Source organism: Aquibium sp. ELW1220 (assembly GCF_030398385.1).
Classification (GTDB): domain Bacteria; phylum Pseudomonadota; class Alphaproteobacteria; order Rhizobiales; family Rhizobiaceae; genus Aquibium.
In genome coordinates, this window is the sequence record NZ_JAOAOQ010000001.1 from 112135 (window position 1) to 167466 (window position 55332).

Consider the following 55332-nt stretch of genomic DNA (forward strand, 5'->3'; position numbering starts at 1 on the left):
CAGGTCGTCGGGCATGTGCACGTAACGCAGTTGTTCGCGCACATAGGCGTGCAGCGTCGGTTTATAGTCTTTCGGGCTGTCCATCGCGCCGAGCATGAACCAGATCTGGTTCTCCAGCCGCGCGTCGGTATAAGCGATTGGCGAGCCGCATGTCGCGCAGAAGCTCCGGCTAGCCGGACCGTTCTCGAAAAGGCGCGGCTCGCCGGCGGTAAATCGCACGTCGCCCGCCGCAAAGCCGACGAAGGCGGAAACAGGCGCACCGGTGGCGCGGCGGCAATTAGCACAGTGGCAGTAGCTGATATGATGCGGCTCGACGACGGCCTCGAAGCGCACGGCTCCGCAGCGGCATCCGCCGGTGTGGGAAACGCTCGTGGTCGGTTTCGCTTGCATGCTCGTCCCGTCCCGCCGGAAGCCTGCTTCCGGAAATCTCGTCCTGGGGGCATTCCGCCCCGCGCCGCTCGGTTGCGCGCCGCAGCGCGCGGCCTTGTAGCGTGCCGGACCGGTCGCTTCAAGCAAATGAGGCCGGCAGCCCGCCGGACTGCCGTTTCCGGCCATGGTCCTGCCGCAGGACGGACAAACTAAATCGCATCGGCCGGGAACAGTTGGTGGTTCGGGCAGTTTGCCAAGGGAGCAGCGTGCCGCACCGGGATGTAACTTTCCCGGACACGGCGACCCCTTCTGCAGGCGGTCAGCGCTCTCTCGCATCCCCAGAAGAACACTTCGAATCCAACGAGAGGACACGAGATGAAGAACCCAACCAAACTTCTGTTCGCCGCAGGTCTCATGTGCGGCACTGCCGCTCCGGCCGCCCTGGCACAGGAAGCTGACCAGAATGCAGCCGTTCAGGCCTGTCAGCGCCTGACGCTTATCGTGCAGGACTACGAAGACCGCTTCCGTGACGAATGGATCGACCGCGCGAACGACGTGATCTCGAGCGATGGACGTCTTGAGTGCGCGCAGTACGTGGCTCAGGCCGAGCAGGCGATCGAGGAACTGGAGCGCCGTGATCAGATGGCGCAGCAGCAGGGCCAGGGCGGACAGATGCAGATGGGCGCGGGACAGACGGCCGCCGGTGAGGCCGGTTCCGGAGCGGATCAGAACCGACAGATGGATGCCGCGCAGGCCGGTACGGATGTGGATGGCGGTCAGATCGTCGTGACGCAGCCGGAGCCGCGCGTGCTCGTCGAACAGGATGCTCCGGAGATCACCTATACTCAGGATCCCGCGCAGGCCCGCGTCCAGCAGGCAGCGCCGCAGATCATCGTGCGTCAGGCCGAGCCCACGGTGCGCGTGCAGATGCCGCGTCCGCAGATCACCATCACCCAGGCGGAGCCGGAGATCATTGTTCGTCTTCCGGAGCCGAGCGTGACCGTGGATGTGCCGGAGCCCCGGTTCAACGTCTCGCAGTCGCAGCCGGAGGTCCGCGTGAACCAGCCCGAGCCGCAGGTATCGGTCCAGATGGAACAGCCTGAGGTCGACGTCGAGGACCAGGAACAGGCCCAGGTGCAGATCGAGCGCGATCAGGCGATCGTGCGCCGCGAGGGTGGCGAGCAGCAGGCGCGCGTCCAGATCGAGCAGGCCCAGCCGCAGGTTCGCTATGAGCGGGCCGAGCCCAACGTCGAGTTCGAGATGGAGGGCGAGCCGCAGGTGACCTACAACCGCACTGGCGAGCCGAACGTCCGCGTCGAACGCATGGGCGACCAGGCGGCGAACCAGCAGGGTGCGCAGTCCCAGACCAACCAGGGTCAGCAGGACGGTGACCGCACCGCTTCGATCCAGCAGGACGCGATGCCGGAACAGGCCTACAACGCCCTGCGGGGTGATGCCCAGATGCAGGGCGCCGCAACCACGATCCGCGTCAGCGAACTGGTCGACCGTGAGATCGTGAATGCGCGCGGCGAGCAGCTCGGACAGGTCGAGCGCGTGGTGGCCAACGGCAACCGCACGTACCTGATCCTCGCGGAGGGTGGCTTCCTGGGAATGGGCGAGCGTGAGGTAGCGCTGCCGCTGGATCGTGTTTCGTCGATCCGAGCCAACGGCCAGCTGGTTTTGCAGGGTCTGAGCGAGGAAGATCTTGAGGCCATGCCGCGCTGGAACGCTGGTTCCGGTCAGGAACTTGGCGACAACGACGAGGTCGACATCTTCGAATCCTGATCCAATGGGTCGGCTTCGAGCCTTGATCATGCCGGAGGCCGTTCGCGGCCTCCGGTTTTTTCATGTCCGGCCGTGCCGTACATGGGCGGCGCAGCATGAAGGGAGACAGAGATGGACTGGTCGCAGATGTTTTTCCAGGGGTGGGAAGGGATTGTCCGTACGATCGTAGTGGGGGTGATGGCCTATGCCTGCCTGGTGCTGTTCTTGCGCATCTCCGGCAAGCGTACATTGGCGAAGCTCAATGCCTTCGACCTCGTGGTCACCGTCGCGCTTGGCTCGACCCTGTCGTCGATCCTGCTGCAGCAGTCGGTAGGCCTGGCAAGAGGTGCAACTGCGCTCGCCCTGCTCATCCTGATGCAGTATCTCGTCACCTTTCTTTCCGTCCGATCAGCCCGCTTCGCCCGCTTCGTTCGCTCCGAGCCCGCATTGCTCGCCCGCGATGGCCGCTTCTGCAGGGACGCCATGCTGCGCCAGCGCATCACCGAGGAGGAGGTGACGAGCGCCATCAGGTCCAATGGGGCGCAGGGTGTGGACGCGACGAGCGCGGTCATTCTCGAAAGCGACGGTACGATCAGCGTAATCGGCGCGTCGTCGTGACCCGAGACTGCGAGTGGGTAAAGACCGTTCTCGCGAATGCGTGGAACCGGTTGCCGCTATGTCGGTTGTTGCCAGAATGAAACCAGCGATTCCGGATCGAGACATGCCCCTTCTGTCCGCCGGCCAGAACTGCTGGCGGGTTGCCCATGCCGACCGCGCCGCTCTCATCGTCGATGCGGCGGCGTATTTCCGTGCCGTAAAGGATGCCTTTCTGAAGGCGCGCCATTCGATCTACCTGATCGGCTGGGATTTCGACACGCGCATAAAGTTCGAGCCGGAGGGTGCCGAACTCGAAGGTCCCGAGGAGCTGGGCCCGTTCCTGCGTTGGCTGGTGAAGCAGCGGCCGGACCTCAATGTCTACGTTCTCAAGTGGGACCTCGGTACCCTTTTTGCCCTCGGACGGGGCACAACCCCGTTTGCGCTTCTGGGCTGGACGACCAGCCGACGGCTTCACTTCAAGCTCGACCGCATGCACCCTCGGGGCGCGGCGCATCACCAGAAGATCGTCGTGGTGGACGACGTCCTCGCCTTCTGTGGCGGTATCGACATGACCGCCGACCGCTGGGATACTCGCGAACATCTCGACGAGGATCCCCGGCGGGTGCGGCCGAGCGGCCGGTCCTACGGCCCATGGCATGACGCGACGGCGGCCGTTGATGATGGCGCGGCTCGCGCGCTGGGCGATCTTGCCCGCGAACGCTGGAGACGGGCGACCGGTGAGACGCTCGAACCGCCTCCGCCGAGCCAGGCGGCGATCTGGCCGGCCCGGGTCGAGCCGACTTTCCGCAACGTGACGCTTGGCATAGCCCGTACGATGCCTGGAGACGACGATGCCGAGGACGTGCGCGAGGTGGAGCGACTGACGCTCGACGCCATCCGGTTCGCCAAGCGGACGATCTATTGCGAGAGCCAGTACTTCGCCTCCCGGGCCGTCGCGGATGCCATCGCCGATCGCATCGTCGAGAAGGACGGTCCCGAAATCGTCGTCATCAACCCCGAATCGGCCGATGGCTTCCTTGAGGCGGAGGTGATGGATTCGGCCCGCGCCCAGATGTTCGACCTGGTTCGTCGCGCCGACATGCACGAGCGGTTCCGTATCTACACGCCTGTAGCCGCCGGGGGGCGGCCGATCTATGTCCATGCCAAGATTCTGGTTGTCGACGACCTGCTCTTCCGGATCGGGTCGTCCAATCTGAACAATCGCTCGATGGGCTTCGACACGGAATGCGACCTTGTGATCGAGGCGGCGCCGTCCGACCTTGACCTCAGGGAGCGGATCGAATCCGTCGCCAACAACCTGTTGGCGGAGCATCTGGGCTGTGAGCCGAGCGTCGTGCGCAAGGCGCGTCTCGACACGAGCGGATCGCTCGTAGCGGCGATCGACGCCTTGCGCGGCAGCGGCCGAACGCTGGTGCCCTTCGAGCCGGCGCCGATCAATGCCGCCGAAGAACAGCTTGCCGAAAGCGACGTGCTGGATCCGGAGCAGCCGCCCCGCCTCATGAAGTCCCTGCTGTCGTCGCTGCGCTCCCACGCCTCCAACTTCCGGTGATCTCTTGTAAAGGATGTCGCCGGCTGACGCTCAGTCGCCGAGCATACGCCAGGTAAGCGCCAGGCCGCCGGCGAGATAGGGCAATCCGCCCGCGACAGCCATCAGCGCGCCGCCGAGCCGCTGGTCGTCCAGTGGGTCTAGCCCCCAGGCGCCGAGGCAGAAGGCCGGGTCGTAAAGAAGGCCGGGCGCCAGCGAGAGCAGCAGGCCCAGCATCGCCATGTGCATGAAGGTAAACAGCATCGCGAAGATGCTGACACCGGCCATCGCCCGGCTCGTGCCGGAGAAGGCCATCGCCCAGATCAGCAAGCCGGCGCAGAAGAAACTGGCCTGCTGGGCCACGAAGGCCGGAAGTCGCGCCGCAGCAGCCTCGTGCAGCACGGGCGCGTGCCAGCCCCAGACGACGAGCATTTCGAAGAGCGAGGCGCCAAGTGCCAGAGCAACCGGACGACGGACCGTCCGGTTGCGCCCGAGGCCGACCAGCCCGAGCGCGATCAGCGGAGCGGCAACGACGGTCACTCCCAGATGCAGTATCATATGCGGGGAAAAGGCTCGTCGTGCCATGCCCGGCAGCGGCCCGAGCCACAGCAGCGCAAGCAAGGACACGCCAAGGACGAGCACGGCGACTGCCAGCCGCCCGGATCCGGCGGCTGAACCATGCTCGGGGACGGTGGCAGTCCGGCTCATGACGGTTTCCTCGTGATCCGTCTGGACGGTGTGGCTGCGAAACGACAGGTCCTCGTTGAACCGTCACCCCCATGACGCGGAATGTCACAAACGTGATGCGTTCCCCATTGCATCCGTATCAAATGACAATAGGGAGTTTGCAAGGGACGTGTCTCTTCACAGGACTGCGCGATATGACGCTACCGAACGAGAAGCCGGGCGAACTTGGCTCGCCCGACGAGTTTGTCCAGTTGCTGGATGAGATCGCCCGTGAACCCGTTCCCGAAAGGCTCCTTCTCCTCGCAGTCCGGCTGCAGGAGAAGCTGCGCGAGCAGCGTGCCGCCGCCAGGGTCGAACCCACCGCCTGATCAATCTCCGAAACGGCCGCGGGACTGCTCCATGTCCTCGTCGATGGCGGTTTCGGCTTCGTCGCTCGGCAGCGCCTCGTCCGGGTTCTGGAACGGGTTGTCCTGTTCTTCTTCGAGCGACTGAAGCCCCGAAACCTCTGCCCCTTCGTCGGGCACATCGGACGGGATGATTTCCGGCGTAACCGTCGTCTTATCCTTCATCTGGGCTGCTGCCGCGTGCAGGAGCATGACCTTGGCCTTCGCGACGAGTTCCTGCTCGATCGTCGCGCCACCGTTGTGGTGATTGGCGATGGTCACGGCCACCTCGTCGCCGCCTTCGCCGATGAACCGGACGCGGGACATGTCCTCCGCTTCGGCAGCCGGGGTGATCCTGATGTCGATGATCTGCATGTTGGACCTCCTTGGTCGGAGAGCTAACGCGGCCGTTGACGATTGGTTCGCCGGACCGCCGGAGAAGTCGCACCGGGTCGGCAGTCGCTAATCACCGCCGCCGATGATGGAACCGGTACCGGCCGACGTGGTTTGGGAGCCGCAACCAGATGGAGTGCAGTTCATGAGCGAAGCCAGAACCACCACCAATCACGACGAAATCCGTAAATGGGCGGAAGCGCGCGACGGTCACCCGGCGATGGTCGACACCAAGGGCTCCGGCGGCATATTGCGGATCGATTTCGGCGAGCCGGAGGATGGTCTCGAGCAGATCGAGTGGGATGAATTCTTCCGCGTCTTCGACGACAACAAGCTCGCATTCCTCTACCAGGACGAGGTGAAGAGCGGGAAGACCAGTCGTTTCAACAAGTTCGTGGAACGCTGACGCGCAGAGACCGAGCCTCGGCTCGAGCAGATACCAAACCGGCCTTCGATCGCGAAGGCCGGTTTCGGTTCATCTCTCATTGCCTGGCGGATGTCATCACGGCTGCCTGCTTCCCGCCGGGAGCGACCACGCGATCACCGAATCGCCGAGCGGCGTTTCCATGAAGTGGTGCCCGCCTGCCATGATCGCGACATACTGCACGCCGTCGACGGAATAGGTGATCGGCGTCGCCTGACCACCCGCCGGCAGGACGGTGTCCCAGACGGTCTCGCCGGTCTCAACGTCGATCGCCTTGAGCAGGTTGTCCGTGGTTGCCGCGATGAACATCAGGCCGCCAGCCGTGATCACGCCGCCGGCATTGTTCGGCGTGCCGATCACGAAGGGGAGGCGTGACGGAATGCCGAAAGGACCGTTCGACCGCGCCGTTCCGAAAGCGCGGTCCCAGATCGTCTCGCCCGTCGCAAGATCGATCGCCCGGATCCCGCCATAGGGCGGCTGCTTGCACATCATTCCTGTGAAGGGGACGCGCCAGCCGGCATTGACGTCGATACCATAGGGAACGCCGCCCTGCGGCGACAGGCTGTCCGGCGCGTCCGGATTGCTTTCTTCTGCTGCCGAGATCGGGCGGACGCCGAGTTCGTCGATCCGCTCGCGCGGGACGAGCTGGTTGTAGTTGGGCATGTCGTTGTAGTTGGCGATGATGACTCCGCGGACTGGATCGACTGCGATGCCGCCCCAGTCTGACCCGCCATTGTAGCCCGGATACTGAATCCAGGGCCGGTCCACGGAGGGAGGCGTATAGATGCCTTCGTAGTTGGCCCGGTGGAACTGAATGCGGCACCACAACTGATCGAGCGGCGACATGCCCCACATGTCGCGTTCCGTCAGGTCGCGCTTGGCCAGGGTATGATAGGCCGAAAACGGCTGTGTGGGGGAGAGGTTCTCGGGTTCGACGCCACCGGAAGGCACCGGCCGCTCTTCGACGGGGAACAGCGTTTCGCCTGTTGCGCGGTTCAGCACATACATGTCGCCCTGTTTCGACGGCAAGACGATGGCTGGCACGGTACGATCGCCCGCCGGCAGGTCGACGAGCGTTCCCTGTGAACCGAGATCATAGTCCCAGACATCGTAATGCACGGTCTGGAAATGCCAGGCAGGTTCACCAGTGGTGACGTCCAGCGCCACCAGCGAGGTCGCAAATTCGTTGGACAGGTCGCGGCGATCGGCGCCGTAGTAGTCCACAGCCGAATTGCCGAGCGGCAGGTAGACGAGACCGAGTTCGTCGTCGCCACTGGCGATCGTCCACAGGTTTGGCGTTCCACGCGTATAGGTCTCGCCCTCCGGGGGTAGCCCGTCGAGATCGGGATTGGCCATGTCCCAGGCCCATCGGAGTTCGCCCGTGATTGCATCATAGCCGCGCACGACACCCGAAGGCGCATCCCGTTGCTGGTTGTCGAGCACCTGGTGCCCCACGACGACGATCCCGCGCACGATGGTGGGTGGCGAGGTGACCGAAAAGAAGCCCGGCGCAGAGTCACCGATACCTTCGAGCAGGCTCACCTGTCCCTGGTCGCCGAAATCCTCGCAGGGCAAGCCGGTCTGCGCGTCGACTGCGATAAGTCGCGCGTCGAGCGTGCCTTCGATGACGCGCGTCGCGCAAGCCTGCTCCGGCCGCTCGCCCGGAATGGCGTAGTAGGAAACACCGCGGCAACTCGCGCTGTAGGGGATCGCGTCCGTCGACACGCCCGCGTCGAAACGCCAGATCTCGCGGCCGGTGTCGGCGTCGAGCGCGATCAGGTCGTTCATCGCGGAGCAGAGATACATGGTACCGTCGATGACGAGAGGCGTCGTCTCAGCGGCATAGGCGCCTTCACTTCCGTCGCCGTCCTGCGGCAGCGCGCCTGTATTGTACTCCCAGACCTGCTGCAGCTGCGAAACGTTTTCGGGCGTGATCTGGTCGAGCGGCGAGTAGCGTTGCGCCTCATGTGTTCCGCCATAGGCAGGCCAATTCTCGCCTGCCTGTAGCATCGTCATCGTCATCGTCATCGTCATCGGCTCGGGCGCCGCCGCCGCAGCCTCCTCGTCGGCCGCTTCATCGGAAGCGGGTGCCGCTGCATCCGGAGCGGTCTCCCCGCTGCTCGGCGGAGCATCTTCGGCCGCGGCCGCGGGATCAGCCGGCGCTGCGGAATCGGACGGCGCGGGCAGGGTGTCTTCCGAGGTTGCATCCGGTGGCGTCTCGGCTGGTACGACCGGGTCCGTAGGCGTCGCTTCCGGCGGGGGCGCCTGCGTCTCGGTTGGAGCGATCGGGGCCGGCATCGCCGGCTGAGTTTCGCTTGCCGGCGGCAGGGGACTCATCGTTTCCTGCGCCGAGGCCGAAGCAGCGCCACCCCACTGCCATGCCGCGGTGGCCGACAGTCCGACAAGAAGCGCCGCAGCCGCTCCGCGAACGCCTGCATGTTGACGGTGCAGGCGCCTGTCGCGCTTGAACAGCACGGGCAGGCACAGAAGCACGAGAACGAGAAGCACCGTGGGCGCGACCAGTCGCGGAACCTGCGCCCACCAGTCGGTACCCACCTCCCAGAAGGCCCAGATCACTGTTCCGAGCCATGTCACCAGATAGGCGGACACGCCGCCCAGCGATTGGCGCGCCACAAGCAGACCGGAGACCATCAGACCGATCCCTGCGAAGATGTAGTACCAGGAGCCCCCCAGCATAGCCAGCCACACGCCCCCGGCGCCGAGCACGAGCCCGAGCAGTGCAAGGAGTGCGCCCACGAGGACGGCGTACCAGTAACCGACCCCTCGCCCCAGTGAAATCTCGTGCCTGGCCATCGGTGCCTCCCTCGTCGCGATGAGCCCGGCGTCGTGGCAGCTTCTCCACGATCCGGCCCAGCAGAAATCAAGTGCGGCCGGCACTGATCTCCAGCACCGGCACGCGGTTCAACACATCAAATGAGGGTTTGTTCCTGCGGCATCAGTCCTTGCCGTGAGTGGCGCCCTTGTTCATATCCGTCCGGGCGCGCACGTCCTTGTCCATCTTGCGGAAGCTCTCCACGACGGTGTCGTCGGGGTCGCGCTTGCCGTCCGGCATGGCATGTCGCTGATTGCGTACATTCTCCTGATCGTTGGCCTGCAGGCTGTTCCGGCCCATCCGGTCCTGTGCCAGGTCCGTTTCGGTGACGTCCGCGGGTTTCCGGTCTTTGCGTTCGTCGGTCATAGGCATCTCCTTTGGTTCTCTAGCCGAACGACCTGGGACGTCGCGGGTTCCTTCGGCTGCCGGGACGGTCTCGCTGCCGGCCGCCGACCCCTCAGCGTGACAGCAGCGCGACCGGGTGGTGCGCCAGGAGCGTGCGGAGCATCATGCCATTGGCCGCGTCGTGCCGACCGCCACCGAGAACGTCGTGCAGAGGCGCGCCGGACATGCCCCGCGAAAGCACAATCCGCGTGTCGCCCCACCAGCCGGACGGAACCCGGCCCGTTTCCGGATCGATGCCGCCGAGAACGAGCCGTGGCGCCACCGTGATCGCGAGGCTGTCCCCCGCCTGCCGTGCGAAGGCCACCGCGTGGCGCGCGCGCGACCCCTCGATCGCCAGCGGAAGGTAGACACCCTTGGCAAAGAGATCCGGCCAATGCCCGCGATAGGCGAGCACCGCGGCGATGAGGGCCTGCTTCTCCCGTGCGAATGCCTCCTCAGGCGCTTCGTCCCCGCCGGTTCCATCTCTCAGCCGCTCGTCCAGTCGAGTGGCCAGAGTCGAGAAGTCGATCGGCTGCCTGTTGTCCGGGTCGACGAGGCTGAAGTCCCCGCCTTCGCTACCCTGGTAGACGTCAGGTATGCCGGGAGCCGTCAGCTTGACCAGCGTCTGCGTGAGGCTGTTGAGACGTCCGGCGGCGGCGAAGGGACGAATCGTGGCGGTGAAGTCTTCATGGAAGGACCGGTTGTCCGGATCGAAAAGCCGCCGCGCATAGGCCGCTACGGCCGCCTCGTACTCGGCCGTCTCTTCCGTCCAGCTGGTGCGGGTCTTGGCTTCGCGCAGGGATTTCTCGAGATAGGAAAGGAAGCGCGCCTGCAACGCGGCGAGGGCTTCCGCCGAAGGGGTTACTCCTTCGTCCGGCCAGATTCCCGCCAGCGCCTGATACATCAGCCACTCGGTTGCCGGTTCCGGCGCCGGACCTGGCGGCAGCGCGGCGATGTCGTCCCGGTGCAGGCCGCGCCAGCGCTCCACCGCTTCGCCCCACAGGATCGGCGCTTCGGACAGGGTGTAGAGCCGCGCGCGGGCGTCCTCGCCGCGCTTGGTGTCATGGGTGGCGGTGCCGAGCAGCGAATGGTCGCCGCTCTCGGCTGCGCGACCGAGCCGTGCATGGAACCGCTCGATCCGGCCCGCCGGACGCGCCGGATCGCAGCCCACCTCGTTGAGTGCGATCAGCCGGTTGTAGCGGTAGAACACGGTGTCCTCCACCGCCTTCGCCATAACCGGTCCCGAAAGCTGCTGCAGCTTCTCGCGGAAGATCCGTGCCGTCTCTTCCGTCCCGGGCGCGACGTCGCCGATCAGAAGCCGCTCCACCAGTTCCACCGGCCGCTCCCCATCGAAGCCAAGCCTGCGGGCAGCATCGCGGGTTGCCCGCCGCACGACGTCCAGGTCATGTTCGGCCATGCCCTCGCGCGTGCCATAGGTGCGATAGACGGGGATGGCGACGATCACGGCCACGATCGCCCCACGGAAGACATCCTCCGCGATACGCTCGCCCGCCTGCGCCACCGCCTTGCAGGCGAGGCGGGCGAGCGTGGCGAGTTCGCCCGCGAAATTGTGCGTGAGCGTCCGTTCCCGCGCAGCCCGGATCATCGCCACGGGATCCTGGGTCTCGCCCAGCGCCCGCCTGTGGACGTCGTCCAGGGTCCCAGCCTCGGCTTCGTCCACGAAGAGGTCGGCGATGCTGTCGATGAACTCGTATCCGGTCGTCCCGTGCACCGGCCAGTCTGCGGGCAGGGTTTCGTCGCCTTCGAGGATTTTTTCGACCACGAGGTACACATCCGGTCCGATGGCTGCGCGCAGCCGATTCAGATAGCCGGCGGGGTCGGCGAGCCCGTCGACATGGTCGATCCGCAGTCCGTTGACGGCGCCACTGAGCACCAGGTCCAGCACCAGCCGGTGGACATCATCGAACACGGCCTCGTCTTCGACACGAACGCCGACGAGCCCGGTGATTTCGAAGAAGCGCCGGTAGCTGAGGTGTTGCCGTGCGTCCTTCCAGTGGATCAGTTCGTAGGGCTGCTGGCCATGCACCCAGTCGACGAAGCCCGGATCACGGGAGGCCTTCTCCATCTCGTCGGCCAGCGCATCCGCGTCCGCAAGCAGGGGGCGCAGCCGGGCGTGGAAGGCGTCGCTGTCGTCGGGCGTCGCCCGCCCGGCTTCCTCGATGATCACCCGCGCGGCTGGCGCGCCGAATTGTGCCAGCACGTTTTCGTAGCTGGCGGGGTGCAGCGGGATGACCAGCGTACCCAGAGCGAGACCGATCCAGCCCTTTGCCGCGTCGAGGGCCAGCCGGATGTCCCCTGACTCCAGCGCGTCTGCGTAAGGCCGACCAAGCATCGGCAGCGTCAGCCGTTCGCTCCAGTCGACATCGAAGTGGCGCGCATAAGGCGACTGCCGGCCCCATTCCACCACGCTCAGCCACCATGGGTTGGCAAGATCGGCCGCCATGTGGTTCGGCACGATGTCGAGGATGAGGGAAAGGTTCTGTTCGCGAAGCGCCGCCACCATGCGATCGAAGCCCGCGCGGCCGCCGAGCTCGGGGTCGATCTCGCAATGGTCGGCGATGTCATAGCCGTGGGTGGAGCCGGGTGCTGCCGTGAAGATCGGAGAGGCGTAGAGATGGCTGACGCCAAGCCGCGCAAGATAGGGCGCAAGGCCTGCAGCCCTGTCGAAGGTCATGCCGTTGCGAAACTGCAGGCGATAGGTGGCGCGGGGCAGCGTCATGGAGGTCGAAGCCGTTTCTCGGCCGCTGGCCGTCAGGGTCTGGGACGAATGGCAGCGAGCGCGCCGGTAATCCGGCCGAACCGCTCGTCACGCGGCAGGTCCTCGAGCAAGACCGGGCACTTGAACCGCCAGTTGGGGTAGGCATCGACCGTTCCCGGCAGGTTTGTCGGGCGGTCGTCTCCGGATAGGTCGGCCAGCCGCGCCGCAGCCAGCTTGCAGGGCGTCAGCGCGATGAAACGGTGCATGGCCGCAGCGAAGCCGGGCGGCAGGAACTCGCCGGGTTCTTCCGCGGCTGCGGCGTAGATCTTCGCCTCTTCCGGCGCCAGCGCATCGGACTGGTCGAGCGCATCGACCAGCGACACCCGCTCCGCCGCTCGTTCCTTGGTCTGGACGGCAGCCATCTCGGCGTCGATCGCGCCGATGCCATGCCGAAGGCGGATATCGTCGCCCCGCCACCACGCCCGCAATGGCGCGAGATCATGCGTCGAAAGGCAGGCGATCGCGAGTTCCGGATATGCCTGAGCCGGCTTGAAGCGCGCCTCATCCTTTTCGAAATAGGCTATGCGGTAGGACAGGATGCCGCGCGTGGCCATCCGCTCGCGAAATCCCTCAGGAACGACACCCAGATCCTCGCCGATCACCAGCGAATGATGCTTGTTGGAAAGACGCGCGAGGACATCCATCAGCGCTTCCGTCGGATAGTCGACATAGGTGCCATCCGCGGGAGAATGGCCCTCCGGCACGAAGAAGAGACGCTCCAGCGCCATCACATGGTCGATACGCAACGCGCCACCGAACCGCATGGCTGTGTCCACCGGTTCGGCAAAGGCTGCGCATCCGGTTCGGGCCAGGTTCTTGGGCGACAGCGGCGTGAGGCCCCAGTCCTGTCCGTAGGCGCTGAAATAGTCGGGGGGCGCGCCGACCGACTGGTCGACCACGTACGCGTCCCGGTCCGTCCAGGTTGCCGATCCGTCCGGCGCCTCGCCTACCGCGAAGTCGAGATAGAGGCCGATTCGCATGCCGGCGCCACGCGCGATCGTCGCCGCCTTCTCCAGCTGCGTTTCGCACAGCCATTGCAGCCAGCACTGGAAGCGGACCTCGTCGGAATTCTCGCGGGTGAATGCGGCGACGGCGTCGCAACGCGGGTCGGCGTATGCCTCCGGCCACTCGCGCCAGCCGCAGCCGAAGCCACGCGCAACCATTTCCTCCGACAGGGCTTCGAACAGCGCGTGCATCCGCAGGGCCTCCCCGCGCTGTGCGCAGTAGAGATCGAAAGCAGCCGCCGCACCGGGATCGTCGCGCCAGCCGTCGCGCGACCAGATCTGCCGCAGCGCCGTGATCTTCAGCGCCGCAACCTGGGCGTAGTCTACGGTGGGAAGCGCGGAGAGCGCTCGCGCCTTTGCCACGACCGGTCCTGACGGCTCGTAGCCCGCCACGGCGTCGACGGCGATGTAGAGCGGATTGAGGAACCGCCGGCTCGACGGCGAGAACGGGCTGCAGCGGTCGGGGTCGGCCAGAAACAGCGCATGAAGAGGGTTGAGCCCGACGAAATCGGCACCGGCCTCCGCTGCGACGTCACAGAAGGTTGCGAGGTCGGAAAAGTCTCCGATCCCCCAGTTCCGGCGCGACCGAACTTCGTAGAGTTGCAGCGATATCCCCCAGACGCGCGTCTCGGCCAGCCATCCGGGGATATGACAGGTGAGGCCCGATGCATCGGACTCGGCAGACCTGTCGGGAACGGATTTCATGCTGGCCTGCGTCTCCCGGTGCCTCGGAAAGATTGTGCGGACAACGGCTCCGCGACGAACAACAACCCTCGGGCGTTGCGAAGGTTCCCGCATGGGAGGAACCACCCGGCTCTCACGACGTTCCAGGGAAGCGCGCCCCACCAGCGGAGGCGCGCGGATGGCGCGTGCCTTCGGCGGGCGGCGACGGGAGCGGGCTTGAACGTGCTGGACCGTAGTACCGATTTCATCAATACCTTGCCGGACTGGGCAGTTGTCTCGGTTCTGCTCGGGGTGGCGCTGCTGCTGTCCTGGGCCTTCCGGGTCCTTGTCGTGCGCCGCGGTCTCCGTTTTCTCGACCCGCAATCCCTGTTCATCCGTACGACCCTTCAGCGCATCCGTGGGCCGGTCGGCCTTGCCCTGCTCATGGGCGCGCTCTCGCTGGCCGCAACGCTGTCGCCGATCACCGAACGCAGCGCCGAAATCGTCCGTCACGTCCTGCTGATCGGCTTCATCCTGCTCGTCGCCTGGACGGCGCGGGTGGTTCTGGACCTGTGGCTGCGCGCCCACCTCAAGCGCTTCAGGATCGACACCGACGACAACCTGCTCGCGCGCAAGCATGTGACGCAGATGCGGATCCTGCTCAGGGTGGCCGACACGCTGATCATCGTGGTCGCCCTTGGCGCAGTCATGATGACTTTCGAGGGCATCCGGCAGTATGGCGTCAGCCTTCTCGCGTCGGCCGGCGCCGCCGGCATTGTGGTCGGCCTGGCACTGCAGCCGGTCCTGAAGAACCTCTTTGCGGGGATTCAACTCGCCATTACACAGCCGATCCGCATCGATGACGCGGTAATCGTCGAGGGTGAGTGGGGCAACGTCGAGGAGATCACATCCACCTATGTGGTGGTACGGATCTGGGACCTGCGGCGGCTGATCGTGCCGCTGTCCTATTTCATCGAGACCCCGTTCCAGAACTGGACGCGGGAAGAGGCAAACCTCATCGGCGTCGTGCTGATCTATCTCGACTACCGCGCGCCGGTGAGTTCGATCCGTGGGGAGGTCGAACGGATCGTCCGGGGATCGCATCTTTGGGACGGCAACACTGTTGCCGTTCAGGTCACGGATTTTCGCGAGCAGGTCCTGGAGCTTCGGGTGCTCGCGAGCGCCGGCAATGCCGGCGACGCTTTCACGCTGCGCTGCGTCATCCGGGAAGCTCTCGTCTTATGGCTGCAGGAAAAGCATCCCGAGGCGCTGCCGCACCTGCGCATCATCGGCGGAGAAACGAGCATGAAACGCGAAACGCAAAGGAGGACCATGAATGAACACAGCCAATCTCCAGCTTGAGGGCCTGCTTCTCGCAGTGTCGGCCATGGCCGAGGCACTCAAGGCGAAAGAAGTTCTGTCGCAGGCCGAGATCGACGCCGCGCTGGAGCGGGCCGAGGCGATCGCGGGGTCGGACCCGGGTCGATCGGAACAGATGTCGGCCGCGAATGTGGCAGCGGTACTCTTCCCGATCCGCTTCCTGCGCGAGGCCAACGGGGCCAGCGATGGCTCGTTCTCCCGGCTGGCGGCACAGGTTGCCCGCAACAACGGGTGAACCCGACCCCAACATGGGCCATCAACGCGCTCAGCCGAGCCGGGCGGCTGATCGCAGCCGCCCGGGGAAGTCGCCTTACATCCGCACCTTCGCATTGTCGCCCATGTCGGGCCTCGAATCGCTTGCCGCCGCCACCAGCATCTTGGCAAAGCTAGCGGCGCGGCCGGGGCCGTCCCAGTACTGGGCATCTTTCGGCCGCACTTTCAGCACCCGGATCGCCGGATCCTCTGCATCGTCCCACCAGGCCTTGGCCGGGGTCGAGAACAACTCCCTGATCTTGGTGCGGTCGTTGCTCACTTCGGCTTGGCCGCTCACCGATACGTAGTTGTTGCCCTTGGGGTCGGCGAAGGCGAGGCAGACCGCCGGGTTCCGGCTGATCTCTTCGTCCTTGTGGCTCGCCGCATCCGTGAGGAAGTAGACCATATGTTCGTCGTGCGCGACATAGGCGGCCATCGGTCGGGACCTGATGTCCGTTCCGTCTTCCGTCGCCAGCATGCACATCCCGATCGATTCCATCATGTCCCAGACGTGTTTCGCGTCGCCTTGATCGGCCATCTCGTCGTCTCCGTTTTAGGGTGGGCGGTGCCGGAAAACGGTTCGGCAATGCGTTGGTTCCTGAGGCGCGTCAGGGTCGTTTCGGGGAACCAAGGGTCAGCGACCACGTTGGGCGGGCGATCACCATTTGAGAGGAAAAGACCGTGCGAGGACCTGGCAAGATTTTGAACACCCGCATCCTTGGCGTGTCTCTCGCCTTCGCGCTTGTGCTGCCGCTGGCGGCATGCGGCGAGGACGCGCCGACAGATGCGCCCGATTCCACGCTGCTGCCGAACCGTTCCGAGGATCACCTGATCGAAGGAGTCGGTCCGCCCGAGCAGGTAGAGACCGATCCGACGCCCCAGGCGACCACCGGCGGAGAAATCCCCGGCTATGCGCCGGTCGATCAGGGCGAGGGCGCCGAGATAGTCGATGATGCGACGCCCGAGGAGGCCGTTCCAGCAAACAGGACGATGCCGAACCTCGAAAACTCGACACCGGACGCGCCGGATCCGCTTCCTGCCCCCGACCCCTTGCCGGCGCAGTAGTGACCGGCGTCTAGGACGACGGTGGCTCGCCCGAAATCGCCGGCATGTCGCCTTCGCCCTCCACCGCACCGCGCCGCTGCAACCAGACGGTCGCCGCCCAGCATCCGATCGCCCAGCCGGCACCGACGCTCCATCCCGCCAGGACGTCGGTCGGCCAATGGACGCCGAGATAGACCCTGCTGATCCCCACGAGCATGACGATGAAGATCGCGCAGCCGATCAGGTAGGAGCGGCTGCGCCAGCGCGGCTGGACGCGGGCAAGCATCGCGGCGAGCGTCAGGTAGACGGTTGCCGCCATCATCGAGTGGCCGCTCGGGAAGCTTGCCGTCGAGACATAGGACCCATGCGGGACGAGGTCCGGCCTGGGTCGGTCGATGCCCGCCTTGATCAGTTGGCTGATCAGCACGCCGCCCGCGACGGCCAGCAGTACGGCCAGCGCGGCCCGCCTCTTGCGAACGAGGATGAGGTAGCCGCAGGCAGCCAGCGCGATCATCGAAAGAACGCCAACTCCGCCCAGCGCAGTAAAGTCGCGCATCATCTCCTGGAGCCACGGCGGCCCGAGCGGATCGGCCTGGTCGACTGGACTGCGAAAGAGCAGGAGCAGCGCCTCGTCGAGCGCTGCGGTGCTTCCCTCGCGCACCTCGTCTGCCAGTTCAAGCAGGATCCAGATCGCGGCAGCCGGAACGAGAAGGCCAAGCAGGATCGGCCATTCGCGGGTGGCGAGCTGGCGGACGGCGGAGACGCGATAAAGGCGGCGGGAGAAGATTCGGTTTTTCATGTGTCGGGAACATCGCACGGAAGTGAGTGTTCCCTTCATGTAACGAAACGCAACACAGGGAGAGCACAATGAAGTCTTCGACGACATCAACCGCCCTCGCACTGGTCATGGCTCTGGGCGCCGGCCCGTCACTCGCGGCCGCCGAATGGACCTTTAGCGACATTGACGCAGACGGCAATCTGGAACTGTCCCAGGCCGAGTTCGAGCAGGTGAGCCGCTCCGCTTTCCGCAGTTGGGATGCTGACGCGGACCAGAGGCTGAACGATGAGGAACTCTATCAGGGTATCTTCGTATCCTGGGACGCCAATCAGGACGGCAGGCTGGACCAGCAGGAATACGACACCGGCTCCACGGCATGGTTTGCCGACAACCGTCCGGCATCCTTCGATGATCTCGACGCCGACAGGGACGGTGCAGTATCGCCGGGTGATTTCGCTCGCGGCATGAGCGATGCGGGTGCCATTGAGGGCCTCGGTCCCGAAGGCATGCAGTACCAGGATTTCCATATCGCTCTCTTCGGCCTCTACGACATGGGGAGCACCGGGCAGATCAGCGAGGACGACTATGGCGCCAAGAGCGGGAGCAAGCTCGTCGGCGGACCCGACACCGTTGCGCTGACGGAAACGGGTGCCGGCTCGACCTTGACGTCCGGCGGGACGGGAGCCGCCGGCACGGAACTCACTGCCGGCAACACCGCCACCGAGGTTCCGGAAGGCGATCTCGGCGTCGATACGGCACAGACCACCACCGCCATCGGTACACAGGCCATCCGGCCTGAGGAGGTCATCCGGCTCTCGGACTGGAACTCGGACGATCTCTACGTCAATGGCCTGAGCGTCGACGACATGATCGACGACGCTGAGGTCTACGGCGTGAACGGCGACGAGATCGGCAGCGTCGAAAACGTCGTCTTCTCGAATGACGGCCGCGTTCTGTCTCTGGTCGCCGAGGTCGGCGGCTTCTGGGACCTGTTCGACACCCATGTGAACGTGCCCTGGGACGAAGTCGTCGTCGGGGCTGACGGTCGCCTCTCTATTCCCGTGACCGAGGAAAACGTCGAGGATTACTCGACGTGGAAGACCGGCTACCTAACGGCAGGGGATGCCGCCGCCGGCGTCGCGGTGGTGGAGGACGATCTCGAGACCAGCCCCGCGATCTTCCGCGCGACCGACCTGATCGGCAGCTATTCGCGCATCCGTGACGGCGAGGGTCAGTCTTATCGGAACTATGGCTATGTCAACGACCTGATTGTCCGCGACGGACAGCTTCAGGCCGTCGTCGTCAACCCTGACACCAGCTTCGGCATGACGCCGGGCGGCTATGCCTATCCGTACTACGGAAGGGGCTGGAACGCCGGACGCCCTTATTACGACATGCCCTATGGCACGAATGACGTCGCCGATGTCGGAGCGCTGGATTACGAGCGTTTCGAATACTCCGAGTAACTGAAGGCATGGGGGCGTTTGCGGATCCGCCCTCCGGCTTTCGGTGGGGAAGGCCTCCGGCTTCGAGCCGGGGGCCTTTCGCTATTCCGGCCCGAGTTTCCGCGGCTCAAGCCAGACCCGGAAAGCGCGTGGCGAGGTCGACGCTGATCGCTCTGACCGCGTCCGGCGAGCGGCGGCCGCGTTCGATCATCACCGGATACTCGCCAAGAACCCGACCCGGACGCGCCGACAACACGAAGATCCGGTCGGCGAGTTGCACGGCCTCGCGCAGGTTGTGCGTCACCATCAGCGCCGTCGTCGGTCGCGCCTGCCAGACGTCGACGAGCAGTGCGCGCAGGTCCGATGCCGTTGCCTCGTCGAGAGAAACGAAGGGCTCGTCGAGCAGCAGCAATCTCGGTTCCACGGCGAAGGCGCGCGCCAGCGCCGCCCGCCGGGCAAGTCCGAGCGACAGCTCGCCGGGATAGAAGTGCTTGAAGCCCGCAAGGCCGAGGCGCGCGAAGAGATCGTCCAGCGGCCGCTCGCGCAGGGCAACGGGCTGGGCGAGGCGCACGTTCTCCTCCACCGTTCGCCATGGCAGCAGGCGCGGCTCCTGGAAAGCCACCCCGATGCGCGGGTCGCCCCCGGGCAGTGCGATGCGACCGTCGTAGTCGCGCTCGAGCCCGAGCAGGATGCGCAGGCATGTCGTCTTGCCGCAGCCGGACGGGCCGACGAGGCACGCGAATTCGCCTTCGGCAATAGCGAACCGCAAGCCCCTGATGGCAAGCAGGGGCGGGCCGGCAGCGGTCTGATAGACCTTCGAAGCGATATCGATCTCAAGCATTCGGTTGACGCCAGCGTGTCGCATGCCGATCGTAGGGCCGCAGCAGCAGCACTTCGACCAGAAGCATAACGGCCACGAAAGCCAACGCGTAGGCGAGGATGGTGGCCACGTCGAACAGCTGGAAGTGCAGGTGGATCTGGAAGCCGACGCCGTTCGACCGTCCGAGCAGTTCCACCACCAGCACGATTTTCCAGATCAACGCGATGCCGGACCGGCTTGCGGCAGCCAGATAGGGCTGCAACTGCGGCAGCACCACGTCGCGCATCCTGCTGGCGAAGGAGAAGCGGTAGACCTGCGCGAGCTCCGAGTAGGCGCGATCAAGGGCGCGCGCACCCTCGCGCAGCGTGACGACCACGTTGGGGATCTTGTTCACCGCCACCGCGCCGATCGCGGCGGCCTCGTTCAGCCCGAACCAGACATAGGCGAGCACGATGACGACGAGCGCCGGCAGGTTGAGGAACAGCACCACCCAGGGATCGAACAGCCGGTCGAGGCCCCGGTTCATGCCGAGCGCCATGCCGATGGCGGTGCCGATGGACATTGCGAGCGCGAAGGCTGCCGCCACGCGCGCCAGCGTGATGCCGAGATGGCGGGCGAGATCGCCCGACGCGGCTTCGCGCAGCAAGGCGTCGAGCACTGCGGGCGGGGCGGGAAACACGCGCGGATCGGCCTGGAGTGCCAGTATCCACCAAAGTGCCAGGAGACCGAGCAGCGAGCTGGCGCTCCAGAGGATCGGAAACCCGCTGCGCACCGGCGGTCAGAAGCCGCCGCCGAGGCGCGACCAGTACGTCCCGGGCGCCATGACGCCGGAGCGACCGACCAGCTTTGCTCCGCCGAGTTCGGCAAGCACACCGTAGAGCCGTGCGGCATCGGCTTCGTCTTCGGCGGCCGAGCGAACTGGAATGCCCTCCCGGTAGCGGTCACGCAGCGCGAGCAGCTCTGCGCCTTCCGCTCGGACGATGGGCGCCAGACGCTCCCACTCGGCGTCCGAAGAGGCCAGCAGCGCCTTGGTGGCACGCGAGGCCTCCACGAAGCCGCGCGCGGCCTGCGGATGGGCATCCGCCCACCGCTCGGAAAAGACCCAGCCCAGCGCCGAGACCGGACCGGAGGCGCCGAGCGCCGCAGCTGCCTCGTCCGCGCCGACCAGCCTGCGGAAGCCGCTCGCTTCCAAGCGCGCATTGTAGTGCCAGTAGTTCAGGACGGCATCGAGTTCGCCCTGCCGGGCCTTCTCGCCAAGCAGGGGCGGCGCCCCGTAGACGATGTCGTTCTCTTCCGCGAGGTTGAGGTCATGGTCGCGCGCCGCCAGCCCCTGGATCAGCAGCCAGCTCTTGTCGAGCGGTCCTCCCGCGACGCCGAGCCTGCGGCCTCTCAGGTCGCCAAGCGAATGCAGCACAGAATCCTGCGGCACCATGATCGCACCCACCGACGAGGAGAAGGGTACGAAGGTGTAGTCTGCCCCCTCGGCCCGCAGCCGCGAAACCCAAAGCCAGTCGGAGACGATGACGTCGACATCGCCGGCCTGCAGCGCCACGTTGCTCGCGTCTTCGCCGGCAAAGGCCACGATCTCGACGTCGACGCCGGCCGTATGGTCGAGGCGGGCATTCTTCATAGCGTCGAGTTCCCAGTTGACCGTGCCGAATTTCAGGACGCCGACCCGCACCGTCTCCAGTGCCGAGGCTGCGCCGAAGCTTGCCGAAAGGAGGAGGGCGGCCAGGAGCAGGGCGGTCAGGTGGCAGGCTCGCGTTCTGATCGAGAGGATCATCTGGATACTCCTTGCAACCGGCGCCGATCGGCGGGGGCAGAGGCGGCCCCGCCGGCGGCCTTCTATGCCTGCTCGTACCGGTTCTCCGCAACAGCGCATCGATCCGATCGTTCCCGGCCCGCCGTCAGTCCGGCACGAGAGGCAGCAGGCGTTCCGCTTCGGCGAGATCCTCGGGCGCGTTGACGTTGAAGAACGGGTCCACCGGTCCTTCCGGCCATTCCTCCCGAGCGAAGGAATGCCTGTCGGTCCAGCCCGACACCTTGCGCAGACCCTCCTCCTGCAATGCATGCCTGAGCGAGGCCCGAAGGCTAACGGGCCAGAGGCCCGCGACGGGGTGCATTCGTCCGCCGGAGGAGGCGAGGGCGATCTCCGTGCCTCCGGACCGTCGGGCGGACGTGAGGCGCTTGACGAGGTCGCGGGGCAGGAATGGGCAGTCCCCTGGCACGGTGGCCACCAGCGCCGCTTCCGGCCGGTTTGCCGCCGCCCAGTCGAGCGCCGCAAGCAACCCGGCCAACGGTCCGGCGAAGCCCTCCACCGGATCGGCCACCACGGGCAGCCGGTAGAGTTCCAGCCGACGGGCGTCGCCGTTGGCGTTGATCAACACCGCGTCGCACTGCGGCGCGAAGCGCTCGAGCACATGGTCGAGGATGGTGCGTCCGCCGAGCTGTCGCAGCGGCTTGTCGCCACCACCCATCCGCCGCGACAGTCCGCCAGCGATGACTGCGCCGACGATCGTCTCGCCACGCATCAGTAGACGTAGATCTTCTGCAGCCCCTCGAAGCCCTTGAACGGAACTTCGCTGGCGACGCGCGGGGCGCAGCACAGGTGCTGCGCCACTTCAGCCGAGGCCACCCGGTGAAGCGACAGGTCCGAGGCACAGGTCAGCAGCCGTGCGGCATAGTTGATCGGGCGGCCGATGGCCGTGAAGTCGAGCCGGTTTGCGCCGCCGATGTTGCCATAGTGGAACCGGCCGGCATGCAGCGCCGAGCGGAACGACACGGTGCTGCCGAGTTCCGTTTCGGCCAGCCGTGCCTCACCCTCCATGATGGTGCGGCTGGCAGCCATCACAGCATCCGCCATCGTGCGCTCGCCGCCGTATGGAAAGATCGCGAAGAAGCCGTCGCCGAGGAACTTCAGAATCTCGCCTCCGTTGGCCTCCACCGGCGGCACCATGATGTCGAAGGCATCATTGAGGATCGCCACCATCTGCGGTCCGGACAGCGTGTTCGACAGCTGCGTGAAATCCTTCAGGTCGGTGAACAGGATGGCCGCGTCGATTTCCTCGCCGTCGCCGCGGTGCACCCGGCCCTGCAGGATCTGCTCGCCGCCACCCCGTCCGATGTACGCCGACAGTATCGAGGCCGCGTTCAGCCGCAGCAGGTAGGCCTCCACCAGCCGGGCCAGCGGGCGGCGCAGCACGTCGAGCGCATCGATCTGCTCGAGCGAGAAGCCCAGCGGGTGTTTCGTCGACCAGGTCGAGGCATGCGTCTCGCCGGTGGTAAAGATCAGCGGCTGCGCCAGATAGTCGGTGAAACCTTCCGCGCGGAGTTCGTCAAGGATCAGGTATTCGCTCAGCGCCTGTGGGTCGGTCAGACGGCGCCGGATAGAGATCCCTTCCGACGTCACGCGCGGAAGCGGGTTCTGCCAGTATTCCTGCTGCGAAAATATGTCGAGCTCGACCTCGTTGACCTCGACCCCGCCGGCCTGTGTCCAGCGGAAACGCCGAGCGGCGATGTTGGGGTGCAGCGTGTTCATGAACAGCGCGAAGCGGTCGACGGGCACGCCCGCCGCCACGACGCGCCGGCAGATGGCATCGATGATCGCGCCCGCGTCGCCGCTCGGCCGCGCGCCGTCGATCATCCAGGCGACGAGCGCGTCGATCAGCAGATGGTCGACCTCGCCGGGCAGCAGCTGCGTCGCTTCTGGGGTGCGCAAGCGCGCCGGAATGGTCATGTCGGATCTCGTGAAGTGTTCGCCGGCTGTTTAACACGCCGCGTCGGGCCGGGAACAGCCGCTGCCGGCGATGAACCGTTCACGAATTGCGGCGGCTGCCGGGTGTCGGCTTCTCCGTCCGCTCCCGCCGTCACGGAACCCGAACGCCGCACCGTGAGTTCCATGGAGGAACGACCCGGGCCGGTTCAGGTCCGTCGTCAACATGTACGGAGATCAGATTGGCTCACGAACCCGACCACAAGACCGAAACGACTGGAACCCGCGCCCGCCAGGGTCGTCAGGGATTGCCTATCCTGATGGTGCTCGTCATTGGCCTCGTCCTGGCAATGGGAGCCTGGGGACTGGCCGAGATGTATGGCGTGTGGATCGCACCCGATGATCCGGTCGGCGACGCGGAATACACGATCGACTAAACCGGCTCGATAGTCACCTTCGACGACGGGCGGTCATGACCGCTCGTCGAACACGTCGCGCGTGCCGCGGTCACGTGCGGAGCGCTCGCTCCTGCTCAGGCGCCGCTTGCGCAGAAGCGCGAAGCCGAACAGGATGGCGAGCAAAAACGGCCCGCCGGCGACCACGAGCAGCCATAGGATGTTTTCGGTTGCCATCATGAAACTGTTCCTTGGTTGGCGTTCCGGTCAACGTTCCTTGGGTTCGGTAGTTCCAGGCCGGACAGGGGGCTCCAGGCGCGTTTCGCCGCCATTGCTCCCGTCGCCTTCACCGGCGTCTCGATCCGCGTCTGCGGCCGGTTTCTGCGGCAGCGCCGGTTTGGTCATATGTCCGGCGCGTCTCCCTGCCCGCAGGTTCTTCAGCCAGGACGGCAGCACCTCCGCTGCCATGCTCTTCCAGTAGGAACCCATCTCGCCTTCTCCTGTCGCCCGGCCATCCCGGTCTTCTGGAACAATCGTTCGGCGGCCGGGGTTCCCGGTGGGAGTGATATCGCTGCAATAACGCTACGGGAGACGTGAACATGAGCCGCAAGCTGGAGAACGGGACCACAAAGCCGCGCGCCGGCAAGGCCGAGCAGGACGTGTCGGGTGCCGAGGTTCCGCCGGTTGGCGCCGTCGGAAAAGGCCGGATCAAGGCCGTGGACCTTGAACCACGCTCGAACGGGGAAAATGACTGGCAGGACGAATTGCCGGAGAACGACGGTCGCCCAGCCGATCGCAGGTAGGCGATCGTTACCGGCAACCTCCCGCCGGCAACAGGAACAACACCCCGCACGAAGGGTTTCCCTCTGACACCGTTGTTGAAGGGAGACCCAGTCATGTCCGCGAACTCGAGAACAGAAGCCGGTCGAGGCCGGGAGGCCGACTGGCCGTCGGAGATTCCCGCGCGCGGCTGGAAGGACGTCCTGTGGCGCGTCTACCAGCAGGTTCTCGATGATCGGGTGACGTTGGTCGCGGCAGGCGCGGCCTTCTATCTGATGCTGGCGATATTCCCCGCTCTGGGTGCCTTCGTCTCGATTTACGGTTTTGTGGCCGACCCCACGTCGATCGCCGGACAGATCGAGTTCCTTCAAGGCGTCCTGCCTTCCGGGGGGCTTGACCTGATCTACAGCCAGCTGGAAAGTCTTGCCAGCCAGGATCCGAGTGCGCTCAGCATCGGTCTGGTGATCACCCTCGCCGTATCGTTGTGGAGCGCCAACAACGGCGTGAAAACCCTCTTCGAAGCACTGAACATCGCCTATGAGGAAGAAGAGAAGCGTTCCTTCATCAAGCTCAACATCGTTGCATTTGCCTTTACCCTCGGCTTCATGTTTGCCCTGATCGTCATGATCGCTGCCATCGGCGTCGTGCCGGCCGTTCTCGCCTTCGTCAACCTTGGCGGCTTTTCGCAGATCCTCATCGCCGTTGGCCGTTGGATCCTGGTGCTGGGCATGATGATTTTCGGCATCTCCCTGCTCTACCGCTTCGGCCCGAGCCGGGAACGCGCGAAATGGCGGTGGATCAACTGGGGCAGCATCCTGTCGACGCTGGTCTGGCTCGTCACGTCGATCGGCTTCTCCTACTACCTGCAGAACTTTGCCGACTATAATGCGACCTACGGATCGCTCGGCGCGGTGATCGGCTTCATGCTCTGGATCTGGCTGTCGGCCGTCATCCTCATCGTCGGAGCCGAGCTGAATGCAGAGATGGAGCACCAGACCGAGCGGGATTCGACGACGGGAGAGGAACGTCCGATGGGCGAGCGCGGCGCAGTGGTAGCCGACACGCTCGGCAAGCCGATGGTCGATTGAAGGCGGGGGCGGTCCGGCCGTGTCCGGCCGGTCCGCCTGTCCGATCGAGACGGTGCGTCCAGACAGGAAGACGAAAAAAGGGCGGGCTCCGCGAAGGAGCCCGCCCTTTCGTTTTGATCGAGATGGCTGCCTCGGTCAGGTGGTCTTGCCGCTGCCGCCGGGCGTCGACGAAACGCTCGCGGGCTTGTCGGTGGTGCCGAACGTCCCTGCACCCGACGAGGGGGGCGACGACGGCTTGCCCGCCACCGAGGCGCTGGAGGCGCCAGATGTCGGAGCGCCGGGCTTTCCCGTCTCGCCGGTCACGTCGCGCGCCTTGTCGCCCGCTGCCTTGCCGGCGGCGGCGGCCACATGACCCACCTTCTCGGCCAGCGGCGTGCCGTCGGAGGAGGTGAGCCCTTCGTCGTCAGCCGACTTGCGTGCCGCAGCATAGCCCTCGGCAGCAACGTCTTTTGCGCCGTCGTAGCCGCGCTGCATCGCCCGCATCGCTTCGTCCTTCATGTCGTCGCGGGTCTGGCCGAACGTCTCGTCCTCGATCCGTGTCGATGGCAGCATGGCACCGATGGCGGCACCCAGTGCAAGGCCGAGCGCACCAACGATCAGCGGCTCGCGGTCGAGCGCATCCATCAGCCCGTCGCGCGCCTGGTAGGCGGCGCGCTCCGCTCCGCGTCCCATGCGACGACCCGCCCGCGCAGCCTGGCGCCCCGCATCGGCCGCGTAGTGGCCCGCTTCCGAGGCGTAGGCGCCGGCACGGTTGCCGGCCTGCCTCGCCGCGCCTGCGGCATTCGAGCCGAGGCGGGAGGCTGCTCCTGCAGCGGAACGCCCCGCGTCGGAAACGCCGTGCGCCGCGCCGCTTGCCCGCTCCGACCAGGACGATGTGTCGACATCGTCTCCGTCGCGCGTCTCGAGATAGCCAAGACCGCCCGCGCCCGTCTGCGCGCCGGCACCGCGAAGCGGCGAGTTGCCGATCACGTCGTCGTCGACCCCCGGCTCGGGATAGAAGGTGCTGTCGCCGTCATAGCCGAACCCGTCGTCCGGATAAGGGTAATATTCGCGGCGCACGGGACGCGGCCCGGCGAACAGCCAGGCGACACCCGCGCCGATCAGCGCGAGGCTGAGCGGGTTGTCGCGGACCTGTCGGCCAAGATTGTTGACCGCTGCAGAGCCGTTCGAGTCGCGCATGTAGTGGAATACCTCGTCCACCAGCTGGCCCGGCGACATGCGGTCGCGGATTTCCTCGGCGGTCCCGGCCATGCGGGCGCGGACTTCTTCCGCGTGGCGTTCATGTTCTGTCGAGGATGTCATCGCACCTGCTCCTTTGCAACGTCGATATCGCGGCGGACCTGCCCCATGGACTTCTCCGGCGTCAGTTCCGAAGGCGACATGTTGGCACTGCCGCGGCGTACCAGCATGTAGCCGATCGCGGCGACGACGAGCCCCACCAGCAGGGACGCCCATCCAGCGCCGAGGCCGAGATTGGCGAGCGCCACCACCAGCGCCTGAAGAAGCACCAGAAGGGCCGCCAGCAGCATGACGACGCCGGCCGCGACTTCCATCGCTCCCGTGCCCGCCTTGCTCATCTTTTCCTGCATCTCGGCGCGCAGAAGCCGCGCTTCGGTGCGAACCAGCTCGGCCATCTGGTTGACGAGATCCGTCACCAGCGTACCGAGTGGCCGATGATCCTGCTCCATGCTCATGTGATGTCTCCAGTCCTGTTCGGTGTGACGGCCGCTTCGCCTGCGGGATAGGCGCGTGCGGCGGGTGCGGGTCGCGATGGCTGCGGCGGCCGCTGCGTCGGATTCCGGCCACGGTCCCGCTCATGATGCGCGGATGCCCCGGCAAATCGGCCGATCGCGATGCCGGCGAGCACGCTCGCGGCGATGAAGCTGACGGGATTGCGACGACCGAAATCGCGCACGGTCTCGATCATGTCACCGGCCGATGCGTTCTGCATGCTCCGCGACAGGCTCTCGAGCCCTTCGGCCGCCTGGCCGACGAGGCCGGAGATGGGACCCATCTCCTTCTTGTCGAGTTCGTCACGCGCGCTCCGCACGGCGTCGGCAAAGGTCTTCAGGCCGTCAGCGGCCTGACCCTTGAGCGCTTCACTCCGCTCGCGAACTTCCTCCTTGGCATCGTGTGCCATCGTGGAGGCCTGTTCCTTGAGCGCATCGCGGCCTTTCTCGAACTGGCGGCCGGCGGCCTCCTGTTCCTGTCTGATCCGCGCGCGCGCGGCATCCGCGTCTGCTGAGGGATTGGGGGTGGTGCTGTTGTGGTCAACCATTGATCGCTCTCCTTACGCCAGACCCAGAAGGGAAAGGACGGCCAGGACCACGACGATCAAACCGATGACATAGATGATGGAATGCATGGTGCGTGATCTCCGCTATTGTCTGGTATGGATACCTCACCAAGAACCTGCGGAGGCGATACCTGTTCCATGGCGGATACGAACTTTCGCCATTTCTTGGCCATGATCCGGAGCGCGGAGCATGAAGAGTAAGCGAAGGCGCACGTATGCGCGGACGGTGTGACCTCGGTCACGCCACCCCTGCACTTGACGACTGGTTCGCAGGATCAGGCCGCCGCGCTTCCCGGTGTCTCGGCGGCTTCGAGTTCGTCGATGAAGGTCGACATCCAGATGCCGACGTCGCTCTGCTCGACGCGTTTCAGAAGGCTGGCATGTCGGTTCTGACGCTCCTCGAGCGGCATCCGCAGCGCCAGTTCCATCTTCTCGCCCATCTCTTCGGTGTCATGGGGATTGACGATCAGCGCATCCTCGAGCTCCTCCGCCGCACCCGCGAACTGCGACAGGACAAGAACCCCGGGATCGGCGGGATCCTGGGCCGCCACGTATTCTTTCGCGACGAGGTTCATCCCGTCCCGCAACGGCGTCACGAGTCCAACTTCGCTCGAACGGAACATCGCTGCGAGGCGTGGCCGAGGCACGGGACGGTGGATGTAGCGGATCGGAACCCAGTCAATGTCTCCGAACTTTCCATTGATGGAGCCGGCCAGGCCTTCCAGCTTTGCACGGATTTCGGAATAGGCAGTCACATCCTCGCGGGTCGGCGGCGCGATCTGCAGGAACGTGACGGTCTTCTCAAGTTCCGGGTGAAGGTAGAGCATGCGCGAGAAGGCCTCGAACCGCTCGGGAATGCCTTTCGAATAGTCGAGCCGGTCGACGCCGACGATCTGCCGCTGACCGAGGATCGCCCGCCGCATCTGGTCGATATTGATATCCTCGAAGGTCTTCTCCGCCAGTTCGGTGAACTGCGCGACGTCGATGCCGATCGGCAGTCGAAGCGCCCGCACCGTGCGGCCGCCATGCCGGATCACACCGTCAGCGCCGATCGAGGCGGGCATGTTCTCCTCGACATAGCGATTGAAGTTGTTGAGATCCGTCGACGTCTGGAATCCGATGACGTCATACGACAGCAGCGCTTCGACCAGGTAGGCGTGATTGGGCGAGGCGGCGAGGATGTCGGGTGGCGGAAACGGGATATGAAGGAAGAATCCCATCTTGTGACGGCAGCCGAGCGCCCGAAGCCGTTCTCCGAATGGTATCAGGTGATAGTCGTGCACCCACACCATGTCGCGCTGCTTGAGGAACGGCTTCAGGAGAGATGCGAACTTGTTGTTCACCCGCATGTAGCCTTCGAAATACTGAGGACGGTAGTCCACGAGATCGATGCGGTAGTGGAATAGCGGCCAGAGCACGCTGTTGGCATAGCCGATGTAATACTGGCTGTAGTCCTCCACCGTCAGCGGCGAGGATATCACATCGACGTCGCCCACGCGGTCGACGCCCAGCTTCTCCGTCTCGTTTTCCAGCGTGTTGCCATCCCAGCCGAACCAGACGCCGCCCTTGGCTTTCAGCGCGTCGGCGATAGCGACCGCAAGTCCACCCGACTGGGTGGCCTGCCGCAGATCCGCGACCCGGTTGGAAACGACCACGAGACGGCTCATTCTTCCGTACTCTGCAAGATATCGTCCCTTTCCTGTGAATTTGGCTTCATAAAGCTAACTCGACCCGCCCCGTTCCGTTCCTGTGTGGTTCACAAGCCGCAGGAGCCAGGCATGCAGGGCGGCCGGATCGGCGATGCGGTGCGTGGCGGCGGTGGGACCGGGGCCGACCTTGACCCCGATTCCGTGCCAGCGCGGCAGGGCGCGGAACCCGTCCTCGTCGGTGACGTCGTCGCCGAAGAAGATCGGCCGCCGCCCGAGGAACGGCTCTTCCGCCATGAAGTCGGCGATGAGGTCGCCTTTGGTCCGGCCGCTGAGCTTCAGTTCGACGACCATCTTTCCCTCGAGCAGCCTCACGTCCTGAGATGCCAGGCTCTGTGCCGCCGAGCGACATGTGGCCTCCAGGTCCGGCCGGCGGCGGTAGTGAAGCGCGACCGAGAGACGCTTGCGTTCGACGACTAGCCCGTCATGGCCGCGCGCGACATCCTCCAGCGCGGCTACCACGCGCTCGATCGCCGCGCCGTCGGAGGCCGTCCGGTGGAGCTCTCCGCCGGCGTCGCGACGCTCCGAGCCGTGCGCACCGCCGAGCGGCAGCCGCAGCGGCGCCAGGAAGACATCGAGCGTGTCGATCTCGCGCCCCGATACCACTGCGATGGCGCCGCCAGAGATGACCTGTAGCCGCTCGACAGCCTGAAGAACCGTAGGGTCGATCCTCACCATGGACGGATCGTCGACGATCTCCGCGAGAGTGCCGTCGAAGTCGAAGAAGAATGCCGTCTCAGTCGGCAGAAGGGGCAGGGTCGATAGGTCGTCGTGCAAGGCTCCATTGCTCCTGTTGCAATGCAATATAGCGCAGTGGCCGGAACATCCAACCTCCGGAGGTGTTCTTCGGAGATCCGCAGGAGGTACCGAATGCCCCGCTTCGAAGCGCACATCGTCCGACATGGCGATGCCGCCACACCGCATTTTTCGGTCCGCTTCATCGCCGGCGACGGCGAAAGCGTCACCGCGGACTTCCATCTCGCGGCTGCACAGGACGTCGAGCCGTCAAGGGAGACCGTGCTCGACGCCGCATGGGACATCGTTTCGCGCCTGGCGCAGCAAGCACCCGAGAGACAGGAGCGACGTACTCCGGTCCAGACCACCGCTTCTCGTTCCGCCGGCCTCAGTCGCGCCGTCGGGGAAACCGAGGCAGACACGCACGGCTCCGAGGGACGCGACACCGGAACGGCATGAGGGCGGCCTGAGATCGAGGCCGCCCGCGCTGCATCATCGTGGATGCGACCGTATCAGGACCTGTAGGCCCACGAACGAAAGACGGCTCCCGTTTCGTCCGGTCGCGCCGACATGCGGCGTTCCGCGCGACCGAAGGCATCGGCGAGGCAGCGGACCGCGTCCTTGGCCTTGACCAGGGCATCGGACGGGTTTGCACTTGATTGGGCCGGGTCGAGCAAGATGGTCACGGTCGCGCCATCCTCCGTCACGAAGCAGATCGGTGAGCCGATCGTGGGACTGCCGGCGGGGCCGGGTTCCGCAGACGGACTGGTTTCGTCGGGCATCGGTTTCCTCCTCGTCTTTGTGGCGCATGTCGCGCAATCGGACGAACGTCTTCCGACCCGCGGTTGTTCCTGCGCCTTTGGTAAATATTCGGCGCGATCTCCCTCGACCGGAGTTGTGCATCCACCGCAGCGGAACCTTTTTCCGGCCGTCGGGTTGGGCAATGTCTGCTGGACGGAAGGAGAGCCCATGCCTGCAAGCATCGCGACCCGGATCGAGGGTGCGCGCCACGCCCGCACTTGCGACGCGTGGACCCTCGGCTGCTCCGGCCTGATTTCGATCCCCCGCTCGCGCTGTGCGCTGCGCTCAATGGGGTCATGAGTCCCATGTCCAGAACCTCGGAACGGAAGTCGCTCGCGTCGACGGCCCGCGGAATGCGCAAAGTAGCCGACCCGCGGCTCCGCGACCTTGCGGAACGCCGTATCGCCATCGAGGGAATCGATCCCGAGATCGACGGCGGCCGTTTCCCGGCCAAGGCGGCGGAGGGCCACCCCTTTCCGGTCGAGGTGGATGTCTTCGGCGAGGGCCACGACGTCATCGACGCTGCGCTGCTCTGGCGGCGCAAGGGCTCCAATCAGTGGACGGAGGCGCCGCTCGAGTTCGAGGTCAATGACCGCTGGCGCGCCGATGTCGTCTTTCCCGCGATCGGCGATCACGAGTACACCATCATCGGCTGGCGCGACCTCTTCGCGGGCTGGCGCCGCGACGTGGAAAAGAAGCTCCAGGCGGGCCAGTCCGTCAGCCTGGAGGCGGTGGAGGGGGCGACGCTCGTGCGCGAGGCTGCGCTCGAGCCACGCGACCCCGCCGGCGCGCCTGCTTTGCGGCAACTCGTGGAAGCTCTTGACGCGGAGACGGATGAAGCACGCCGTCTGGCGGTTCTCCTGAATGAGGAGACCGCGGGCGTGATGAAGGGCTTCGCTCCACGCAACAGCCTCACCTGGTACGAGCGCATTCTCGATGTCATCGTCGATCGCGAACGCGCTGTCTTCGGCGCCTGGTACGAGATGATGCCGCGTTCCCAATCCTTCGAACCTGGTCGCCACGGCACGTTCGACGACGTCATCAGGCGTCTGCCATACGTGAAGGACCTCGGCTTCGATGTGCTCTACTTCACGCCGATCCACCCGATCGGCCGGATCAACCGCAAGGGACCCAACAACACGCTGACGCCGACCGGCGACGATCCAGGCAGCCCTTATGCGATAGGCTCGGCGGAGGGCGGGCACGACGCCATTCATCCCGAACTCGGCACTATCGAGGATTTCGATCGACTGGTTCAGGCCGCCGCCGAGCACGGCATGGAGATCGCTCTCGACTTTGCGATCCAGTGCGCACCGGACCATCCCTGGATCAAGGAGCATCCGGAGTGGTTCGACTGGCGGCCGGACGGGACGATCAAGTTCGCGGAGAACCCACCGAAGAAATACGAGGATATCGTCAACGTTCACTTCTACCGCGAGTCCATTCCGGGGCTGTGGGAAGCGCTGCGGGACGTCCTGCTTTACTGGACCGGTCACGGCGTGAAGATCTTCCGCGTCGACAATCCTCACACCAAGCCGTTCCCGTTTTGGGAATGGGTGATCGGCGAGATCCGGGCCAAGCATCCCGACGTGATCTTCCTTTCGGAAGCCTTCACGAGGCCAAAGGTCATGAAACGCCTGGCGAAGGCCGGTTTCACCCAATCCTATACTTACTACACATGGCGCAACCTCGACTGGGAGCTCGAGCAGTATCTGACCGAGCTGACGCAGGAGGAGTGTCGCCACTACATGCGGCCGAATTTCTTCGCGAACACGCCCGACATCAATCCCGTCTACCTCCAGACCGCCGGCAGACCCGGCTTCCGCACGCGCTTGCTCATGGCCGCGACGCTTGCCGGAAATTATGGCATCTACAATGGCTACGAGATTTGCGAGGCTGCCGCTTTGCCGGGCAAGGAGGAGTACCTGGATTCGGAGAAGTATCAGCTGCGGGAGTGGGATTTCGATCGGCCCGGCCACATCAAGGATGACATCCGCTTCGTCAACCGGCTGCGTCGCGAGCATGCGGCGCTGCGCGATTTCACGTCCCTGCGCTTCCACAAGACCTCCAGCGAGAATGTCCTCTCCTATTCGAAGGGCTCGCCGGAGTCGGGAGGCTACCTCCTGTTCCACGTCAACCTCGATCCGCACAACGCGCAGGACTTCGACTTCGAAGTCCCGCTCTGGCAATTCGGCCTGCCGGATGACGGCGCAGTCGAGGTGCAGGACCTCGTGAACGGCAACAGCTTCGCCTGGTATGGCAAGAACCACAGGCTGACTCTCGACCCCCATGCCCGGCCCTATGCGGTCTGGCGCCTCTTTGGACCGGTGACAACTTGATGAAGAATGGCAGCAACTCGATGGATGGTGCGATCGATCGCAGCCAGCCGGACTGGTATCGCGACGCGATCATCTACCAGGTGCACGTGAAGGCCTTCCAGGACTCCGATGGCGACGGCATGGGCGATTTTGCCGGCCTGATGAAGCGCCTGGACTACATCCAGGATCTCGGCGTCACGGCGATCTGGCTCCTGCCCTTCTACCCCTCGCCGCTGCGCGATGACGGCTACGACATCGCCGACTACCGCTCCATCAATCCGTCCTACGGCACCATGCGCGACTTCCGCGCCTTCGTGGCCGAGGCACACCGGCGCGGGCTGCGGGTCATTACCGAACTCGTAATCAACCACACCTCGGACCAGCACCCCTGGTTCCAGAAGGCGCGGCAGGCCAAGCCCGGCTCCGCCGCACGCGACTTCTACGTCTGGAGCGACACCGATGCAAAATTCCCGGAGACCCGGATCATCTTTCTGGACACCGAGAAGTCCAACTGGACCTGGGACCCGGTCGCCGGCGCCTTCTATTGGCATCGATTCTACTCGCACCAGCCCGACCTGAACTTCGACAATCCGCGTGTCCTGCGGGAAGTCCTGAAGGTCATGCACATGTGGCTCGACATGGGTGTGGACGGGCTGCGGCTCGACGCGATCCCTTACCTGGTGGAGCGCGAGGGCACCAACAACGAGAACCTCCCCGAGACGCACGAGGTCCTGAAGAAGATCCGCGCCGAACTCGATGCCCACTACACCGACCGGATGCTGCTCGCCGAGGCCAACCAGTGGCCGGAAGACACGCGCCCCTATTTCGGCGACGGCGACGAGTGCCACATGGGGTTCCACTTCCCCCTGATGCCGCGCATCTACATGGCTCTGGCACAGGAGGATCGCTATCCGATCTCCGACATCATCCGCCAGACGCCTGAGATCCCTGAAGGCTGTCAGTGGGGCATCTTCCTGCGCAATCACGACGAGCTCACGCTCGAGATGGTCAGCGACCAGGAGCGCGACTACCTCTGGCGCACGTACGCGGAAGATCGCCGCGCCCGCATCAACCTCGGTATTCGCCGGCGGCTCGCGCCGCTTCTGCAGAACGACCGCCGCAAGATCGAGCTGTTGAACTCGCTGCTGATGTCGATGCCCGGCACGCCCATCGTCTATTACGGCGACGAGCTCGGCATGGGCGACAACTATTATCTCGGCGACCGCGACGGCGTGCGCACGCCGATGCAATGGTCTCCGGACCTCAATGCCGGCTTCTCGCGCGCCAACCCGCAGCAGCTGTTCCTGCCGGTCATCATGGATCCGATCTACGGCTATCAGGCGGTCAATGCCGAAAGCCAGCAGCAGGACCCGTCGTCGCTGCTCAACTGGATGCGCAAGCTGGTCCAGGTGCGCAAGCAGCACACCGCCTTCGGTCGCGGCACGATGACCTTGCTCTACCCCCGCAACCGCAAGATTCTTGCCTATGTGCGCGAGCACGGCGACGACCGGATCCTGTGCGTGGCCAACCTGTCCCGCCAGGCGCAGGCCGTCGAGCTTGACCTGTCGCGATTCAAGGGCGCCGTGCCGATCGAACTCAACGGACGCTCGCCGTTCCCGCCGATCGGCGACTTGCCCTATCTGTTCACGCTCCCGGCCTTCGGCTTCTACTGGCTGCTTCTGGCCGACGAGGCCGAGGCGCCGCGTTGGCATCAGCAGGTGCCTGAGGTCCTGCCCGACTTCGTCACCCTGACCACGAGGGACGGCCGAGTGACCACTGCTCTGTCAGGCTCGGGCGGCAGGCTGCTGGAATCGGATACGCTGCCGCAATTCCTGCGACTGCAGCGCTGGTTCGCCGGCAAGGACAGAACGATCGGTTCGGCCACGATCAAGCCGATCGCCGAGATCGAAGGCGGCCGCCACCTGCTGGCGGAATGCCATGTCGACTCCGGCGGCGAGGTCCAGCGCTATTTCATGCCGCTCTCCGCCCGGTGGGGCGAGGACAATCTCACCTTCGGAGCGCCGACCTTGTCCTACACGCTGGCGAAGCTCCGCCAGGGACCACGTCTCGGCGCCCTCGTCGATGCCGCCCATGACGATGGCTTCGGCCAGTCGGTGCTGGGTGCAATGAAGGACGGAAAGGACATCTCCGCCACGGGCGGGACGGTCCACTTCGACAACAACGGGCGCCCGGACGTCTATGCGGACGCAGGGGCTGCGCGCGCGCTTGGCGTGGAACAGTCGAACGTCTCCGTCGCTTTCGGCGACTCCATCATCTTCAAGATCTACCGGCGGCTGCGCGACGGCATCCAGCCGGAGGTCGAGATGGCGCGTTTCCTCACCAATGTCGGCGGCTTCGCACACATGCCGGCCTATCTCGGCTCGATCGATCATCAGGCGGACGGCGCCGAGCCGACCGTGCTGGCAACTGCCTTCGAGTTCGTCCGCAACCAGGGCGATGCCTGGGACATTCTGTCGGCGGCTCTCCAGCGCGACCTGGAGAACGAGGACATGATATCCACTGGCGTCGCCACCACGGATGGAGATGCCGAGCCCTTCTTCTTCCCGCTCAATCTTGGTGGACTGCTGGGCAGGCGGACAGCCGAACTGCACAAGGCGCTCGCCACGGAGACTGACGACGACGCGTTCCGGATCGAAAAGACCATCAAGGCGGACGTAAAAGGCTGGGTTACCGCCGCGCGCGCCGACCTTGAGGAGGCGCTGCATGCGCTGGAAGGCACGGACCGCAAGGGCGAAGCGGGCGAGATGATCGAAGCGGTCCTCTCCCGTCGAAAGGAGTTCGACGATCGCCTGACTGCCTGCCTTGGCCACGCGCCGAAAGGCGCGCGCTCGCGCGTCCATGGCGACTATCACCTTGGGCAGGTGCTGATTGCGGCCGACGACATCGTCATCATCGACTTCGAAGGCGAGCCGCGCCGATCGATCGAGGACCGACGCGCCAAGACGTCTCCGCTCGTCGACGTCGCCGGCATGCTGCGTTCGATCGACTATTTGGCTGCTGATGTGGTACGTCTGCGCGGGCCTCTGGCAATCCCGGCAGACGAACGCGCGCTCGCGCGTGCCATGCGGTGGCGGGAGGAAACGAGCCGTGCGTTCCTGGACGCCTATCGGGGCACCATCGCCGGCTGTCCGACGCATGCCGATGACGAACGGTTCGAGCGCGACATGCTTGTACTGTTCCAGATCCAGAAGGCGGCCTACGAGGTCAGCTACGAACTCGCCAACCGGCCGACCTGGGTCGACATCCCGCTGCGCGGGCTCCTCGACCTCCTCGAAACCACGGGAGCCGAAGCATGAGCATGGCGAACGCCAATACGTCCGCCCCCTCCGCCGCCGACATCCACGCCATCGTCGGTGCGCGGCACGGCAATCCCTTCGTCGTTCTGGGCATGCATGGCGGCAACGGCGATCCGGTTGTGGTGAATGTGTTCGCGCCTGAAGCGGGCGAAGTCGCCGTTGTCGATCGCGCGACGGGAGACGTTGCCGGTATTCTCGACCGCGTCCATCCGGACGGTTTCTTTTCCGCCACGCTCGACGGGCGCATGGAACGGTTCGACTACCGCCTGAGGCTCGTGGCGGGAGAACACAGCTGGACGATCGACGATCCCTATTCCTTCGGCCCCATCCTCGGCGAACTCGACGAATACCTGATGGGCGAAGGCCGGCACGCCGAACTCTACAAGCGGCTCGGTTCCCACCCGGCGGAGGTCGGCGGTATTCGTGGCGCCGTCTTCTGCGTCTGGGCGCCCAATGCGCGCCGCGTCAGCGTCGTCGGTCCCTTCAACAGCTGGGACGGTCGCCGCCATCCGATGCGCAAGCGGGTCGGCATCGGCGTCTGGGAACTGTTTGTTCCCGGGCTGGAGATCGGCGAGACCTACAAGTACGAGGTACTCGGCGTCCATGGCGAGGTCCTGCCGCTGAAGGCCGATCCGGTCGGCTTCGCGGCGGAGCAGCCACCGGCAACCGCATCCGTCGTCTGCGGCCTTCCTCGCTACGAATGGGGCGATGAAGGCTGGATGAACCAGCGCGAGGTTCGCCACGCGACGAACCAGCCGGTGTCCATCTATGAGGTTCATCTCGGCAGCTGGCGGCGCGGCGCCGACAACGAGATCCTCGACTACGACGCCCAGGCGGATCTCCTCATCCCCTATGTCCAGGAAATGGGCTTCACCCATGTCGAGTTTCTGCCCGTCACCGAGCATCCCTTCACCGGCTCCTGGGGCTACCAGCCGATCGGTCTGTTCGCACCGACGAGCCGTTTCGGCTCGCCCAAAGCCTTCGCTCAAATGGTCGACCGCTTGCATCAGGCCGGCATTGGCGTGATTGTCGACTGGGTTCCGGCGCATTTTCCCTCCGACGCGCACGGTCTCGCCAAATTCGACGGCACAGCCCTCTACGAGCACGAGGATCCGCGCCTCGGCTTCCATCAGGACTGGAATACGCTCATCTACAATTTCGGCCGTACGGAGGTGTCCAACTTCCTCCAGGCGAGCGCGCTGTACTGGCTCGACCAGTTCCACATCGACGCGCTGCGTGTCGATGCCGTCGCCTCGATGCTCTACCTCGACTACAGCCGCAAGGAAGGCGAGTGGATTCCCAACCGCCATGGGGGCAACGAGAATCTCGACGCCATCGCCTTCCTGCGCGAAACCAACCAGCGAATTCTCGAGCGCCATCCGGGCACGCTGACCATCGCCGAGGAATCCACGGCGTGGCCGGGCGTCAGCAAGCCGGTCGCCGATGGCGGGCTTGGTTTCGATTACAAGTGGAACATGGGCTGGATGCACGACACGCTCGCCTACATGAGCCTCGACCCCATCCACCGCCGGCACCACCATCATCAGATGACCTTCGGCATGGTCTACGCCTACTCGGAAAAATTCGTCCTGCCGATCAGCCATGACGAGGTGGTGCACGGCAAGGGCTCGCTGCTGGGCAAGATGCCGGGCGACCGCTGGCAGCGCTTCGCCAATCTGCGCGCCTACCTCTCCTTCATGTGGACGCACCCCGGCAAGAAGCTGCTCTTCATGGGCTGCGAATTCGGCCAGGAGCGCGAATGGAACCACGACCAGTCGCTCGACTGGCACCTGCTCGACGATCCCATGCACGCCGGCCTGAAAGCGCTGGTCCGCGACCTGAACGCGCTCTACCGGTCGAGTGCTGCGCTGCACGAACTCGATTGCGACCCCCAGGGCTTTGATTGGCTGGGCGCCGACGACGCGGAGAACAGCGTCTATTCCTTCGTTCGCCGCGGCCGTGACGGCGAACCGGTCGTGGTGGTCTGCAACATGACGCCGGTGCCGCGTCCCGGCTACCGGATCGGTGCGCCGAAGGATGGCGCCTGGACGGTTCGCCTCAACAGTGATGCACAGCAATATGGCGGTTCCGGCGGCGGAACGAGGGAACCTGTCATTGCCGACGCCGTTTCTTGGCACGGCAGGTCACATTCGCTGGAGCTCGACCTGCCCCCGCTCGCAGTGGTGATCCTCGCTCCACGCAACTAGGAGCAGCATGCGCCGAAACGGACAGATCAAGCCGGGCTCGCCTTTCCCGCTCGGCGCTCACTGGGATGGCTCGGGCGTAAACTTCGCCCTCTTTTCCGCCAACGCCACCAAGGTGGAACTCTGTCTCTTCGACGGCACCGGCCGTCGCGAGATCGAGCGGGTGCCTTTGCCGGAGTTCACCCACGAAGTCTGGCACGGCTACCTGCCCGACATACGGCCCGGCCAGCTCTACGGCTACCGCGTGCACGGCCCCTACGAGCCCTCCGCCGGCCACCGGTTCAATCCGAACAAGCTGCTTCTCGATCCCTACGCGCTCGAGTTGCGGGGCGAAATCCGCTGGCATGACGCCGTATTCGGCTACCGGATCGGACATCCGCGCGATGACCTCTCCTTCGACCGCCGCGACTCGGCCTTCGTCATGCCGAAATGCGTCGTGGTCGACCCGGCGGTGACCTGGGGCAACGACGTGCGCCCGGGCCGCCCCTGGGACGAGACGATCATTTACGAGGCGCATGTGAAGGGCATGACGGCGCTGAACCGCGAACTGCCGGAGCAGTTCCGCGGTACCTTCGCGGGCCTCGCCGATCCGCGCACCATCGATCACCTGGTCAAGCTCGGCGTGACCGCGATCGAATTGATGCCCTCGCAGGCCTTCTTCGACGACCGCCACCTGATCGAGCGCGGCCTCTCCAACTACTGGGGCTACAACACCATCGGCTTCTTCGCGCCGGCCACCCGTTTCATCGCTCCGGGCTCGGGCATTCACGACTTCAAGCTGATGGTGCGGCGGCTGCACGAGGCCGGCATCGAGGTCGTTCTCGATGTCGTCTACAACCACACGGCCGAAGGCAACCAGATGGGGCCGACGCTGTCCTTCCGCGGAATCGACAATGCCAGCTACTACCTGCTGGGCGACGACCCGCGCTATTATTTCGACACGACCGGCTGCGGCAACACGGTAAACCTGCGCAATCAGCGCGTGCTCCAGATGGTCATGGATTCGCTGCGCTACTGGGTTCAGGACTGCCATGTCGACGGCTTTCGCTTCGATCTCGCCAGCTCCCTCGGCCGCGACCGCGACAGCTTCGACCAGAACGCCGTTTTCCTCGATGCCGTGCGGCAGGATCCCGTCCTGTCGATGGTCAAGCTGATCGCCGAACCGTGGGACACGGGCAATGACGGCTACCAGCTCGGCAACTTCCCGCCGATGTGGGCGGAGTGGAACGACCAGTATCGCGACACCACCCGCGCCTTCTGGAAGGGCGACGAGGGAATCGCCTCCGACCTGGCGGGACGTCTTCTCGGTTCCGCCGGTGATTTCGAGAAACGCGGCCGCCGTCCCTGGGCAAGCATCAACTTCGTCACCGCCCACGACGGTTTCACGCTCATGGATCTCGTCAGCTACAACGACAAGCACAACGAGGCGAATGGCGAGGAAAATCGCGATGGTCATTCGCACAATCTTTCCTGGAACTGCGGCGCCGAAGGCCCGACAGAGGATGAGGAAATCATCGAACTGAGGGACCGGATGCGCCGCAACCTGGCTGCTACCGTTCTGTTGTCGCAGGGCACGCCGATGATCCTGATGGGCGACGAACTGGGTCGCAGCCAGGACGGCAACAACAACTCCTACTGCCAGGATGCCGAGATGAACTGGCTGCGCTGGGGGGAGGGGATCGATGAACGCGACCAGGCCTTCTTCGACTTCATGCGCAAGGTGATTGCGCTGCGCCTCGACCAGCCGCTGTTGCGCCAGCGCTTCTTCCTGCATGGGGATCCGCGGCCAAACGGAGCGAGCGGCGTGCACTGGCTGCGCGCCGACGGCGAGCAGATGGGTGATGAAGACTGGCACCAGCCGCACACGCGGGCCTTCGCCATGCTCCTTTTTAACGACGCGCAGAAGCTGCTGATCGTCTTCAATGCCCACTACGAAGATGTCGAGTTCACCTTGCCCGAAGACTTTTCGTCCGGCTGGCGCCGCCTTCTCGACACCGCCGACCCGCTCGTGGACGGCGAGGCGGTCGACGGGCCGATCGCAGCACACGGGCGGACGCTGATGCTGCTGGAGACGAGAGCGTGAACCCAGACATGCAGCAGCGGAGCGTCTCGCTCTCCTGGGGCGCACAGGTTCTCGACGGCGGCAGGGTTCGCTTCCGCCTGTGGGCGCCCGGACTGAAAGCTCTCACGCTCCGGGTGGCCGGCACCGATCGAGCAATGGCAAGCGTCGGCGATGGCTGGTTCGAACATGTCGCCGAAGGCGTTGCGCCTGGAGCCGAATACGCCTTCGTTCTGCCGGACGGCCTCGCAGTCCCGGATCCGGCGTCTCGCGCGCAGGCACGCGACGTGCACGGGCCGTCGCTGGTCGTCGACCCCGCCGCCCACGACTGGTCCGAGCCGGACTGGACCGGCCGTCCCTGGGAAGAGGCCGTCATCTACGAACTCCATGTCGGCACCTTCACCGACGAGGGTACCTTTTCCGCCGCCATCGGCAAGCTCGACCATCTCGCGACACTCGGCGTCACCGCCGTGGAGATCATGCCGGTCGCCCAGTTTTCCGGCGACCGCGGATGGGGCTACGACGGCGTCCTGCCCTACGCTCCCCACCGCGCCTATGGCGGCCCGGAAGGCTTCAAGGCCTTTATCGACGCCGCCCATGCGCGCGGCCTGATGGTGCTGCTCGACGTGGTCTACAACCACTTCGGCCCCGATGGGAATTACATCTCGCTCTATGCACCGGACTTCTTCCACCCGGAAGACCACACCCCTTGGGGAGCAGCCATCGCCTTCGACGCCGATCCGGTCCGGCGTTTCTTCATCGAGAACGCGCTCTACTGGCTCGACGAGTACAGGCTGGACGGCCTCAGGCTCGACGCTGTCGACCACGTCGCAGACGATCTCCTCGTGGAGATCGGGCAGCGGGTGCGCGCGCGGTTTTCGGACCGCCACGTCCACCTGACGACGGAGGACAACCGAAACGTCACTTTCCTGCACGACCGCGGCGAGCATGGTGCCGTCACCGGCTACACCGCCGAGTGGAACGACGACTTCCACAGCATCGCCCATGTCATCGCGACGGGCGAGACAGACGGTTACTTTGCCGACTTCAAGGATGACCCGACAGCCCTGCTCGGCCGCGCGCTGGCCGAAGGCTTCGCCTATCAGGGCGAGGTCTCGCCGCAATGGGACCGCCCCCGCGGGATGCCGAGCGCCCATCTCCCTCCGACCGCCTTCGTGGATTTCCTGCAGAACCACGACCAGGTCGGCAACCGTGCCTTCGGCGAGCGGCTGCCGCACCTCGCGTCGCCCGATCTGTCGCGCGTGCTGACCGCAGTTCTGCTGCTCTCGCCGCACATTCCCTTGCTCTTCATGGGCGAAGAGTTCGCCGAGGACCGGCCTTTCCTCTTCTTCACCGACTTCCACGGCGCTCTGGCGAAAGCTGTCACCGAGGGACGGCGAAAGGAGTTCTCGAAGTTTGCTGCCTTCCGCGATGGTGACGGCAATCGGAACATCCCGGACCCGAACGATCCGGCAACCTTCGCCGCCTCCAGGCTCGACTGGTCGAAGCCTGCACTCGGCAGCGGCCGGCTGCGGTTCGACCACCTCCGCCACCTTCTTGGAATCCGCCGCGGGTCGATTGTGCCGGCTCTCGCTTCTGCAGGTGGAAACACTGGCAGCATCCGCTCTGCACGGGACGGCGTCGTCGCGGTCGACTGGGTCCTCGGCTCGGCGCGGCTGCAGATGCGCGCCAATCTGTCGAAAGCGCCGCGGCGGGCGCCGGCCCTCGACGTTCCGCTTCTTCATGCCGATCCTGCGGAAACGGTCACGGTGCTTGCCGACGGCGTCGAATTGCCGCCGTTCTCCATTGCTGTCGGTTTCGCCTGACGATGGAACGCGGCCCGGACCGGTGGTAATCTGGGCAGCCGAAAGGCCAGACGCGAACATCCCCGTCGCCCGGCAGTTCTGGGTAGGGCGCTGTGGAACCGGACGAGAGAAAGGGACCTGCACCGATGAACATGAACCGAGACGAGCAACTGCGCCAGCGCGCCTACCGCATATGGGAAGCCGAGGGACGGCCGGACGGTATGGAAGCGGAACATTGGGCGCGCGCTGAACGCGAACTCGCCAGTGAGGAGACGGGCGTGAACCCCGCAAACGCCGCGCCTGCATCCCGAGTGCGGCGCAAGGTACCGGCGGCGGAGCCTGCTGCCGGCATCGTTGCCGACGGCGCGGCAAAGAAGGCCGCCCCGACCGCCAGAAAGCCCGCCGCTCCGCGCAAGAAGAAAGTTTGAAGCCCGCGCGAGACGCGCGCGGAATGACAGAAGGAGACGACGATGGCCGAGACCAGGGTTCTGACCGATCACCAGGAAATTCGCGAATGGGCGGCCGCGCGCATGGGATCGCCGGCGATCCGTCCGGCGGCGCCTTTGATCGGCAACAACGACCCGGTGCTGATGCTCGTCTTCGACCAGCAATCCTACGAGGATCAGGATCAGGGTGCCGACCGCCCGACGGATTTCGGTCGCCCCGAGATCGTCGAGTGGGACGAGTGGTTCACGCTGTTCGACGAGCGCAACCTCGGTCTCGTGGTTTCAAAGGAGATCGCCGGCCTGCGCGAGAGCTTCCACCAGCTCATTGCGCGCTAGGCGTGTGAAGCAAAGCGTCGCTACTGGCGGCGCCTTCCTGACGCTCGGACCGGCTGCGGTGCCCGTCAGGGCGTCGCTATCGGCGGCGCTTTACCGACGCTAGGGCAGGCAGCGTTGCCCTTCAGGACGTCGCCGCAGGCGGCGCCTTTCTCGGAGCATGTTTGCGGCGCTCTCGGCGCTTGCGTTGCTCTGCCTCAGCCCATCTTTCCGGACGAGAACATCGATGCGACGGGGTGAACCTGGGCGCGCTCCACCGTCGAGCGGCTTGAGGTCTCGCCCAGTTCCTCGAGCAGTCGCAGGCGCGCGCGGTTGAGGCGGCTCTTGATGGTGCCCATCGCACAACCGCATATCTCCGCCGCCTCGTCATAGCTCATGCCGAGGACGCCGATCAGCACCAGAACCTCGCGTTGCTGGTCCGAAAGCCGCGAGAGCGCGACGGCGATCTCGTGTCGCCTGGCCGACCATTCCTGCGTCGCATCGATGGCAGGCCGCGCCGCGGCATCGTCTGCGGCGCCGGGAGCTTCCCGGTTGGCAAGCCGTATACGGGTGTAGAAGGTATTGCGCATGATCGTGAACAGCCACGATTTCATGCTGGTGCCTTCCGCGAACTGATGGATCTTGGCGAGCGCCTTGGTAAGCGTCTCCTGCACGAGATCGTCGGCGTCGCTGGGATCTCGATAAAAGGTCCGGGCAAAGGCGCGCAAGGCGGGGATCAGACTGACGATCTCGTTGTCCGGTGACATTGCGCTCCACCCTCGGGAGCCACGCGCAGTGCGCGGCATGGCTCTACTGATACATGTATCGGTGCTCCCCCGTGCCCCATCCAACAATGCGTCTCCGGCGGGAAAGTTCCACCTGCTTGCTCGCCGTCAGCGCGAGTGAGGCCGTTTTTCTGCCACAGCCCTTATCGGGCGGATATTGCGCCTCATCATGAGGCGTTCGATCGAACGGCGGGCGCTCGCCGACCGGATCTGGCGGGCGGAGGTGGAGCGGGGCTTCAGGCGCGTCGGCCGCACGTCGCGGTCGAGATCGAACACTCGTTCCGCCGCAACGAGTCCGTCCTCGGACAGGTATGTGGCGACCACCGTCACCGTCAGCGTCGCAGCCTCGGTTCTGCCGGCTCCGTCCTCGCCTGCTCCGCCCGTCCCATCGGCCGCCTTGTCCATGAGGCTCTGGTAGGAGCCGATGTCGATCAGCTCGCCGCTCTGCAGCGGGCCCTGCAGCCACGCGCGGCGCGGGTCGACATCGTCCTGCGATGAGGTGGTATCGAGTTCGCTCAGCGAGCAGACGGTCGGGTGGTCCGCGTCACTCTCGTCCCCGAACGAGATCAGCACGGCCTCGATGTAAATCGCTTCCGCACTCATGTTGGCGACGATGCACCTCGCCTCAGCAGTCTGGCCGGCGCCCCGGTTGATCAGGATGCGCGGGCGTCGAAGCCGCCGGTAGTTGTTGTAGAGCAGCTGGAAGTACAGCGTCCAGACGAGCAGTGTCAGGATGCTCGCGAGGGCGCTGACCGCGCCGTTGTTGTTCTCCAGCCATTCCCACATGTCCCATATCCATCGTCGATCGCTGGCCTTGGTGGGAGCTCCGGTCCGCCTGTGCCGGTCGCCTCCGTCTCACGAATCCGCGGTCACGGTGAGACAGATGGCACTGCCTTCATGCCTTCCATGTCGCTCCGGAACGCTCTTGCTGCGGCGACGTTCCTCCCGGATCGAAACCGAAGGTCAGGAATGGACAGACATGGCACCACGCAGCTTCTGGAAGGGCTATCTGAAGCTGTCGCTCGTCACCTGCCCCGTGGCCATGACCCCCGCCACCAGCGAGAGCGAGAAGGTTCGCTTCCACTCCATCAACCGCGCCACGGGCAACCGGGTCCGCAACCGATACGTCGATGCGGAAACGGGAAAGGTGGTCCGGGACGAAGATCAGGTGCACGGTTTTCCGAAGGGCGACGACGAGTATCTCGTCGTCGAGGATGAGGAACTCGATTCCATTGCGCTCGAGAGCACCCATACCATCGACATCGAGACCTTCGTACCGCGTGATTCGATCGGCTGGATCTGGCACGACAAGCCTTACTTCCTGGTGCCTGACGACAAGGTGGGCGAAGAGGCCTTCGCCGTCATCCGCGACGCCATGCGCACCACGGGCATGGTGGGCATCTCCCGCGTGGTTCTCTTCCGTCGCGAGCGCGCGGTGATGCTGGAAGCCTGCGGCAAAGGTATCCTGGCCTGGACGCTGCGCTTCGGCGACGAGGTGCGCGAGGCCGACTTCGAGGGCGTCGAGCGCGAAAAGCCCGAGGCCGGGCTGATGCGGCTGGTCAAGAAGCTGATCGACGAGCGGACGAAGGACTGGGACCCGGCGATGGTGGAGGACCCGGTACAAGGCAAGCTCCTCGACCTGATCGAGGCCAAGCGCAAGAAACGGAAGCCGCCAAAGAGGGCGGCACCGGAACCGGTGCCGGTGACGCCGGACAACGTCGTCTCGATCATGGATGCGCTGCGGCGCAGCGTCGAACAGGAGAAGAAGGGCGCGAAGAAGAAATGAGCGACCGGACGGCTGGCCACCCAAGGCGCGGCTGCAGCCCCTTGCGGACCCGGCCGCTGCTCGTCACGCTGAGTGCCTGCCGCGACTCGCCAGCTTCTTTGCCGGCTTTCCCTTTGCTCCGATCGGTGCCTGCGCCTTGCGGAAATCGGCCCATGGGTCCGCAGGAAGATTCGCGAGCCGCGCGGCTGCGTTCATTACCGTGAAGGTGGCGGGGCCGATATTCGATCCAAGCTCATCCCACTCGATCGGCATCGATACCGCGGCTCCGTCGCGAGCGCGTGTCGAATAGGGCGCGACTGCGGTGGCGCCGCGGCCGTTGCGCAGATAGTCGACGAGAATCTTGCCTTTTCGCTTCGCCTTCGAAACAGTCGCGACGAAGCGCTCTGGACTGTCCGCCGACATTTCGTTGGCGATGCGCTTGGCAAAGCCTTTCACCTCGTCCCAGCCGGCCACAGGCTGCACGGGGCTGACGACGTGCAGCCCCTTGCCACCGGAGGTCTTGAGGAAGCAGGCCAGGCCTTCGGCCTCCAGCCGCTCGCGCACCTCGCGTGCCGCTGTCATCATCGCCTCCCACGTCACGCCCTCGCCGGGGTCTAGGTCCATGACGATCTGGTCGGGCTTCTCCAGATCGTCGAGCGAGGCCTGCCAGGGATGGATTTCCAGTACCCCACCCTGCACCAGCCCGATCAGCCCGTCGAAACCGTCGATGCCCACGATCGGTTCTCCAGATGTGTCCTGCGGATCGTGCAGCGTGAGAATCCGTGCATTCATCCCCTTCCACGCGTGCTTCTGGAAGAAGCATTGACCGCCGACGCCGCCCGGGCAGCGCAACAGCGCGAGGGGGCGATGCACGACATGGGGTGCCATGAACCTCCAGGCTTCGCTGTAATACGCTGCCAGTCCCTGCTTGGTGACGCCGGCATCCTTCCAGTATATCCGGTCCGGGTGCGTGAGTTTCACCGTCCACCGCGGCAGCGCATCCCCACCCTTCCGGGTGCCCCCATCCTCCCGCGTCACCGCTTCCGGCGCCTTGTCCTCCCGCAGCCCGCGGAAAGAGGCATGCCGCAACACGCCGTCGCCGGTCCAGGCCCGAAACTCGACTTCGGCCACCAGTTTCGGTTCGACGAAGCGCACGTTGCGTCGCGCCTCGGCCGACAGCGGACCGGAAAACGGCGACGTGTCGCGCACCAGCGGCTTCAGTTGCGCAAGAAGGCCTTCGGCGACCTTGCGCGAAAAGCCGGTGCCGACGCGCCCGGCGTGGATGAACGCGCCGCCCTGATGGTGACCGAGCACCAGCGACCCGATCGCCTTGTCCGACGTCGTGGAAGGGACATACCCGGCGACCACGAATTCCTGCCGCTCCGAGCATTTCGACTTGATCCAGTCCCGCCCGCGGCCCGGGCGGTACTTGCCGTCGCGCAGCTTGGAGATAACCCCCTCGAGGCTGAGCCGGCAGGCGTGCCGGAGGATCATCTCACCGTCCTCGTCGAAATGCTCGCTGAAGCGCAGGGCGGCCGGTGCGGCGTGCAGCACCCGCGCAAGTGCGGCCTTGCGGTCGATCAGCGCCGCGCCGGTCAGGTCGCGCCCGTCGAGATGCATCAGATCGAAGACGTAGTATACGAATCGGTCGGAGCGACCCTCCGACAGATCGGCCTGCAGGGCGGAGAAATCCGACGCTCCGCCACCGCCCTCGACCACCAGTTCGCCGTCGATCACTGCCTCCGCGACCGGCAGCGCGGCCAGCGCATCGGCCACGGCGCCGCCGAAGCGATCGGTCCAGTCGAGCCCGCTTCGGGTCAGCAGCCTCGCCTTGCCATTGGCGACATGTGCCTGAAGGCGGTAGCCGTCGAACTTGATCTCGTGGATAAAGCGATCTCCCGATGGAGCCTCGGCCCGCAGCGTCGCCAGTTGCGGCTCGATGAACCCGGGCATCGCCGTCTTGCGGCCGCCCTTCGCCGGAGCGGCGGCTTCTGCCTCGGCTTGGCTGGCGCCATTGTCGCCTGCATCGGCGGCCGGCGCCTTCGCCTTGCTGCCCGCTGCCGCCTTCACGCCGCGTACCGGCCGCGCACTGGCCTTGGCAGCCGAACGCTTCGTCGTCTGCTCCTCCTCCGGGGCTTTCGCGATCCTGCCGGTCTTCGACGACCATCCTGGCTTCTCGTTCTCCACGTCAGCGATGACCCGGCCCGTCTTCACCGATTCCGGTCGTTCTTCCAGGATATCGGGTTCGTCGGTGCCACGGGCGAAGTCGTCGTCGCCCTTGATCAGCAGCCAGTTCTCCCGCTTCTCGCGGGGCTTTCCCGCCATCCGCACCAGATGCCAGCGGCCACCAAGCTTCTCGCCCGTCAGCTCGAAGTCGAGATGGCCTTTCCTGTAGCCCTTCTCAGCGTCGCCGATCGGCGCCCAGGTGCCGCGATCCCAGACGATCACGGTGCCGCCGCCATATTCGCCTATCGGGATCGTGCCCTCGAAGTCGCCATACTCCAGGGGATGATCCTCGACATGCACGGCCAGCCGCTTTTCGCCGGGCAGGAGGCTCGGTCCGCGCGTAACAGCCCAGCTGCGCAGCACGCCGTCCACCTCCATGCGGAAGTCGTAATGCAGCCGCCGCGCCGCGTGCTTCTGGATGACGAAGGAGCGCCCGCCCGTTTTCGGCGTCGCAGCGCCCTCCGGTTCAGCCGTCTTCTTGAAGTCGCGCTTCTTCCGGTAGATATCGAGCGCCATTTCAGCCCGCCTTCTTGCGCGGCGCCGTCTTGGGCGGCGCGCGCGTCGCTGCCGTCTTTGCGGATGCGGCCGGCTTGCTCTTGCCGCTCGCCTCGGCGCTGCGCCGCAGCGCCTCCATCAGATCGACCACCTTGGCCTTCGGCTTTGGCGTGGCTGGCTTGAGCGCTCGACCTTCCATCTTGGCCTTCACCAGTTCCGCCAGCGCGGCGTCGTAGCGATCGTCGTAGTCCGATGGGTGGAATTCGCCCTTTTTCGTCTCGATGATGTACTTCGCCAGGTCGAGCATTTCGCCCTTAATCCCGATGTCCGGCACCTCTGTGAAGGCGTCCTGTGCCGAACGCACCTCGTAGTCGAAGTTGAGCGTGTTGGCGATCAGGCCCGGCCCCTGCGCCCGCAGAAGCACGGTGCGGACCCGCCGGAACAGCACCGTCCGGGCGATCGCCGCGACGTTCTTCGCCCGCATCCCCTCGCGGATCACCGCGAAGGCGCTCTCCGACACCGCGTCCGACGGCGCCACGTGGTAGGGCTTGTCGAAATAGACCGTCTCGATCTCGGGGCAGGTCAGGAACGCCTCGATCCGCAACGTCTTGTCCGCCTGCGGCACCGCGTCGGCGATCTCGTCCGGTTCCAGGATGACATATTGTCCCGAGCCGAGCTCGTAGCCCTTCACGATGTCGTCGCGCTCGACCGGCTTCTCGGTTTCCTCGTCGACATACTGGCGCTGGACCCGGTTGCCCGTCTTTCGGTTGAGAATGTTGAAGGACACCCGCTCAGACGTCGAAGCCGCGGCATGAAGCGCCACCCCGCAACTCAGTTCGGCGACCTGCAGATGGCCTTTCCAGACAGCTCTCGATGCCACGGCATGTTCCTTTTCGCCGGGCAGAACGTCCACTGCAGGCCGATGTTCCGCAGGGGCGTCGCGCGGGCAGGAACCTTCCTTGCTTCGCCGTGTTGCGGAGGGAAATCACATTCAGGGAAACAGCAATGCCCCGCCTGATCTACGAAGTCGTGCAGCACGACGAAGCCTGGGCCTACAAGGTCGGCGACGTCTTCTCCGAACCCTTCGCGACACGCGAGGAGGCGCACGCCGCAGCCGAGCAGGCCGCGGCCAATCACCGTCTCGCCGGCCCGGACGAGCACATCGAGTACCAGGATCCGGAGGGCGGATGGCACGAAGAGGACGAGGACGGCGCCGACCGTCCGGACACCGGCGTTGCCGATCCGCAATGAGCAGCGGCAGTCTGCCCGTTTCACCTGCCCCCTAGGATCGCCTCGGAAACGGCCGTGACAGGAAGCGTGAGCCGCACAGGCCGAACCGCCAGGGCACGTCGACCGCCTTGCTGATACCGATCCGCGGCCCCGTGACGACGGCGGGCCGCCCGGAGGCAATCGCCAGCCGCAACGCCCCCTGGCCGATGGGCCTCCCGTTCTGCGCCTGGTCTAGTGCCAGCGCCTGACAGAGCTTGCCGGGTCCCGAGCAGAGCGCCCGGACGTCCTCCAGCCCCCGCCGCCGCACCATGGCGGGAAGGCCTGTTGTGGGCTCCAGCGCTCGCACCAGTACCGCAGAGCCTGGCGCGCAGACCACGTTGAAGCACCAGTGGATGCCGTAGGAGCGATAGACATAGGCGTGGCCGGCCGGACCGAACATTGCCGCATTTCGCGCGGTCGGGCCGGAAAAACTGTGCGATGCAGGGTCGTCGGCAGCATAGGCTTCGGTCTCGACCACCAGGCCGCCAACGCCGTCATGGGTCAGGAGCGCGCCGATCAGATCGGCTGCCACTTCGTGCGCCGGCCGGTCCAGGAAGCCCGCCAACCCCCTTGCCTCCATCATCGTCACCTTGTCTGCCATCCTGATGATCAGCCGGGAGCCCGGTCTGCGCGAGTTCCCTCCTCTTCCGTAGCATCCGGTGCCGGATCGCGGAACAAGCCGCCGCTGCGCGAATTTAGGATGTCACGAAGCCGCGGCGAGCCTTCGCGGCGGTAAATGGGAGCGACAGTGTTCGATGCATATACGGTTCGAAATCCGTCGAACGCCCTGCGGCGCAGGAGGGCGCACCTGTCGGAGTCCGGCGCAGTGTCCGTTGGCCTCGGGCAACGGCAGTCTCGGCGGCGGCTTCCGCCTGTCCGATGGAGGTGACTGACCTGCGCGGCATCGACTCGATATCCATGGTGGCCGCGACTCCCGAAATGGCAGCTGCGCGTGCCGAGCTTGCCTATGTCAGCGACACGGGACCGGGCATTCGCCGCCGTCGCGCTGGGAAGGGCTTCGCCTATTTCCAGCCGGGCGGTGGAAAGCTGCAAGATGCGAACGCGCGTGCGCGCATCCGCGCGCTCGCCATCCCGCCCGCCTGGACCGACGTGTGGATCTCGCCCGATCCTGACGGTCACATGCAGGCGACCGGCCGCGACCAGAAGGGTCGCAAGCAGTATCGCTACCATCCGGGATGGACTGCCTGTCGCGACGAAGCGAAGTTTTCGTCGCTGGTCGCTTTCGCCTCCGTCCTGCCGAAGATAAGGGACCGCATCGACCACGACTTGCGCCGCCCCGGCGTCCCGCGCGAGCGCGTGCTCGCCTCCGTCGTCTGGCTTCTCGACCGCACGCTGATCCGGATCGGCAACGACGTCTATACCCGCCAGAACGAGAGTTTCGGGCTGACCACGTTGCGCCACCGGCACGTCCGGATCGAGGGCCAGCAGATCCGGTTCTCCTTCGTTGGCAAGTCGGGGCAGGAGTGGAAACTCAAGTTGTCCGACCGGCGCATCGCCCGTATTGTCGGCACCATCGAGGAACTGCCGGGACAGCATCTGTTCCAGTACATCGATGGAGATGGGGAACGTCGGCCGGTCCATTCGCACGACGTCAACGCCTATCTGCGCGAGACCGCCGGCCCGCAATTCACCTCCAAGCACTTCCGGACCTGGGCTGCGACCACTGGCGCGGCGGTGCGCTTCGCCGAACTGGAACCGCCCCAGACGAAACGCGATCTCGCCCGCGTCACCAATCAGGTGGTCGATCAGGTGGCGGGGCGCCTTCACAACACCCGCGCCGTCTGCCGCCGCTGCTACATCCACCCGCTCGTCGTCGAACGCTGGGAGCAGGGCGTGATCGGAGAAGAACTTGCACAGATCCGCCGCCGCAACCGCAAGCCCCTCCAGGGGCTGGACGAGGACGAATCCGCCGTTTTGCGCTGGCTTCGCACCCATCACCAGCAGTAGCGCGGCCGCACCAGGCAGTGCGAACGAAGAAGGGCGGCACCGTGCACCGCCCTTTTCGATCTGTACTCCGTCTGGCCGGAGCTCTTAATCCGGCCAGTGCACCTTGTGCTCGGTATCGGGGGTTTCCATTGCCTCGACAGTCACGATTTCCGGGTCGAAAGCCGCGTGGCCGCGCAACTCGCGGAACTCAACCGGTGGTGCGTCGTAGGCCCACATCGCCCTGTCGGCGGCTTCGCCGACCGCGCTCACCCGCCAGTGCCGCATCAGATGCCCGGCATCCTCGCCGTCTCCCGGCTGTTCCTGCAGGAACTCGAAATAGATGTGCTCGAAGGGAATGAAATAGACGTCGCGCCGCCCGGCTTCGCTCACCCTGAGCGCGGCATCCGTCGAGGCCACCATGGCGTCGCGAAACATCACGTTCACCTTTCCCCGGAAGCGCTCCACCCGTTTCGTATCCATCGCGTATCCTCGCTGTCTTTCTCGTTTTTCCACGGCCGTCGCTGCTCAGGCGTCCGACTTGTGCTCGGGCTTGCCCTTGCGCTTGGTCGACGCCATTTCCGAAAGCTCCTTCTCGGACATGGTTTTCTCCATGCTCTTCGAGGCACCCTTCAACTGACTTTTTTTCGTGTCTCCGCGCTTGGCGGAAAGCGCGGCGCCCGCAGCCTTCTGCTGCGCCTTCGACATTGCCGGCATGACTGCATCTCCTTTGCCCGGGCGTCCGGAGCGGTCCGCGACGCGACTTCGCAGAACGAACGGCGGCGCGAAAGGTTCGATGCTTCGAGGAATGACTCGGAACCGGCACCCTCTGGCGGCGTTTAGGCAGTGTTTTCAGGAGTTTTCAGCATGCCCCCAGCCAGCCAGGCCAGTCTACGCGTTGCTCCGGATGGGCTGGCGGTCGCCGAAGCTGTGGCGCCGGACCGCAAGAATGTCCGCCCCCGCGGCGGACCCATCCTGCGCCCCGGTCGAAACTGCTGGAAGATCGCGCGCGCCAGGCGGGCAACCGTGCTTGTCGACGGAGCGGACTACTTCGCCGCGTTGGAGAAGGCCATCCGCAAGGCGACGCGCTCCATCGTCATCCTCGGCTGGGATTTCGACGGCCGCATCCGGCTGCGTCCCGACGCCGACGCGACGGAGTCGCCGCCGCTGGGGCAGCTTCTGCGTGCTCAGGTTGAGGCAAATCCAGAGCTCGAGGTGCACATTCTCGTCTGGAGCGAGTCGATCGTTCATACGCCGGGCTCGACCAGGGAGATGCTGTTCGGCGCGGACTGGCAGGATCATGCGCGCATCGCGGTGAAGCTCGACACCTACCACCCCATCTACGCGGCCCATCATCAGAAGATCGTCACGATTGACGACTGTCTCGCCTTCTCGGGCGGCATGGATCTGACGGTCGGTCGCTGGGACCGTACGCCGCACCAGGCGCATGATCCGTTGCGGGTCGATCCTGACGGCAAGTCCTACCCGGCGGTCCACGACGTGCAGATGCTGGTCGATGGCGACGCCGCCTGCGTGCTGGCCGAGGTCGCGAAGGACCGCTGGCGCAATGCGACCGGCGGCGGCGCGCCGCTCGACTGCGACTGCAGTCACGATTACTGGCCCGAGGGCGTCGCGCCCGACTTTGTCGATATCGACGTCGCGGTAGCCCGCACCCTGCCGGAGTATCTCGACACGGAACCGGTGCGCGAGGCGGTTGATCTGACCATCGACGCCATCGAAAGTGCCCGCGACACGATCTACATCGAAGCCCAGTATATGACCTCGTCGCTGCTGGGCGACGTCATCGAGCGAAGGCTTCGCGCCCTCGACGGGCCGGAAATCGTCGTGGTGATGGCGCATGAGTGCCATGGCATCATCGAGAAATGGGTGATGGGCACCAACCGGGACCGGCTCATCCGTCGCCTGCGCCAGGCCGATCGCTACGGCCGTCTACGCATTCTTTACCCCGCCATCACCGAAGGCGGAGAGACGAGCCAGGTCTTCGTCCATTCCAAGGTCATCGTGGTCGACGACCGCTTTCTGCGGATTGGTTCGTCCAACCTCAACAACCGCTCCATCGGCCTCGACACCGAATGCGACGTTGCGGTGGAGGCAAGGAACGGCGCACAGGCGCGTGCGGTGGCACATCTGCGCGATCGGCTGATCGCCGAGCATATCGGCGTCGCGCCCGAACGTCTCACCTTGGAGATCGAGCGCCGCGGCTCTTTGGTTGCAGCGATCGAGGGGCTTGGCGGCGGAAGACAGCGTTTGCTGTCCTTCGAGGCGATGTCCGACGAAGGCCCGTCTCATCCGGTGCCGGGAACCCGCCTGCTTGACCCGGTGCGACCCTACCGTATCCTGCGGCTGTGGGACCGCTTCTGGCGCAAGCGCAAGCACAGCCGCTGAACCGTCAGCCGCGCGGGGGGCTGCTAGGGTTCCGGTCGCAGCCGGCATGTTTGCTGTTTCTTTCGGCCTCACCGGAGGCGAACGAGGAACTCGCTCACGACAAGGCTCGCCGCGCCGATCGGCAGCGGCAGCAGGAAATAGACGAAGCGGAAGATCAGCACCGCGCCGATGACGCCCTCTCCCGGTATCATGTGCAGCACGGTGGCTTCGATTACGCCAAGCCCGCCCGGTACATGCGCCAGAAGGGCGGCCGTGTTGGCTGTGACGTAGGCGGTGGCCACCGCCACATAGGGCACCTCGGCGAAACCGGCGACGGCCTGGTGCAGGCAGGCCGCCACGAGCGCGAAATTCAACGCCCCCACCCCGACCTGCGCGAGCGCGAGCTGGAGGCCGGGCAGGCGAAACTCCCATTTGCGGACGGTGATGGGTCGCCTGACGAAGGCGGAGGCGACGACATAGCTGGCGACCAGCAGCAGCAGGCCCGCGCCGGCGGCACGCACCAGAACCGTGTCGAGCCCCGTCAGATCTGCCGCACCGCCCGGCCGGGCGAGCAACGCACTTCCTCCGAGCGTCATCAGGCCGATCGACACCGTCAGTCCTGAAAACAGCACCAGCTTCGTAACGTCCTCCACGCTCAGGCCCCACCGCGCGTAGAAGCGGTAGCGGATTGCTCCGCTGGAAATGCCGGCAAAACCGATCGAATGTCCGAGCGACAGCGCGGTGAAGGAAGTAAGCGCTGCCTTGCGCCACGGCAGTCGGTGTCCGGCATATCGAAGACCCAAATAGTCGAACAGCGTCAGCGTCAGGTAGCTGGCCGCCATGAAAACGACCGAGCCCGCCAGACGCGCGCCTGGGACGCTCGTCACCGAGGCGACGATTTCGCCATAGCTGTAGCCCGACAGGGTCCGGTACAGGAGGTAGCC

General features: G+C 65.4%; 54 protein-coding genes (2 of these 54 cut by a window edge). 24 read left to right on the top strand and 30 right to left on the bottom strand.

Annotation, left to right across the window (positions count from 1 at the left end; all coding sequences use genetic code 11):
* A protein-coding gene (locus N1F91_RS00530) for a GFA family protein (protein ID WP_289988282.1) crosses the window boundary here: on the bottom strand, positions 1-390 show its 5' portion. 48 nt of this gene lie to the left of the window's left edge; only the first 390 of its 438 coding nucleotides appear in the window; its start codon is at positions 388-390; the stop codon falls past the left edge of the window.
* Between the two features lie 354 nt (positions 391-744).
* On the opposite strand from N1F91_RS00530, the gene N1F91_RS00535 reads away from it, so the two are divergent.
* The 3 genes from N1F91_RS00535 to N1F91_RS00545 all read left to right on the top strand — a co-directional run bounded on the left by N1F91_RS00535 (position 745) and on the right by N1F91_RS00545 (position 4300).
* Positions 745-2154, top strand: coding sequence for a PRC-barrel domain-containing protein (locus tag N1F91_RS00535; protein WP_289988284.1), 1410 nt, complete (start codon positions 745-747; stop codon positions 2152-2154).
* A 111-nt stretch (positions 2155-2265) separates the two neighbouring features.
* On the top strand, positions 2266-2751 hold the full coding sequence (locus tag N1F91_RS00540; RefSeq protein ID WP_289988286.1) for a YetF domain-containing protein: 486 nt from the start codon (positions 2266-2268) through the stop codon (positions 2749-2751).
* 103 nt (positions 2752-2854) lie between these two features.
* A complete protein-coding gene (locus N1F91_RS00545) occupies positions 2855-4300 on the top strand; it encodes a phospholipase D-like domain-containing protein (RefSeq protein WP_289988287.1) in 1446 nt (481 codons plus the stop codon).
* A 30-nt stretch (positions 4301-4330) separates the two neighbouring features.
* Here N1F91_RS00545 and N1F91_RS00550 read toward each other — a convergent pair whose 3' ends face one another.
* The gene (locus N1F91_RS00550; RefSeq protein ID WP_289988289.1) at positions 4331-4984 is read right to left on the bottom strand and encodes a cytochrome c oxidase assembly protein; all 654 of its coding nucleotides are present in this window, start codon (positions 4982-4984) and stop codon (positions 4331-4333) included.
* A 173-nt stretch (positions 4985-5157) separates the two neighbouring features.
* Here N1F91_RS00550 and N1F91_RS00555 point away from each other — a divergent pair, with 173 nt between their 5' ends.
* On the top strand, positions 5158-5331 hold the full coding sequence (locus N1F91_RS00555) for a hypothetical protein (RefSeq protein WP_289988292.1): 174 nt from the start codon (positions 5158-5160) through the stop codon (positions 5329-5331).
* Here N1F91_RS00555 and N1F91_RS00560 read toward each other — a convergent pair whose 3' ends face one another.
* The gene (locus N1F91_RS00560) at positions 5332-5721 is read right to left on the bottom strand and encodes a hypothetical protein (RefSeq protein WP_289988294.1); all 390 of its coding nucleotides are present in this window, start codon (positions 5719-5721) and stop codon (positions 5332-5334) included.
* A 163-nt stretch (positions 5722-5884) separates the two neighbouring features.
* Between N1F91_RS00560 and N1F91_RS00565 the strand changes: the two genes are divergently transcribed.
* Complete coding sequence (locus tag N1F91_RS00565; protein ID WP_289988296.1) at positions 5885-6145, top strand: hypothetical protein; 261 nt, start codon at positions 5885-5887, stop codon at positions 6143-6145.
* A 96-nt stretch (positions 6146-6241) separates the two neighbouring features.
* Here the strand turns inward: N1F91_RS00565 and N1F91_RS00570 are convergent, their stop codons facing one another.
* The 4 genes from N1F91_RS00570 to malQ all read right to left on the bottom strand — a co-directional run bounded on the left by N1F91_RS00570 (position 6242) and on the right by malQ (position 13868).
* Positions 6242-8977: a membrane-bound PQQ-dependent dehydrogenase, glucose/quinate/shikimate family gene (locus N1F91_RS00570; RefSeq protein ID WP_289988298.1), complete on the bottom strand. Its 2736-nt coding sequence runs from the start codon at positions 8975-8977 to the stop codon at positions 6242-6244.
* Between the two features lie 142 nt (positions 8978-9119).
* A complete protein-coding gene (locus tag N1F91_RS00575; protein ID WP_289988300.1) occupies positions 9120-9362 on the bottom strand; it encodes a hypothetical protein in 243 nt (80 codons plus the stop codon).
* 91 nt (positions 9363-9453) lie between these two features.
* Positions 9454-12120 (bottom strand): malto-oligosyltrehalose synthase, encoded by a 2667-nt coding sequence (gene treY / locus N1F91_RS00580; RefSeq protein ID WP_289988302.1) that lies wholly within the window; start codon positions 12118-12120, stop codon positions 9454-9456.
* 32 nt (positions 12121-12152) lie between these two features.
* The gene (gene malQ / locus N1F91_RS00585) at positions 12153-13868 is read right to left on the bottom strand and encodes a 4-alpha-glucanotransferase (RefSeq protein WP_289988304.1); all 1716 of its coding nucleotides are present in this window, start codon (positions 13866-13868) and stop codon (positions 12153-12155) included.
* 201 nt (positions 13869-14069) lie between these two features.
* Here malQ and N1F91_RS00590 point away from each other — a divergent pair, with 201 nt between their 5' ends.
* A complete protein-coding gene (locus N1F91_RS00590; RefSeq protein WP_289989749.1) occupies positions 14070-15188 on the top strand; it encodes a mechanosensitive ion channel family protein in 1119 nt (372 codons plus the stop codon).
* On the top strand, positions 15163-15441 hold the full coding sequence (locus N1F91_RS00595; RefSeq protein WP_289988306.1) for a hypothetical protein: 279 nt from the start codon (positions 15163-15165) through the stop codon (positions 15439-15441). The genes N1F91_RS00590 and N1F91_RS00595 overlap by 26 nt, the downstream gene beginning before the upstream one ends.
* 75 nt (positions 15442-15516) lie before the next feature.
* Here N1F91_RS00595 and N1F91_RS00600 read toward each other — a convergent pair whose 3' ends face one another.
* Positions 15517-15996: a pyridoxamine 5'-phosphate oxidase family protein gene (locus tag N1F91_RS00600; protein ID WP_289988308.1), complete on the bottom strand. Its 480-nt coding sequence runs from the start codon at positions 15994-15996 to the stop codon at positions 15517-15519.
* Positions 15997-16160: 164 nt separating this feature from the next.
* Here N1F91_RS00600 and N1F91_RS00605 point away from each other — a divergent pair, with 164 nt between their 5' ends.
* A complete protein-coding gene (locus N1F91_RS00605) occupies positions 16161-16523 on the top strand; it encodes a hypothetical protein (protein ID WP_289988310.1) in 363 nt (120 codons plus the stop codon).
* 10 nt (positions 16524-16533) lie between these two features.
* Here the strand turns inward: N1F91_RS00605 and N1F91_RS00610 are convergent, their stop codons facing one another.
* On the bottom strand, positions 16534-17301 hold the full coding sequence (locus N1F91_RS00610; RefSeq protein WP_289988311.1) for a phosphatase PAP2 family protein: 768 nt from the start codon (positions 17299-17301) through the stop codon (positions 16534-16536).
* Positions 17302-17369: 68 nt separating this feature from the next.
* Here N1F91_RS00610 and N1F91_RS00615 point away from each other — a divergent pair, with 68 nt between their 5' ends.
* On the top strand, positions 17370-18746 hold the full coding sequence (locus N1F91_RS00615; RefSeq protein ID WP_289988313.1) for a PRC-barrel domain-containing protein: 1377 nt from the start codon (positions 17370-17372) through the stop codon (positions 18744-18746).
* A 106-nt stretch (positions 18747-18852) separates the two neighbouring features.
* Here the strand turns inward: N1F91_RS00615 and N1F91_RS00620 are convergent, their stop codons facing one another.
* From N1F91_RS00620 to N1F91_RS00640, 5 genes are all read right to left on the bottom strand, one after another.
* Complete coding sequence (locus N1F91_RS00620) at positions 18853-19566, bottom strand: ATP-binding cassette domain-containing protein (protein ID WP_289988314.1); 714 nt, start codon at positions 19564-19566, stop codon at positions 18853-18855.
* Entirely contained in the window at positions 19559-20317 is a 759-nt protein-coding gene (locus N1F91_RS00625; RefSeq protein ID WP_289988317.1) for an ABC transporter permease subunit, read from the bottom strand. The genes N1F91_RS00620 and N1F91_RS00625 overlap by 8 nt, the downstream gene beginning before the upstream one ends.
* Before the next feature lie 6 nt (positions 20318-20323).
* Positions 20324-21328 (bottom strand): ABC transporter substrate-binding protein, encoded by a 1005-nt coding sequence (locus N1F91_RS00630; protein WP_289988320.1) that lies wholly within the window; start codon positions 21326-21328, stop codon positions 20324-20326.
* A 124-nt stretch (positions 21329-21452) separates the two neighbouring features.
* Positions 21453-22076, bottom strand: a complete 624-nt coding sequence (gene mobA / locus N1F91_RS00635) for a molybdenum cofactor guanylyltransferase MobA (protein ID WP_289988321.1) — start codon at positions 22074-22076, stop codon at positions 21453-21455.
* Positions 22076-23281: an adenylate/guanylate cyclase domain-containing protein gene (locus N1F91_RS00640; protein WP_289988324.1), complete on the bottom strand. Its 1206-nt coding sequence runs from the start codon at positions 23279-23281 to the stop codon at positions 22076-22078. The genes mobA and N1F91_RS00640 overlap by 1 nt, the downstream gene beginning before the upstream one ends.
* Positions 23282-23499: 218 nt before the next feature.
* Here N1F91_RS00640 and N1F91_RS00645 point away from each other — a divergent pair, with 218 nt between their 5' ends.
* A complete protein-coding gene (locus N1F91_RS00645; protein ID WP_289988327.1) occupies positions 23500-23694 on the top strand; it encodes a hypothetical protein in 195 nt (64 codons plus the stop codon).
* A gap of 33 nt (positions 23695-23727) precedes the next feature.
* Here the strand turns inward: N1F91_RS00645 and N1F91_RS00650 are convergent, their stop codons facing one another.
* Complete coding sequence (locus tag N1F91_RS00650; protein ID WP_289988329.1) at positions 23728-23892, bottom strand: hypothetical protein; 165 nt, start codon at positions 23890-23892, stop codon at positions 23728-23730.
* Between the two features lie 27 nt (positions 23893-23919).
* Positions 23920-24141 carry a hypothetical protein gene (locus tag N1F91_RS00655; RefSeq protein WP_289988330.1) on the bottom strand — a complete coding sequence of 74 codons (222 nt, stop codon included), beginning with the start codon at positions 24139-24141 and terminating at the stop codon, positions 23920-23922.
* A gap of 110 nt (positions 24142-24251) precedes the next feature.
* Between N1F91_RS00655 and N1F91_RS00660 the strand changes: the two genes are divergently transcribed.
* Positions 24252-24455: a hypothetical protein gene (locus tag N1F91_RS00660; protein ID WP_289988332.1), complete on the top strand. Its 204-nt coding sequence runs from the start codon at positions 24252-24254 to the stop codon at positions 24453-24455.
* 93 nt (positions 24456-24548) lie between these two features.
* Positions 24549-25520, top strand: coding sequence for a YihY/virulence factor BrkB family protein (locus N1F91_RS00665; RefSeq protein ID WP_289988334.1), 972 nt, complete (start codon positions 24549-24551; stop codon positions 25518-25520).
* A 135-nt stretch (positions 25521-25655) separates the two neighbouring features.
* On the opposite strand, the gene N1F91_RS00670 is transcribed toward N1F91_RS00665, so the two are convergent.
* From N1F91_RS00670 to otsB, 5 genes are all read right to left on the bottom strand, one after another.
* Positions 25656-26822 (bottom strand): hypothetical protein, encoded by a 1167-nt coding sequence (locus N1F91_RS00670; protein ID WP_289988336.1) that lies wholly within the window; start codon positions 26820-26822, stop codon positions 25656-25658.
* Entirely contained in the window at positions 26819-27214 is a 396-nt protein-coding gene (locus N1F91_RS00675; protein WP_289988338.1) for a phage holin family protein, read from the bottom strand. The genes N1F91_RS00670 and N1F91_RS00675 overlap by 4 nt, the downstream gene beginning before the upstream one ends.
* Positions 27211-27798: a hypothetical protein gene (locus tag N1F91_RS00680; protein WP_289988340.1), complete on the bottom strand. Its 588-nt coding sequence runs from the start codon at positions 27796-27798 to the stop codon at positions 27211-27213. Before N1F91_RS00680 ends, N1F91_RS00675 begins: the two co-directional genes overlap by 4 nt.
* A gap of 293 nt (positions 27799-28091) precedes the next feature.
* Complete coding sequence (locus N1F91_RS00685; RefSeq protein WP_289988341.1) at positions 28092-29483, bottom strand: trehalose-6-phosphate synthase; 1392 nt, start codon at positions 29481-29483, stop codon at positions 28092-28094.
* 54 nt (positions 29484-29537) lie between these two features.
* Entirely contained in the window at positions 29538-30299 is a 762-nt protein-coding gene (gene otsB / locus N1F91_RS00690; protein ID WP_289988344.1) for a trehalose-phosphatase, read from the bottom strand.
* A 93-nt stretch (positions 30300-30392) separates the two neighbouring features.
* Here otsB and N1F91_RS00695 point away from each other — a divergent pair, with 93 nt between their 5' ends.
* Positions 30393-30716 carry a hypothetical protein gene (locus N1F91_RS00695; protein ID WP_289988345.1) on the top strand — a complete coding sequence of 108 codons (324 nt, stop codon included), beginning with the start codon at positions 30393-30395 and terminating at the stop codon, positions 30714-30716.
* A gap of 53 nt (positions 30717-30769) precedes the next feature.
* Here N1F91_RS00695 and N1F91_RS00700 read toward each other — a convergent pair whose 3' ends face one another.
* Positions 30770-31039, bottom strand: a complete 270-nt coding sequence (locus N1F91_RS00700) for a hypothetical protein (protein WP_289988348.1) — start codon at positions 31037-31039, stop codon at positions 30770-30772.
* A gap of 372 nt (positions 31040-31411) precedes the next feature.
* Between N1F91_RS00700 and N1F91_RS00705 the strand changes: the two genes are divergently transcribed.
* From N1F91_RS00705 to N1F91_RS00735, 7 genes are all read left to right on the top strand, one after another.
* Positions 31412-33397, top strand: a complete 1986-nt coding sequence (locus tag N1F91_RS00705) for an alpha-1,4-glucan--maltose-1-phosphate maltosyltransferase (protein WP_289988349.1) — start codon at positions 31412-31414, stop codon at positions 33395-33397.
* Positions 33397-36693: a maltose alpha-D-glucosyltransferase gene (gene treS, locus N1F91_RS00710; protein ID WP_289988351.1), complete on the top strand. Its 3297-nt coding sequence runs from the start codon at positions 33397-33399 to the stop codon at positions 36691-36693. The genes N1F91_RS00705 and treS overlap by 1 nt, the downstream gene beginning before the upstream one ends.
* On the top strand, positions 36690-38900 hold the full coding sequence (gene glgB, locus N1F91_RS00715; protein WP_289988353.1) for a 1,4-alpha-glucan branching protein GlgB: 2211 nt from the start codon (positions 36690-36692) through the stop codon (positions 38898-38900). The genes treS and glgB overlap by 4 nt, the downstream gene beginning before the upstream one ends.
* Positions 38901-38907: 7 nt before the next feature.
* Complete coding sequence (glgX, locus tag N1F91_RS00720; protein ID WP_289988355.1) at positions 38908-40980, top strand: glycogen debranching protein GlgX; 2073 nt, start codon at positions 38908-38910, stop codon at positions 40978-40980.
* Entirely contained in the window at positions 40977-42782 is a 1806-nt protein-coding gene (treZ, locus tag N1F91_RS00725; protein WP_354670511.1) for a malto-oligosyltrehalose trehalohydrolase, read from the top strand. The genes glgX and treZ overlap by 4 nt, the downstream gene beginning before the upstream one ends.
* A gap of 131 nt (positions 42783-42913) precedes the next feature.
* The gene (locus N1F91_RS00730) at positions 42914-43189 is read left to right on the top strand and encodes a DUF2934 domain-containing protein (RefSeq protein WP_289988358.1); all 276 of its coding nucleotides are present in this window, start codon (positions 42914-42916) and stop codon (positions 43187-43189) included.
* 42 nt (positions 43190-43231) lie between these two features.
* Positions 43232-43543: a hypothetical protein gene (locus N1F91_RS00735; protein ID WP_289988359.1), complete on the top strand. Its 312-nt coding sequence runs from the start codon at positions 43232-43234 to the stop codon at positions 43541-43543.
* A gap of 194 nt (positions 43544-43737) precedes the next feature.
* Here N1F91_RS00735 and N1F91_RS00740 read toward each other — a convergent pair whose 3' ends face one another.
* Together N1F91_RS00740 and N1F91_RS00745 are read right to left on the bottom strand one after the other, a co-directional pair.
* Positions 43738-44325 carry a sigma-70 family RNA polymerase sigma factor gene (locus N1F91_RS00740; RefSeq protein WP_289988362.1) on the bottom strand — a complete coding sequence of 196 codons (588 nt, stop codon included), beginning with the start codon at positions 44323-44325 and terminating at the stop codon, positions 43738-43740.
* 87 nt (positions 44326-44412) lie between these two features.
* On the bottom strand, positions 44413-45090 hold the full coding sequence (locus tag N1F91_RS00745) for a hypothetical protein (RefSeq protein WP_289988364.1): 678 nt from the start codon (positions 45088-45090) through the stop codon (positions 44413-44415).
* A gap of 193 nt (positions 45091-45283) precedes the next feature.
* Between N1F91_RS00745 and N1F91_RS00750 the strand changes: the two genes are divergently transcribed.
* Positions 45284-46090 carry a Ku protein gene (locus N1F91_RS00750; protein WP_289988366.1) on the top strand — a complete coding sequence of 269 codons (807 nt, stop codon included), beginning with the start codon at positions 45284-45286 and terminating at the stop codon, positions 46088-46090.
* 63 nt (positions 46091-46153) lie between these two features.
* On the opposite strand, the gene ligD is transcribed toward N1F91_RS00750, so the two are convergent.
* Together ligD and N1F91_RS00760 are read right to left on the bottom strand one after the other, a co-directional pair.
* A complete protein-coding gene (ligD, locus tag N1F91_RS00755) occupies positions 46154-48811 on the bottom strand; it encodes a DNA ligase D (protein ID WP_289988368.1) in 2658 nt (885 codons plus the stop codon).
* Position 48812: 1 nt separating this feature from the next.
* Entirely contained in the window at positions 48813-49670 is an 858-nt protein-coding gene (locus N1F91_RS00760) for a Ku protein (protein ID WP_289988371.1), read from the bottom strand.
* A 125-nt stretch (positions 49671-49795) separates the two neighbouring features.
* Between N1F91_RS00760 and N1F91_RS00765 the strand changes: the two genes are divergently transcribed.
* Complete coding sequence (locus tag N1F91_RS00765; RefSeq protein ID WP_289988372.1) at positions 49796-50041, top strand: DUF2188 domain-containing protein; 246 nt, start codon at positions 49796-49798, stop codon at positions 50039-50041.
* Positions 50042-50072: 31 nt separating this feature from the next.
* On the opposite strand, the gene N1F91_RS00770 is transcribed toward N1F91_RS00765, so the two are convergent.
* On the bottom strand, positions 50073-50639 hold the full coding sequence (locus N1F91_RS00770) for a DNA-3-methyladenine glycosylase (protein WP_289989751.1): 567 nt from the start codon (positions 50637-50639) through the stop codon (positions 50073-50075).
* A 299-nt stretch (positions 50640-50938) separates the two neighbouring features.
* On the opposite strand from N1F91_RS00770, the gene N1F91_RS00775 reads away from it, so the two are divergent.
* Positions 50939-52027: a DNA topoisomerase IB gene (locus N1F91_RS00775; protein WP_289988373.1), complete on the top strand. Its 1089-nt coding sequence runs from the start codon at positions 50939-50941 to the stop codon at positions 52025-52027.
* A gap of 84 nt (positions 52028-52111) precedes the next feature.
* Here the strand turns inward: N1F91_RS00775 and N1F91_RS00780 are convergent, their stop codons facing one another.
* On the bottom strand, positions 52112-52486 hold the full coding sequence (locus N1F91_RS00780) for a DUF427 domain-containing protein (RefSeq protein WP_289988374.1): 375 nt from the start codon (positions 52484-52486) through the stop codon (positions 52112-52114).
* 45 nt (positions 52487-52531) lie between these two features.
* A complete protein-coding gene (locus N1F91_RS00785) occupies positions 52532-52720 on the bottom strand; it encodes a DUF3008 family protein (protein ID WP_289988375.1) in 189 nt (62 codons plus the stop codon).
* A 150-nt stretch (positions 52721-52870) separates the two neighbouring features.
* Here N1F91_RS00785 and N1F91_RS00790 point away from each other — a divergent pair, with 150 nt between their 5' ends.
* Complete coding sequence (locus N1F91_RS00790) at positions 52871-54409, top strand: phospholipase D-like domain-containing protein (RefSeq protein WP_289988376.1); 1539 nt, start codon at positions 52871-52873, stop codon at positions 54407-54409.
* Positions 54410-54477: 68 nt separating this feature from the next.
* Here N1F91_RS00790 and N1F91_RS00795 read toward each other — a convergent pair whose 3' ends face one another.
* Positions 54478-55332, bottom strand: partial view of a lysylphosphatidylglycerol synthase domain-containing protein gene (locus N1F91_RS00795; protein ID WP_289988377.1) — the 3' portion only. It continues 126 nt past the right edge of the window; 855 of the gene's 981 nt are visible here — the last part of the coding sequence; its start codon lies off the right edge, out of view; its stop codon occupies positions 54478-54480.

What these genes read in the sequence shown, in the direction of transcription:
- N1F91_RS00535 (WP_289988284.1), top strand. Translation starts at nt 745, where the DNA reads ATGAAGAACCCAACCAAACTTCTGTTCGCCGCAGGTCTCATGTGCGGC.
- N1F91_RS00540 (WP_289988286.1), top strand. Translation starts at nt 2,266, where the DNA reads ATGGACTGGTCGCAGATGTTTTTCCAGGGGTGGGAAGGGATTGTCCGT.
- N1F91_RS00545 (WP_289988287.1), top strand. Translation starts at nt 2,855, where the DNA reads ATGCCCCTTCTGTCCGCCGGCCAGAACTGCTGGCGGGTTGCCCATGCC.
- N1F91_RS00550 (WP_289988289.1), bottom strand. Translation starts at nt 4,984, where the DNA reads ATGAGCCGGACTGCCACCGTCCCCGAGCATGGTTCAGCCGCCGGATCC.
- N1F91_RS00555 (WP_289988292.1), top strand. Translation starts at nt 5,158, where the DNA reads ATGACGCTACCGAACGAGAAGCCGGGCGAACTTGGCTCGCCCGACGAG.
- N1F91_RS00560 (WP_289988294.1), bottom strand. Translation starts at nt 5,721, where the DNA reads ATGCAGATCATCGACATCAGGATCACCCCGGCTGCCGAAGCGGAGGAC.
- N1F91_RS00565 (WP_289988296.1), top strand. Translation starts at nt 5,885, where the DNA reads ATGAGCGAAGCCAGAACCACCACCAATCACGACGAAATCCGTAAATGG.
- N1F91_RS00570 (WP_289988298.1), bottom strand. Translation starts at nt 8,977, where the DNA reads ATGGCCAGGCACGAGATTTCACTGGGGCGAGGGGTCGGTTACTGGTAC.
- N1F91_RS00575 (WP_289988300.1), bottom strand. Translation starts at nt 9,362, where the DNA reads ATGACCGACGAACGCAAAGACCGGAAACCCGCGGACGTCACCGAAACG.
- treY (WP_289988302.1), bottom strand. Translation starts at nt 12,120, where the DNA reads ATGACGCTGCCCCGCGCCACCTATCGCCTGCAGTTTCGCAACGGCATG.
- malQ (WP_289988304.1), bottom strand. Translation starts at nt 13,868, where the DNA reads ATGAAATCCGTTCCCGACAGGTCTGCCGAGTCCGATGCATCGGGCCTC.
- N1F91_RS00595 (WP_289988306.1), top strand. Translation starts at nt 15,163, where the DNA reads ATGAACACAGCCAATCTCCAGCTTGAGGGCCTGCTTCTCGCAGTGTCG.
- N1F91_RS00600 (WP_289988308.1), bottom strand. Translation starts at nt 15,996, where the DNA reads ATGGCCGATCAAGGCGACGCGAAACACGTCTGGGACATGATGGAATCG.
- N1F91_RS00610 (WP_289988311.1), bottom strand. Translation starts at nt 17,301, where the DNA reads ATGAAAAACCGAATCTTCTCCCGCCGCCTTTATCGCGTCTCCGCCGTC.
- N1F91_RS00615 (WP_289988313.1), top strand. Translation starts at nt 17,370, where the DNA reads ATGAAGTCTTCGACGACATCAACCGCCCTCGCACTGGTCATGGCTCTG.
- N1F91_RS00620 (WP_289988314.1), bottom strand. Translation starts at nt 19,566, where the DNA reads ATGCTTGAGATCGATATCGCTTCGAAGGTCTATCAGACCGCTGCCGGC.
- N1F91_RS00630 (WP_289988320.1), bottom strand. Translation starts at nt 21,328, where the DNA reads ATGATCCTCTCGATCAGAACGCGAGCCTGCCACCTGACCGCCCTGCTC.
- mobA (WP_289988321.1), bottom strand. Translation starts at nt 22,076, where the DNA reads ATGCGTGGCGAGACGATCGTCGGCGCAGTCATCGCTGGCGGACTGTCG.
- N1F91_RS00640 (WP_289988324.1), bottom strand. Translation starts at nt 23,281, where the DNA reads ATGACCATTCCGGCGCGCTTGCGCACCCCAGAAGCGACGCAGCTGCTG.
- N1F91_RS00650 (WP_289988329.1), bottom strand. Translation starts at nt 23,892, where the DNA reads ATGATGGCAACCGAAAACATCCTATGGCTGCTCGTGGTCGCCGGCGGG.
- N1F91_RS00655 (WP_289988330.1), bottom strand. Translation starts at nt 24,141, where the DNA reads ATGGGTTCCTACTGGAAGAGCATGGCAGCGGAGGTGCTGCCGTCCTGG.
- N1F91_RS00660 (WP_289988332.1), top strand. Translation starts at nt 24,252, where the DNA reads ATGAGCCGCAAGCTGGAGAACGGGACCACAAAGCCGCGCGCCGGCAAG.
- N1F91_RS00665 (WP_289988334.1), top strand. Translation starts at nt 24,549, where the DNA reads ATGTCCGCGAACTCGAGAACAGAAGCCGGTCGAGGCCGGGAGGCCGAC.
- N1F91_RS00670 (WP_289988336.1), bottom strand. Translation starts at nt 26,822, where the DNA reads ATGACATCCTCGACAGAACATGAACGCCACGCGGAAGAAGTCCGCGCC.
- N1F91_RS00675 (WP_289988338.1), bottom strand. Translation starts at nt 27,214, where the DNA reads ATGAGCATGGAGCAGGATCATCGGCCACTCGGTACGCTGGTGACGGAT.
- N1F91_RS00680 (WP_289988340.1), bottom strand. Translation starts at nt 27,798, where the DNA reads ATGGTTGACCACAACAGCACCACCCCCAATCCCTCAGCAGACGCGGAT.
- N1F91_RS00685 (WP_289988341.1), bottom strand. Translation starts at nt 29,483, where the DNA reads ATGAGCCGTCTCGTGGTCGTTTCCAACCGGGTCGCGGATCTGCGGCAG.
- N1F91_RS00695 (WP_289988345.1), top strand. Translation starts at nt 30,393, where the DNA reads ATGCCCCGCTTCGAAGCGCACATCGTCCGACATGGCGATGCCGCCACA.
- N1F91_RS00700 (WP_289988348.1), bottom strand. Translation starts at nt 31,039, where the DNA reads ATGCCCGACGAAACCAGTCCGTCTGCGGAACCCGGCCCCGCCGGCAGT.
- N1F91_RS00705 (WP_289988349.1), top strand. Translation starts at nt 31,412, where the DNA reads ATGCGCAAAGTAGCCGACCCGCGGCTCCGCGACCTTGCGGAACGCCGT.
- treS (WP_289988351.1), top strand. Translation starts at nt 33,397, where the DNA reads ATGAAGAATGGCAGCAACTCGATGGATGGTGCGATCGATCGCAGCCAG.
- glgB (WP_289988353.1), top strand. Translation starts at nt 36,690, where the DNA reads ATGAGCATGGCGAACGCCAATACGTCCGCCCCCTCCGCCGCCGACATC.
- glgX (WP_289988355.1), top strand. Translation starts at nt 38,908, where the DNA reads ATGCGCCGAAACGGACAGATCAAGCCGGGCTCGCCTTTCCCGCTCGGC.
- N1F91_RS00730 (WP_289988358.1), top strand. Translation starts at nt 42,914, where the DNA reads ATGAACCGAGACGAGCAACTGCGCCAGCGCGCCTACCGCATATGGGAA.
- N1F91_RS00735 (WP_289988359.1), top strand. Translation starts at nt 43,232, where the DNA reads ATGGCCGAGACCAGGGTTCTGACCGATCACCAGGAAATTCGCGAATGG.
- N1F91_RS00740 (WP_289988362.1), bottom strand. Translation starts at nt 44,325, where the DNA reads ATGCCGCGCACTGCGCGTGGCTCCCGAGGGTGGAGCGCAATGTCACCG.
- N1F91_RS00745 (WP_289988364.1), bottom strand. Translation starts at nt 45,090, where the DNA reads ATGTGGGAATGGCTGGAGAACAACAACGGCGCGGTCAGCGCCCTCGCG.
- N1F91_RS00750 (WP_289988366.1), top strand. Translation starts at nt 45,284, where the DNA reads ATGGCACCACGCAGCTTCTGGAAGGGCTATCTGAAGCTGTCGCTCGTC.
- ligD (WP_289988368.1), bottom strand. Translation starts at nt 48,811, where the DNA reads ATGGCGCTCGATATCTACCGGAAGAAGCGCGACTTCAAGAAGACGGCT.
- N1F91_RS00765 (WP_289988372.1), top strand. Translation starts at nt 49,796, where the DNA reads ATGCCCCGCCTGATCTACGAAGTCGTGCAGCACGACGAAGCCTGGGCC.
- N1F91_RS00770 (WP_289989751.1), bottom strand. Translation starts at nt 50,639, where the DNA reads ATGGAGGCAAGGGGGTTGGCGGGCTTCCTGGACCGGCCGGCGCACGAA.
- N1F91_RS00775 (WP_289988373.1), top strand. Translation starts at nt 50,939, where the DNA reads ATGGAGGTGACTGACCTGCGCGGCATCGACTCGATATCCATGGTGGCC.
- N1F91_RS00780 (WP_289988374.1), bottom strand. Translation starts at nt 52,486, where the DNA reads ATGGATACGAAACGGGTGGAGCGCTTCCGGGGAAAGGTGAACGTGATG.
- N1F91_RS00785 (WP_289988375.1), bottom strand. Translation starts at nt 52,720, where the DNA reads ATGCCGGCAATGTCGAAGGCGCAGCAGAAGGCTGCGGGCGCCGCGCTT.
- N1F91_RS00790 (WP_289988376.1), top strand. Translation starts at nt 52,871, where the DNA reads ATGCCCCCAGCCAGCCAGGCCAGTCTACGCGTTGCTCCGGATGGGCTG.